Raw genomic sequence first — 43,819 nt, 5'->3', positions numbered from 1 at the left:
CGTCTTGATCGTCCTCGAGGGCATCTACAGCATGGACGGCGACTACCCCGAGCTGCCACGCTTTGTCGAGATCAAGCGCAAGTACCGCGCCTTCCTGATGGTCGATGAAGCCCACTCGTTTGGCGTCATGGGCGGCAAGGGACTCGGTATCCGTGAGCACTTCGGGCTGCAGAGCACCGATGTCGACATCTGGATGGGCACCCTAAGCAAGGCGCTTGCCGGTTGCGGTGGCTACATCGCCGGAGAAGCAGCGCTGATCGAGCACCTCAAGTTCCTCGCACCCGGCTTTCTCTACAGCGTCGGCATGCCCCCGCCCATTGCCGCGGCCTCGCTTGCCGCATTGCAGTGTCTGCAGCGTGAACCGGAGCGCGTGGCGGCATTGCAGGAGCGCTGCCGCCTTTTCCTCGCGCAGGCCACGGCATGCGGCGTCGATACCGGCAGCAGTGCGGGACTGGCCGTGATCCCGGCCATCACCGGCAGCTCGATCAAGGCCGCGCGTCTGGCGGCAGCCCTTTTCGAGCGACGCATCAATGTGCAGCCCATCCTGTACCCGGCGGTACCGGAAAAGACCGCCCGCCTGCGCTTCTTCATTTCCTGCCAGCACAGCGAAGAACAGATTCGGCGTACCGTCAGCGCGCTGGGCGAGGAGCTGGCGCGGCTTTGACGAGCCGGACAGGAACGGCCCTCGGGCCGCCCGCCGGCGCGCGGTGCTTCAGGCAGGTGGGTATTCCTTGTCCGGCATATCGACATGGCTCGTCGCCGAACTGCACACACCCATTTCCTGCAGCAGCAGGCAACCCAGATCGCTGACCGACAGATCGCGACGCCTTGTCGGACTGTTTTGACCGCCCTTGCGCCAGACAAAGTAATCGGTGTGGCCAGCAGGGGTGCCCAGCCTCCGGTAGACCTCGGGCATGATCGGCACGTGATCACCAAACCAGCACAGCCAGCCCGTTCCCGGCAGCGCCTCCAGCTCGTCGCGCAGCCGGCCAGCCATGCGGTCGGCGTTGGCGAGATGGCGCAGGTAGACCGTCAGCTCGGCACAGCCGACCCCCGGCGGGGTCGAGTAATAACGTTCGCAGTCGCCGGGCAATACCGTCTCCAGATGCAACGGCCCATGATTCTCCATGGTGATCACGAAGACGAACAAGGGCTGCTCCAGCGACCCGCGCAGCAGGCCGGCAACCCGCTCGGCAACCGCCAGATCGCTGACATAGGGACCGCTGCGCGCCGCGCCGTCGAAGCTCCGGATGTCGACAAACTCGTCGAACCCGAGGTGCGGATAGACTTTGTCCCGCGCATAGAAGCTGGCCGCGTAGGGATGGACGCAAACCGTCCGATACCCGCAACTCTTGAGGAAACTGACCAGGGTCGTCAGCTCCGTCCGGCGGGCCAGCCGCCGGTAGGGATTGAAACGGTGCACGGCGAGCGACCCGGCGGCAAGACCGGACAGAAAAGCAAACTCGGTGCGAACCGTATTCGCACCCCAGGCCGCAACTGCAAGCTGGCCAGAAACCACAGCGTCGGCCCGAACAGCATCGAACCCGCGCAGCACGTCCCGGCGAATCTCCGGAATCAGGTGCCGCGGATCGAAGAAGGATTCGCTCTGCACCACTACCAGACGCCGATTGCGTTCAGCCATCGAGCGCTCGGGTGTCAGATCGCGATAGGGCGAGACGACCGCGCAATCGACCAGTTCCTCTTCGCCATAGCGCCACATGGTGGCCACCAGACCTAGCCGCTGCAGGTCTGCCGTGGCATCAAAACTGACTGCCGGTCTGCACCGCGCACCCAGCCAGAGCAGAGACAGCCCGAGCAGCGCCAGGATCGCCGCGCCGACCAGGAAATCGGCCACCGGCAACCGCCCAGACAATGGCTCCTCGACCGCCAGTCCGGCCGCCACGGCGCCGGCAAACGCCAAAACCGCCAGTCCGGCCCGGCCGGCGCCGAGGAAAGGCAGATACAGCCGCGGATGCTTCAAGGCGTCGCTGAAATACTCGAAATCCTGAAAGATGAACGGTTCGCGTAGCGAAGCGAACTTGGCGTTGCTGACCAGAACCACGAAGAGCAGGCCGGCCAGCAGCGCGCCGGCAGCAAAAAACGGCCGCTGCAGGACGAGCAGCAGACAACTGAAGAGCAGGAACCAAAGCCCGAGGTGGATGACCAGAGCGGCCAGTGGTCGTCGCCAGAAGTCGGTCGGGAACGGTCTCAGGAAACGCTCGATGAGCAGGGAAACAGCCGCTCCGCCGACCGCCGCTCCTGCCGCCGCCGAGCAGAACGATTCAGCCACCGTACTTCAGCAAGCGCAGGATGTGTTGGGAGAGGGCCGGCGGCAACAGTGCCAGACACCACGTACCCAGGTTGAGCGGAAAGGGGAAGCTGATGCGCGCCTGATTGCGCTCCAGACCGCGCCTGATATGGCGAGCCGCTCGTTCGGCCGACCACAGGAAGGGTTTGGGACCAGGCATGGCGCGGCACATCGGTGATTCGACATAGCCCGGCATGACCACGCTGACGCCTACCCCCTGGCCGGCCAGCCAGCCGCGGATCGCTTCGCCGTAGGCCTTGAGCGCCGCCTTGCTGGCACAGTAGCTGGGCGTCACCGGCAAGCCGTGGTAGGCCGCCAGCGAACTGATCAGCGCGATCTGGCCACACCGACGCGCGCGCATCGCCGGCAATACGCCGTCCACCGTCGCCAGGGCGGCGCGCACGTTGACCTCGATCAGTTCTTCCACAGCCGCCCAGCGCTCACCGTCACCCGCCGGCCCGATGCTGGTATTCACTCCCGCATTGACGATTACCAGATCCAGCGGCTCCTGCGCCGCCAAACCGCCAAGCCAGGCGGCAAGCGCCGCCCGATCGCCAAGGTCGAGCACCTGGGTCAACACCTTCGCGCCGCGTGCCTCACAGTCCGCCGCCAGGACGTTCAGACGATCGGCCTTGCGCCCCTGCAGAACAAGCGTCCGTCCTGGCTCGGCATAGACCGCTGCCAGTGCGCCGCCGATGCCGCCGGTGGCCCCGGTGATCAGCACCCTGCCAGGCGGCGCCCGGTCCCGGCTCAAAGCAACTCGTCCAGCGGCGAACGTTCGGGCTCGAGCAGGCGCAAACTGTCATTCACCGCCATGCTGATACCGTCGCGACAGTAGAATCCGCCGTTCACCTGCGTCGTGTGGATCACCGCATTGCGGAAACAGCGAAACAATTCAGCCTCCGGCCTGCTCTGATTGCCCCAGAACTCGTCGAGCTTCCCCTGGAAGGTGAGGCCCGGCAGATTGTAGATCGGATCGCTCAGGGCCACCGTCGGACAGCCGACGCCCACGGAGAGGCAGCCCAGCGTGCTATTGACGGTCACCACACCGCGCGCTGCGGGCAGCAGCTTCCCCAGATCCCCGCTCTCGATATAATCGATGCGTCCGGTCAAGGCGAAACGCTTTTCCAGACCGGCAATCACCCGACGATAGTTGCGCAGACCCATGTCCAGGGGATGATTCTTGATCAGCAGCCGCGCATTGTCCGGCGCATGGCGGGTGAATGACGCCATGACGAACTCCATCAGATCGTTCATGTCGTTGAAGCGGGAGTGGTCACGAATCTGGGCATCGCCATTGAGCTGCAGCGGCAGCAGGTAGAACGGTTGCCGCCCGGCAATCAGGCGATCGATCAAGGCATCGTCCTGCCGCCTGTAGAGCGGCAGGAGCGCGAAGCGTTTGAGGTAACCGGCATACTCGATGGCGGCATTCACCGGCGCATGTGTCCGGTAGGCGCTGAACAGGACCGGGTTGGCGACCCCCGCCAGGTGGTAGCACACGTCATGCGCCACACGCGCGCTGAACGGCGCATGGAACGGCTTGCCGTTGCGGTAGTCCGGCAATCGTGCGCCCACCCGGCGAAACCAGTCCGGGTCGCGCGGCAGCAACGAATGCCCATTGACACCCTCGCGTTCGAGCGTCACCCAATGCGGGCGCAGGTAGCCCTCCTCAAAGACATGAGTGCGGATGCCCAGCGACGACGCAAGATCGACCGCCGGACGGTGCACCGGGCGTCGATCGCCGAAGAGCACCTGATCGGTGATGCCCTGTTGCCGATATTTCTCGTCGAGAAAGGCGCGCAGCCCGGCAAGCTTGCCGCGATAATTCCAGGCCGGCCGGCCACCCCAGTACAACAGATCACCGGCGTTGAAATTGATCTTGAAAACCCGGTGGCCGTCGGCCGACAGACGATCGGCCAGTCGGGCAAAGAAGGGGGAGCAGACCCCTTGCAGAAATAGGAAGGAACGCCTCAATCGACTCGAATATCCCAGTGCTGTTGTCTGGCCAGCGGCGACATGACATGACCCTCCCGCGCTACGCCGTGCCTGGCGGCAACTGCCGCCAGCGACAGCGACCGGCGCGCCTCCGCCCTCAAGCCCCGTCACCTTCAGCACGCGCCTCAAGCCACCCGACGCCGAGGGGCGAGACCCACACCGCTGCGGCACCAGATCTTCATCGGCCCACTCGGGCAGTGGCAGGAAGCTCCCGGGACACGCTCTGCCAAGCCGTCTGGCGGAGAGAGCGGGATTCGAACCCGCGTTAGGATATCATCCTAAACACGCTTTCCAGGCGTGCGACTTAAACCACTCATCCATCTCTCCGGAAGGATGCGGATTCTAGCAGAAGCCCTGAGGAACACCAAACGCGCTGTGCGCGCGGCATGCACACGCCGCAGCGCCCAGGCTCGATCACGGAAATCGCGTCACCGGAGTTTTTCCCCAAGGAAGTGTCATGCCCAAGAACATCGGCACAGCGGCTTCGGAAGCCGCCGTGCGCCTCGCCGAACAGACTGCCGAAGCGATGTACAGCCGCGATGCGGCAAGCCGGTTGATCGGCCTCGAGATCCTCAGCGTCCGCCCGGGTTATTCGCGAATGACGATGGTCGTTCGGCCGGACATGGTCAACGGCCATCACATCTGCCACGGCGGCTACCTCTTCACCCTCGCTGACTCGGCCTTCGCCTATGCCTGCAACGCCTACAATCGCAACACGGTGGCTTCGGCCTGCCATATCGACTTCCTCGCCCCGGCGGCAGAGGGAGAAGTTCTCGAAGCCGAATGCGAGGAGCGTTCGCGCACCGGACGTACCGGCGTTTACGACACGACCATCCGTAATCATCAGGGCAAGGTCATCGCCCTGTTCCGCGGCAAATCCTACCGCATCGCGGGTGAAGTCATCGCCGGCCTCGAGGCCGAGGAAGCTCGTCCGGCCGCCGCCGGCCCAACCACCAGCCGGGTCGAGGGCAATCCCCAGTGAAGCCGACAGTTCGACGCCCGGCCATGACCGCCCGACGATCCTTCAGGCAGCGACGCCGCTCCCTGGCGGCACCATCGTGGCCAACACGCAACGGCTACCCGGCGCTGAATCCCATCCGGCGGGTACTTCATCACCATGACCAGCGACCCACACAAACCCTCACGACAGAAAACGGGTCAGCCAGGCACATGCCTGCCCCACTGCGCTGGCCCACTCCTGCGCCGACATGAAGTGGGCGGCTCCCGCCATCTCCTGGTAGCCGAGACGCTCCGGCTGTTCCCGATAGAAGTGTGCGAGCCTGCGGTGCAGGGCATGTGCCGCAGCGGGAGGGATGACGGTATCCTGTCCAGCGGTGATCGACAGCAAGGCAGTCGGGTGAAAACGCGCCAGAGCCGGATGCTCGCTCTCCGGCTGCACCCATGCGGGTGAACCGAGCAGCGCCGCTGCAGCGCGGAGCCGTGGCTCGGCGGCGATTGCTCCATAGACAATGCAGCCTCCCATTGAAACGCCGGCGACGGCGACCCGTTCCTGATCGGTCAGACCACGCGCCACCAACTGGTCGATCAGCCCTGGCAGCTCGCCAATTGCCTGGTCGACAATCTGCCGGAAGAGCTGTGGATTGTCTCCCGGCATCCCGCTGAACTGCTGTTCGAGATCGGCGCGACACCGCCGACCATGCGCCGGCGCATCAATACCGACCGCCAGTAATCCCCGCCCGGCCAGGTTCTTCAACTCTGGCAGGTGCACTTCCTTGGTGGCGCCAAAACCGTGAAACCACAGCACGGTCGGCAAGCATGCGGCGCTGCCTGGCGGGCGCACGATCAGCAGCGGCACCTCGCCGTAGATCTCGCTGTGGACCTGCCAGGTCATGCTCGACGCCCGCAAGACGCGACCACCCTGACAGCCGCAGGTCCTTGCCGAGAAAACGGTCGTTCGCCAGGCACTGCCCGCCGCCTCCTACCCTGCCGTCCCAGCCCCGGCACGGTTGGAAAGACCAGCCGCGCCCGGCAGCCATGGACGAGGCAACGCGCCGATCCAGTCGAAGCGCTCGATCAGGCGAAGAAAATCCCTGGTCAATGGCGCCGTCAGCGTCAGTGCAACCCCCGTCACCGGATGCTCCAGGCGCAACTCGGCACAAGCCAGCAGCAGCCGGTCACAACCGAACAGTGTCCGGAACAGTCGGTTATGCGCTCCCTTGCCATAGGTCGCGTCCCCGATGACCGGATGGGCGATATGCTTGAGATGCCGACGCAACTGGTGCTGGCGCCCGGTCAGCGGATCGAGTTCGAGCAAAGCGTAGCGGCTGCTCGGGTAGCGGTCGACCCGGTGCGGCAGTTCGATGGTGGCGAGACGGCGATAGCGGGTGATCGCCTGTTGCACGCTGGCGCGTGCAGCTTCGCCGCCCGCCACATCGGGGTCGAAGCAGCGGCGCAACGGATGGTCGATCTCGCCGACCGCCGGCGGATGACCTCGCACGACGGCCAGATAGCTCTTGCCAAGCTGCCGCTCCGCGAACATGGCGCTCAACGCACGACCGACCTGACTGCTCAGGGCGAACAGCAGGACACCCGAAGTTCCCTTGTCGAGCCGGTGCACCGCATGGACCCGGCAGCCGAGCTGATCACGCAGCATCTGCAGCGCAAAGCGACGTTCGCGTGCGTCGATCGGCGTGCGGTGTACAAGCAGACCGGCCGGCTTGTCGATGGCCACCAGGTGTTCGTCGCGAAAAATGATGGAAAGCATGTCGCTCCGTGCCGGTACCTTTTCCAGGCCCGTTTCTCAACCCGTTTCTCAACCCTGGCCGGCAGCACCGCGCAGTACTGCGCTGCGCTCATTGGGTCTCGGGAATTCACCATCGACGTAGAACCAGCGACCATCCTCGCGGACGAAGCGGCTGATTTCGTGCAATCTCCCGGCACGACCGGACACGCGATAGCGAGCGACGAACTCGACGGTCGCGGCGTCGGAGCCGAGCGGCAGGTGACGCCTGAGCTCCAGACCGAGCCAACGAGGGACTGGAGCAAGCTCGACGCGTAACGGGCGGGTGTCCGTGTGCCAGGTCGCCAACAGGTAGTCCCCGGCACCCACGACGTAGGCGCAGTAACGCGAGCGCATCAGCACCGCCGCATCGGCGGCCGGCGCACCGTCGTGCAATGGCCCGCAGCAGTCCGCGTACGGCCGCCGGCTGCCACAGGGGCAAGCACCCGTCGCCCCGCCATTGCCGGACAGCCGGCGACTTCCCGCTGTATTCTTCCGCTGCATGCCTTTCTGGTCGACCCGGTTGCCAAGCGGCGCAGCATGCCACAGGACGCTCGCCGACACCAGTTCTGCACGGCTGCCCGGAGCGCGGCCGATCGCGCTCCGGGCAGCCGCCAGGTCTAGCGGTGGCGCATACCGCCACTGCTGCGCGCCGTCGCCTCGTTGACACGCAGCGGTTTGCCGTGCAGATCCTTACCGTCAAGGGCGGCGATGGCGGCAAGCGAATGCGCGCGCCCGGGCATTTCGACAAATCCGAAGCCCTTGGAGACGCCGCTGAACAGCTCACGCATCACCTGCACCGACTTCACCTGACCAAAGGCCTTGAACAGATCGGTCAGTTCCGTCTCGTCTGTCTCGGGTGCGAGATTGCCCACGAAGAGGTTCATTGTCGGCTCCTGATCTGATGCTGGATTGAATGGCCCGCGGCACTGCTCACCGCCTAGCCGCCGCGTCGGCTCGGGCTACGAAAGAGCGCAGGCGAGGCGGCAGCAGCGCCGGATCCGGCGTGCTGCGACGGTGGATTGCCACGCGTCGCTGGTGGCACAGACACGCCCGGGCGTGCCGGCGGCGTCACCGACCCCGGCGGACGCGACGGCACCGATCGGGAATGGGCACCAGAGTTGCGTCGCTGGAGATCGCCGCCGCTACGCTCGACCGGTGGGTTCACCACGGCGGCTGGCGGCGGCTGACCAGGTTCGAAACCGGGCACGACCCGGCTTTCGATACGCCGCGTGAGCAGCTTCTCGATGTCGGCCAACAGCGGCTTCTCTTCCGCTGAAACCAGCGAGATCGCCTCACCGGTGCTCCCCGCCCGACCGGTCCGCCCGATCCGATGAACATAATCGGCGGGCACGTTCGGCAGCTCGAAGTTGACCACGTGGGGCAGTTCCTCGATATCCAGACCGCGCGCCGCGATATCCGTCGCCACCAGGACGCGCACCGTGCCCGCCTTGAAGCCGGTCAACGCCCGCGTCCGTGCCGGCTGGCTCTTATTGCCGTGAATCGCGGTGGCCTCGATGCCCGCCTTGCACAACTGCTCGGCCAGACGGTTGGCGCCGCTCTTCATGCGCGTGAACACCAAGACCTGGCGCCAGTCACCGGAGGACAGCAGATGCGTCAGCAGTTCGCGCTTGCGCCAGTTGTCAACCGGGTGAACGCGCTGCGCAACCAGTTCGGATTCGGCGTTGCGCCGTGCCACTTCGATCAGCGCCGGTGCGTGCAGCAAGCCGTCGGCAAGCTGCCGGATCTCGTCGGAGAAAGTGGCCGAGAAGAGCAGGTTCTGGCGGCGCACCGGCAACAGCGCGAGAATGCGCCGGATATCGCGGATGAATCCCATGTCCAGCATGCGGTCGGCTTCGTCAAGCACCAGGATCTCGACCTGTGCCAGATTGGCCGTGCGCTGCTGCAGGTGGTCGAGCAGGCGGCCCGGCGTGGCAACCAGGATATCGGCACCGCGGCGCAGCGCGTCGATCTGCGGGTTGATGTTCACCCCACCGTAGATCAGGGTCGATCTGAGCGGCAGGTGCCGGCCGTAGGTGCACACGCTCTCTTCGACCTGTGCCGCGAGTTCTCGGGTCGGGGTCAGGATCAGTGCCCGCACGGGTCGTCGAGCAGCCCCAGCACCCGACGCCGGAGGGGCCGCCGTGATCAGCCGCTGCAATAGCGGCAAGGTGAAACCGGCGGTCTTGCCGGTCCCGGTCTGCGCCCCGGCGAGCACATCACGCCCGGCGAGAATCAGCGGAATGGCCTGTGCCTGGACCGGCGTCGGCTCGCTGTAGCCCTGTTCGGCGACAGCGCGGGTGAGTTCGGCCGACAGGCCGAGCTGGGAGAACGATTGCGACAAGAGAATCTCCTGCGAGCGGCCTGCTGCAGTCCAAGGCCAGCAGAGCCGGTTCAGGTGCATGCGACCGAGTGGGAACTTCGGGGCGATCGGTCAGTGCCGGAAGGGGGAAGAACGTCACGGATACGAACTGCCGACCGGATGAAACGCAGCTCGTCTCGCGGGCCGCACTATACACGCTTCGGCGCGAACAAGAGGAATATCGCTCACCGCACCCATTCTCCCGCCGCGCAAGCGGGTTCCCGAACCGCGGCGCAGAGCATGTCCGGCCGGTCAGGACGGCCCGCAGCACGGACACGCGACCGGTCGACTGCACTCGCTGATCTCCTCTTTCAGAACGCGGTCTGCTGCCGGCAAAAAGACACTCTGTTACAATCTGCAGCTTGTGTCGTGCAGGCCAGCAGACCTGCGGGGAAATGCCACCCCGCTTTCTCTTTTTCCCGGACAGAGGCAATCATGCAACCCACAGCAAAACCCAGAAACCCCAATTTTTCGTCGGGCCCGTGCAGCAAGCGCCCGGGCTATGATGTCGGCACGCTCCAGCTCAACACGCTGGGCCGCTCGCATCGCTCGGCCTTGGGCAAGAAAGCCCTTGCGCTGGCCTGTTCGGAGACGGCGCGCAGCCTCGGCCTGCCCGACGGCTATCGGGTCGGCGTGGTGCCGGGATCGGATACCGGAGCGGTGGAAATGGCCCTCTGGTCGCTGCTCGGCCAACGCGGCGTAGATGTTCTGGCCTGGGAGTCGTTCGGTTCGGGTTGGGCAACCGACGTCGTCAAGCAACTCAAGCTGGCCGACGCCCGGGTCTTGAAAGCCGACTACGGCGATCTGGTCGATCTGTCGCAGGTCAACTTCGACAACGACGTGGTGTTCACCTGGAACGGCACCACCTCGGGCGTCAAGGTGCCCGACGGCAACTGGATCCCGGATGATCGGGCCGGACTGACGATCTGCGACGCCACCTCGGCCGTCTTCGCGATGGATCTGCCCTGGGACAAGCTGGATGTGGTGACTTTCTCCTGGCAGAAGGTGCTCGGCGGCGAGGGTGCGCACGGCATGCTGATCCTCGGCCCACGTGCGGTTGCTCGCCTCGAAAGCTACAACCCTCCGTGGCCACTGCCAAAGGTTTTCCGGCTGACCTCCGGCGGCAAACTGAGTGAAGGCATCTTTCGCGGCGAAACGATCAACACGCCGTCGATGCTCTGTGTCGCCGACTATCTCGACGCACTGCAATGGATAGAGGCGATCGGCGGCGTCAAGGCGGCGATCGCGCGCAGCGAAGCCAACCTGGCAGTGATCGCCGATTTCGTCGCCGCCAACGACTGGATTTCCTTCCTCGCCCGGGATCCGGCAACACGTTCCAACACCAGCGTCTGCCTGAGCGTCAAGATCGACCCCGAACAGGTCAAGAAAATGGTCAAACTGCTCGACAGCGAGGGCGTCGCCTTCGACATCGGCTCTTACAAGGACGCACCGGCGGGGATACGCATCTGGTGCGGCGCCACCATCGACAGTGCCGACCTGCAGGCGCTGATGCCCTGGCTGGCCTGGGCCTACGCACAGGTCACCGCCTGACACCGGGTCCTTGCGGCCACCATCCCCAGCACCTCCACCACTCCACCCGAGTCACATCGCCATGTACAAGGTAAGAACCTACAACCAGATCTCGATCAAGGGCCTGGACCGTTTTCCACGTCAATCGTATGAAGTCGGCAGCGATATCGCACATCCGGACGCCTTTCTGCTGCGCAGCCAGAAGCTGCAGGGCGTCGAGGTGCCTGCCACCCTGCTGGCGGTCGCCCGCGCCGGAGCCGGCGTCAACAATGTGCCGGTCGCCGAATACGGCAAGCAGGGTATCGTCGTCTTCAACACCCCGGGAGCCAATGCCAACGCCGTCAAGGAACTGGTGATGGCCGGCATGCTGCTCAGCGCCCGCGGCATCGTCGACGGAATGAACTACGTCCAGTCGCTGGCCGGGATCAAGGATTCGGCCGAGATGTCGCCTTTGGTCGAGAAAGCCAAGGCGCGCTTTGCCGGCAGCGAGATCCGCGGCAAGACGCTCGGTATCGTCGGCCTCGGAGCAATCGGCTCGATGGTCGCCGACATGGCTCTGGCGATGGGCATGACGGTGATCGGTTTCGACCCGCTCCTGTCGATTGATGCCGCCTGGCGTTTGTCGAACGAAGTCGGCCGGATGGAGAACCTGCAGTCGCTGCTCGCCCGTTCCGACTATGTCTCGCTGCACGTGCCGGCGGTCGACGCGACGCGGCACATGATCAACGACGACACCCTGGCGATAATCAAGCCGGGCGCCGTGCTGCTCAACTTCGCCCGTGATGTGATCGTCGATCCGGCAGCCGTGCTGCGCAGTCTGGATGCTGGACGGCTGGGCAGGTACGTCTGCGATTTCCCCGAACCGGCCCTGCTCGGCCATCCGAAGATCATCGCCATGCCGCACATCGGCGCCAGCACCGAGGAATCGGAGGAGAACTGCGCGGTGATGGCAGCCAACCAGCTGATCGACTACCTCGAGAACGGCAACATCGTGAACTCGGTGAACTTCCCGAAGATCGCCATGGAGCGCAGTCCGGGCACTTCGCGCATCACCTTCGCCAACGACAACGTCTCGGGAGTCCTTGGCAACGTCCTGTCGATTCTGGCGGACAACCGGGTCAACGTGGTCGACATGGTGAACAAGAGCCGCAGCGAACTCGCCTTCAACATCATGGATGTCGAGCGGGAACCGGCGGAAGGCGTGGTCAGCGCGATCAAGGCAGTGGCTCATGTGATCCGTGTGCGCGTCATCTGAGTCTGCGGTGGTGCAGTGGGGCTCGCCGCCATATCATGTTGGCGGCCCCGCACGGGAACCGGCGTGCGCAACGGCAGGTCTGACCGGAAGTCTGACAGGCCGGCACCTGCTCCCGGAGCGGGCCGGCGCACCGAAGACCGGAGAAGGCAATGAATCTTGAACTGCTGCAGACCCTGGGCTGGCAAGAACTCCCGATCATTTTTTTCGCGCTGCTCCTGGCTCTGGTTTTCTTCCTGGTCATCCGCCAGAACCAGAAGGACTTCCTCGAAATAGAAACCTGGCTGGCGGAAGAACGGGCCGGATTCTAGACATCCAGGCGCCGGCCAGGCTGCAGATCAGTGCTTGCCGAACCGCTTTTCCAGCTTGTCCACCAGCTTGCGCAGTGCGCGCTCATCCAGCAGGCGCTTCGCTTCCTTGGGCTCGACCCAGCGCCGCTCACGGTGACTCTCCTCCCACTCGTCTTCGGGCACGCTTTCCGTCACTTCCATGGGAAACACGGCCACCGAGCAGACGCCGCCCCATTTGCGGTAGTCGTAATGGCCGATCGCCTCGTCGTCTACGCGGCCACGCACCCCACCCTCCTCCAGCGCCTCCTTGCTGGCTGAATCGCGCAGCGACAACTCGGGCTCCTTGACGCCCTTGGGCACCACCCAGCGCGTTCCCTTGCGCGAGGCAATCAGCATCACCTGCAACTTGTCTTCTACCAGGCAGTAGGGAAGTACCGCCGATTGCGTAAAGAAGTAGTCCGGCACCGGACCACGCTCCATCTCCTCGTCACTCTCGACCGCCAGTTCGTCGGGTACCTGCCCGGGACGCGTCACCGAGATCAGACTGGCGCAGCCACGCGCAAGATCCTGCCAGCCTTCCACCATTTCCAACTGCGCCAGGGCCGAGGTCGGCAGCAGCTTGCCATCGTCCGGAATTTCCAGTTGACCTTCGCTCAGATACTCGACGAGTTCTTCCAGCCCTGGATTGTGGCCGACGACCATCACCCGCCGGGCGCTTTTCGGGCAGTCAGCCAGCGCCGCCAGCAAGTCCTCGACCGGTGCCGCATAGATCCGCTCATCCCAGCGCACGGTCTTCAACGGCAGACCCATCGCCTTGCAGGCCGCCACCGTGGTCGCACGCGCCCGCTCGGCCGGGGAACTGAGCACCACATCCGGCACCAGCTTCTGGCGCTTGATCCAGGCCCCCATTTTCTGGCTGCCCAAACGGCCCCGATCAACCAGCGGCCGGTGAAAATCCTCGTGACCGGTGCCCCAGTCCGACTTCCCGTGCCGCAACACCAGCAATGTCTTCCCGCTCATGACGATACCCCTCTCCCGCAGTGTAGTTGAAAAACGTGTCGTGCCACCCACCATATCGGTCGGCAGCCGCGCGCTTTGGCGACTCATATGATAACGGATCGCGGGCGGCCAACGACAAGGGCAAACCCGGCTAGCCACTTCCTGCGCGCAGCGCCTCGAGCGGCGCACTCTGCAGCAATCGGGTGGCGGCGAACCAGCCCGCCCCCGTCACCAGCGCAGCACCGCCACAGACCGCGGCCGGCAGCAGCCAGAGTTCGATCGCCACCTCGAAGCGGAACACCTGACGGGCCAGAAACTGGCCGACGGCAACTGCCGCGAGAGCGGCGATCAGACCGGAAAGTCCACCAACCGCGGCGAATTCGGCCAGCAGAACCCGCCGCAACTGCTCGCGGCGGGCTCCCAGAGCGCGCATCACCGCGAGTTCGTAACGCCGCTCCTCGGCGGCCGAAGCCAAGGCGGCGTGCAGGACAAGGAGGCCGGCAGCAAGGGTGAAGAGAAAGACGAACTGCACCGCGCGCGCCACCTGATCCATGATCGACTGCAACTGACGCAGGATGGCGGCGACATCGATCACCGTCAGGTTGGGAAACTCTCGCACCAGACGATTGACGAAGCCGGCCTGCTCGGGCGGCAGATAGAAACTGGTGATCCAGCTGGCCGGATAAGGAGCCAGCACCGCCGGCGGGGTCAGCACAAAGAAGTTGGCGCGCATGGTGTCCCAGTTGACCTTGCGCAGACCAACCACCGTCATGTCGATCTTCTCGCCGGCAACGGCGAACTCCAGGCGATCGCCGACGCCCAGACCAAGCGTCCTGGCCAAACCATCCTCAACCGAAGCAGCTACCGGCTCGCCCTTGCCTTCGAGGTCGGCACGCGAAAACCAACGTCCGGCACTGAGACTGTTGCCCGCCGGCAAATCCGGGCGCATCGACAGGTTGAACTCACGTTCGATCAGCCGCTGAGCACGATCATCGGTGTAGCTGGCGGCACTGACTTCGACACCATTGATGCGCATCAGACGTCCTCGCACCATCGGCGCCAGTTCGGGTGACAGACCCTGCGCCACCAGCAGGGCGCCCACCGCTTCCACCTGGTCGGGCTGGATGTTCACCACGAAACGATTCGGCGCCTCGGGCGGAACGGCACGGCGCCAGGCGTCGAGCAGGTCGCCGCGCACCACCGTGAGCAGCAGCAGCGCCATGAAGCCGAGCGCCAGCGCGACGATCTGGATGACGCTGGCGCCGGCGCGCCGCTCCAGGCTGGCCAGACCGTAACGCCAGCCGACTCCTCCCGCCCCTCGGGTCGCCGCTCTTCCGCGACCACGCAGTGCAGCTGCCAGTTTGATGGCGATCCGGGCAATCAGCGCGAAGATCAGCAAAGCGAGGCTGAATCCTCCACACACCCAGGCGCCGAGTTCAAGATCTCCAGCCACCCAGAACATGAGCCCGATCAGGGCGAGGAAGCCAAGCAGATAACCACCGAGCAGACCGCGCTGCGGGCTGCCCATTTCGCGCCGCAGAACGCGCAGCGTCGGAACGCGATTGAGCTGCAGCAGTGGCGGCACGGCAAAACCGAAGAGCAGCAACAGGCCAACCGTCATGCCCTGCAGCGCCGGCAGCAGGCTGGGCGACGGCAACGGTGTGGCGAGCAACTGTGCCAGCCAGGCATGCAGGACGAAATGCGCGAAATAGCCGAGCCCGCAACCGAACAATGCCGCGAGCAGCCCGAGCGCGGCGAACTGTCCGAGATGGAGGCGCAGCAGCAAACCCTGCGTCGCGCCCAGACAACGCATCACGGCACAGGGGTCGAGATGACGCTGCACATAGCGACGGGATGCCAGGGCAACGGCCACCGCCGCCAGCACCACGGTGAGGAGTGCCGCAAGACCGAGAAACTTTTGCGCCCGCTCGAGCGCGCTGCGGATCTCGGGTCGACCGTTCTGCGGGTCCTCGATCCGCTGCCCACGTGCCAGCCGCGCCTCGATGTCGCGCTGGAAGCGCCTGACCAGAGGCAATTCGCCGGCCACCAGCAGACGATAGGTGACCCGACTGCCGACCTGCAGCAAGGCAGTGGCCGGCAGATCGTCAAGGTTCATCAGCAGGCGTGGCGCAACGCTGAAGAAGTTGATCCCGCGGTCGGGTTCCAGAGTGAGCACGGCATCGACCCGCAAGGCGCTCTGTCCGACCGCGACCTGATCGCCGACCCGTGCACCGAGAGCCGACGCCAGACGCTCATCGATCCAGATCGTTCCGGGAGCGGGAATGCTGCGCGTCGGTGCGTCGGGCGCGTTGAGTGCCGGTGCGATGCGCAGCGCACCGCGCAGCGGGTAAGCGGCGCCGACCGCCTTGATTTCCGCCAGTTGCGCGCTCGCCTGTTCGCCCGTGCCGTGCGTCACCATGCTCGGGAAAGTCCGGGTCTCGACCACCTGCAACCCGCGCGCCCGAGCCTGGTCGGCGACCTTCGTCGCCCACGGCTGGTCGGCAGTCAGCAGGAGATCCGCGCCCAACAGTTGGTGCGATTCGCGGTCCAGAGCCTGCCGCACGCGATCGGCGAAGAAACCGACCGCGCTCAGGGCTGCCACGGCCACCGCCAGAGCCGTCGCCAGCAGGCGCAACTCGCCGCCGCGCGCGTCTCGTTGCAGCATTCGCCAGGAGAAGAGGATCAGTTGCATGATCTGTCCGCGTTCAGTTTGTCAGCTTGCCCGGACGCCAGTGTGACACAGCCCCGGGCAGCTTGCGCACGGCCGCATCATTGGGCTGACCCCGGACATTCCAACTGCTAGAATTAACAAGGGTCGACACAGGTCGGAACCCAATCTGCCGCACAACTGGCACCGTCGGCTGTTCGGGAGATGGGTCTGGAGAAGCGAACTCTGGGGAGGGTTCGGGCAAAGCCTGCCTCGACGCGCCGAACCGGGGTGACTCGCCCGAGCGCCTCACACGTGAAGTATTCAGGGAGGACGAATATTGGACACGATCAGCAGCAAGCCAATGAGGGCGGCACTCCTGATGTCGTCGCTGTGCAGCGCGTTGCCGGCAACGGCAAGCCCAAGCTATACCAGCAATTTCAGTCAGGCCGGGTTGGGCGGCGTCAATCAGGGTGGCATCTATTTCGAACAGGACCGGGCGGGCGAACAGATTCAGCAAGCCAGCCAGACATTTTCGGGTACCGGCTTGGCGACGGTGAGCCGCCTGCAGTTGACACTTAATCTGGGCGACCCGGCATGGCAGTCAAACTGGCGAACCGCGCCACTGGAGTTCGGCTTCTTCCTCAACGGAACATCCATTGGCAGCACCACCTATCTCCCCCTTGACTACAGCCCGCACGTTCTCGACTTCAACTTCGCCACGCTGTCGAATACGGCAGGTGACTGGACGCTCAAGATGGCGGTAAGCCAACCGGAGTACGACACTTGTCGCGGTTGTGGCGCCGTCCGTCTCTCGTCCGACAATCCGCTGCTCCTCGCCATCCCCGAGCCCAGCGCACTCGCCCTGCTCGGCCTCGGTCTCGCGCTCGCCGGCTACGGACTGTCGCGACGGACCACCTGAGCCTGCCAAACATCCCGAGGACCCGCTGCGGCGGGTTCCTCCCTTGGACAGCCCCGGGGCGCCGCCAGAAAGCTGCCGACTGGAGGCTGGCAGACCGCCCGTAGGCAAGCCGCCTCATTCGAGCTCGCGCAAACGTCCTACGGCTTCTTCCACTCGCCGTACCGGAATCACCTCGATGTCGGCGGCCGCCCGGCGTGGTCGATTCGCCTCGGGCACCAGCGCGCGCGTGAAGCCAAGTTTGGCGGCTTCCCTGAGGCGTTCCTGACCGCGTGGCGCCGGGCGGATTTCACCCGCCAGTCCGACTTCACCAAACACGACGAGTTTCTCTGGTAACGATTTGTTTTTAAGTGATGATACGATCGCCAGGACAACTGCGAGATCGGCCGCTGGCTCGCTGATCTTGACCCCGCCGACAGCGTTCACGAAGACGTCCTGATCGAAGCAGGCGATACCGGCATGGCGGTGCAGGACGGCCAGCAGCATCGCCAGACGCTGTGCATCGAGGCCCACCGTGAGGCGCCGCGGGTTGCCATGCGCCTGATCGACCAACGCCTGAACCTCGACCAGCAACGGACGTGTGCCCTCCTGGGTGACCAGAACGCACGAACCCGGAACGTCGACCCCGTGTTGCGAAAGAAAGATCGCCGAGGGGTTGCTCACCATCTTCAATCCGCGGTCGGTCATGGCGAAAACGCCGATTTCGTTGACCGCACCATAGCGGTTCTTGACGGCACGAATCAGGCGAAAACTGGAATGGGTGTCGCCTTCGAAGTAGAGCACGGTATCCACGATATGTTCGAGTACGCGTGGCCCGGCCAGGGCGCCTTCCTTGGTGACATGGCCGACCAGGATCACCGTGATGCCAGCCCGTTTCGCCAGTCGGGTAAGTTGTGCAGCGCATTCACGCACCTGAGCAACCGAACCGGGCGCCGAAGCGAGTTGTTCCGACCAGAGGGTCTGGATCGAGTCAATCACGGCCACCCGCGGCAGCACTGCCTGCAGCGTCGCCAGAATCCGCTCCAGATTGATCTCCGCCAGCAGCCGCAGCCTGCCGGTCACCAGTGACAGGCGCCGGGCACGCAGCGCGATCTGCTGGCCGGACTCCTCGCCACTGACGTAGAGCACAGGATGATTCGTTGCCAGACCGGCGAGCGCCTGCAGCAACAGAGTGCTCTTGCCGATTCCCGGATCGCCGCCGATCAGCACCACGCCGCCGGCGACCAGTCCGCCGCCCAGGGCACGATCGAACTCGCCGATACCGGTCGGCAAACGATCTTCTTCACGCGCTTCGATCTCGGACAGTGTCTGTACACCACCGCTGCCGCCACCGAGCGCGACGAAGCGCCGCGCGCCGGCCGCAGGAGGTGCCTCGGCGATCGTCTCGACCAGCGTATTCCAGACCCCGCAGCCCGGACATTGCCCCTGCCACTTGGCAGCGCTGGCACCGCACTCGGTGCAGGAGAAAACCGTCTTCGGACTGCTGCCCGAACGCGTCATGCCAGAACGTCGCACACCGGCACACGACGTGCCAGTGCGCAGAACAGCTCGTAACTGATGGTGCCGGCGGCAGCCGCCACTTCGTCCGCCGGCATACCCTCACCCCACAGGACAACCGGGCTGTCGACCCCCGCTGCCGGGCAGTCGGTGAGATCACAGGCAAGCATGTCCATCGATACGCGACCAAGCGTTTGCGTTCGCTGGCCGGCGACGACGATCGGCGTTCCGCCGGGCGCATGGCGCGGATAACCATCCGCGTAGCCACAGGCGACGACGCCAACCCGGGTCGGCCGTTGCGCGACAAAGGTCCCGCCGTAGCCGACCCGCTCGCCCACCGCGATTTCCTGCACTGCCAGAATGCGGCTACGCAGCGTCATCACCGGTTTGAGGTCCAGGCTGGTGGCGTCCTCGGCGGCAAACGGGCTGCCCCCATAGAGCATGATCCCCGGGCGCACCCAGTCGTGCGCGGTCTTCGGGTAGCGCAGGATGGCTGCCGAATTGGCCATCGAGACCTGCCACGATGCGACATCCGGCCAATCCGCGGTCATCCCGGCAAAGCGCTCGAGCTGCCAGTCGATGCACTGCTCGCCACCCTCGACATCGGCCTCGGCGAAATGCGTCATCAAGGTCAGCTCGCCGAGTTCGGAGGCTGCCGCCATGGCCTCCAGTTCGCGCCTGACGGCCGGTAGCTGCGGCGCGCTCAAACCGAGACGGTTCATCCCGGTGTTCAGTTTCAGGTAGATTGGCAGGCAACGCGGCAGCCTGGCCTGTCGCAGCATCTGCAGTTGTTCGAGGCGATGGATCACCACGCTGAGATCGTGTGTGAGGCAAACGGCCAAGTCGGCTGTCTCGAAAAAACCTTCGAGCAGCAGAATCGGCTGCCGGATGCCTGCCTCGCGCAGCCTCACCGCCTCATCGATGTCGAGCAGGGCGAAACCGTCGGCGACATCGGCGAGCGCTGCCGCAGCGCGCAGCAGGCCGTGCCCGTAGGCATTGGCCTTGACCACGGCCCATGCCTTCGCTCGCCCTCCCCCACGGCTGGCGTGCCGGCGGGCCAGCAGGTAGTTGTGACGCAGCGCCGCCCGATCGATCGATGCTGCGATCGGACGTGGCATCAGACGGACAACTCGTGCAGCTTGGCTTTGGCAAACTCGACGAAGGTCAGCACCACCTTGGAGCGAAAACGCTCCTTTGGATAGACCAGTGACAAGGTGCGCTTCAGGCGCGGCCGCAGTGGAATGGCGATCAGGCTTCCCAGTTGCCGCTCCTTCTCGAAACTCGCGCGCGACACGATCGAACAACCGAGACCGGTTGCCACGACACCCTTCAGTGCCTCCGGACTGGACAATTCCATCAGTGTCTTCAATTTCCCTGGCTCCACGCCGCAGGCCCGGAAATAATCATCGGTGACTTCGCGGGTACCCGAGCCTGGCTCACGAGCGATGAAATCGTGCGCCAACAGGCTGCGTGCATCGATTTCGCCACGTTTGGCGAGTGGATGGTTCGGCGTGCACACCACCTGCAGTTCATCGTCACCACAGACCTCACACTGCAGGCTGGGGTGACTCTCCTGCGACTCGACCAGACCGATGTCCAGCGTATGCGCCGCAACCGCACTGGTGATTGCTTCCGAGTTGGCGACCGTCAGACGGGCGCGCACCTGCGGGTAGCGTACGTTGAACTCGCCCAGGATCGGCGGCAGCATGAACTCAGCAATCGTCGTGCTCGCTCCCACCAGCAGGCTGCCGCTCATCTGCCCCGTCATTTCGGCCACCCGGATGTCGAGCTCATTCGACAGGCCGAGGATGCGCTCGGCGTAGTCAAGGACCAGTTCGCCAGCCGCGGTGAGTGAAATCCTCCCGCCACCGCGTTCGAACAGGCGGGTATTGAAACGCTCCTCCAACTGTTTGATCTGGAAAGTTACGGCCGGCTGTGTCATATGCAGCGCCTCGCCCGCCTTGGTAAAGGAAAGGTGTTTTGCCACGGCGTGAAAAACCTGTAATCGACGATCAGCCACCACTCTCCCCTCTTTGAGCCGCAGGCTAGATTCAAACACAAAAGCGCCCAGCGGACCAGTACGCCGCCTGCGCCGGCCGAGTCCGCTCCGCCAATCGCTAACACGTTGGTCTCTTTCATGGTATAAGGCCAACACTCGTAGAACGGCTCCATTAATAATATCTGATGCCCTTCGGCTTTTACATCATCATGGCGGCGCAATTTTTTTCCGCGCTGGCTGATAACGCGCTGCTCATCGTCGCCATCGCGGCATTGCGTGAAATGCACGCGCCCGCCGCCTACGAACCGCTGCTGAAAACCTTCTTCACCGTCTCCTACGTCGTGCTTGCCGCCTTCGTCGGCGCCTTCGCCGACTCGATGGCCAAATGGCGGGTGATGTTCATCAGCAACGGTATCAAGATTCTCGGTTGCGCGCTGATGTACTGGGACGTTCACCCCCTGCTGGCCTACGCTGTCGTCGGCCTTGGCGCAGCGGCCTACTCGCCGGCCAAATACGGCATCCTGACCGAGTATCTGCCACACCGCCTGCTGGTGGTTGCCAATGGCTGGATCGAGGGCCTGACGGTCGGAGCGATCATTCTCGGCGTCGTCATCGGCGGAATGCTGATCCAGCCCGAGCTGGCGCACAGCCTGCTCGGATGGGATTTTCCGCTGATCGACACCGGCGTCGATACGGTCAGCGAAATGGCACTCTGTTTCGTCGCCGCCTTCTATCTGCTCGCTGCGCTGTTCAACCTTCATGTTCCCGACACGGGTGTCGATCACCGGGCGCTGCACAAGAACCCCTGGTATCTGCTGCGCGAGTTCACCCACTGCCTGATCCTCCTCTGGCGTGACCGCCTCGGCCAAGTGTCGCTGGCCGTGACCACGCTGTTCTGGGGCGCCGGTGCGACCCTCCAGTTCATTGTGATCAAATGGGCCGAAACCGCGCTGCAGCTCGACCTCTCGAAGTCGAGCATGCTGCAGGGGGTGGTAGCCGTCGGCGTGGCACTCGGCGCCGTCGGCGCCGCCAAGATGATCACCATGCGCAAGTCTGTGCGCGTCATCCCGCTCGGTATCGCCATGGGGATCATCGTGCTGATCATGAATTTCGTCCAGCACACCTGGCTGGCGGTTCCGCTGCTGGTCCTGATCGGCACCCTCTCCGGCTTCTTCGTGGTGCCGATGAATGCCCTGCTGCAACACCGGGGCCATATCCTGATGGGAGCCGGTCACTCGATTGCCGTGCAGAACTTCAACGAAAATCTGTCGATCCTGGCAATGACCGGTCTCTACTTCATCATGATTCGTGCCGAGCTGTCGATCTATCTGGTGATCACGCTGTTTGGTCTGTTCGTCAGCGGGGCCATGTGGCTGGTCAAGCAACGCCATGAAGCGAACCAGAAAACCCGGGATGACGTCATCCATCTCGACGACAGCGCAGACTGAAGCTCGCCAGGCAAGAACGGCGGCACGCGCGAACAATCGACGAACTGTTTGCCATGGTGCACATTTTCCCTATACTGCGCACATTACATGCACGCAGACAGGAAAACATGTCAAAAATAACCATCGACCGCTATGACCTTGCATTACTCGACGCCCTACAACGCAAGGGGAACGCCACCAATGCGACGCTCGGCGAACAGATCCGCCTTTCGGCCTCGCAGATCAGCCGGCGGATCCAGCGTCTCGAGGAAGATGGGGTCATCGCTGGCTACGTCGCTCTCCTCGCCCCGGCTGCACTGGGACTTGGCGTCACCGCGTTCGCCCAGGTGATCCTCGAGCGACATGACGACACTGCGACCGAAGCTTTCGAAGGAGCCGTGGCGTCGATGCCGGAAGTGATGGACTGCTTCTCGGTCAGCGGCGACGCCGATTACATGCTGCGCATGGTTGTTCCCGATCTGGCGGCTTTTTCCGAACTGACCATGAAGCGGCTGCCACGCTTGCCCGGTGTGGCTCGCGTCAAGACCAGCATTGCCCTGCACACGGTGAAACAGACCCATGCCCTGCCACTCGATCACCTGACGCAGCCGAGCAAGCCACGCCAGCGGGTGCGTTATGCCGAGAGCTAGAGCAGCAGCGGCGCATCCGGCAACTCGTTCGGGTTCTTGGCGAGCGCCGGAAAGTGTTCCTGCAGTGCCCGCGTGATCGTCTGCAGAGCCACCGCCGTCCCACCCTCGAAGTTCCCGGCCCGGAAATCCGCTTCCATCCGGCGGCAGACGCCGGCCCAGAAATCCTGACTCACCCTGGCATCGATCCCGCGATCGGCAACGATCTCGACCCGCCGATCGATCAACTGCAGGTAGATCAGTACGCCGCTGTTTTCCTCGGTGTCCCATACCCGCAACTGCGCAAACAATTCGATTGCCCGTGCGCGCGCTGACAGCCCTTGCCAGAGGGCGGGCAAGGGCAGGTTGGCCTCGGCAACCACACGCAACTCGCCACGGTGCGCCCGCTCCGATATCACGACGGCCTCTTCAAGCCGCCCCAGCAAGGCAGGCGGAAAGACGCGGAGTACCCACCAGTGCGGCAGCAGCAGATGGCGAAACAGTCTCTTCAAATCCATCACCAAGCTCCCGAAGCCCCGCCACCACCGAAATCCCCGCCGCCGCCACGGAAGCCACCCACACCGCCACCTGACGAGCTTCCATGCCATCGCCCGGCAGCGCCCCAACTGACACCGCCCGACGACCAGCCGACGCCGCCGCGCATGCCAAGCAGGAGGGAAACAACGCCGGCAACGATCCCGAGGATGACGGCGACCAGGAGCGAGGAGATCAACAGCGAGGCGATCACGCTGGCGGCCACACCAACCATGCCGGCCGCCAGAAACCGGCCGAAGATTGCCCGCAGCACGCCGCCCACCAGGAACACCAGGACGAAAGCGGCGAGCAATCCGGTCTCGAAGCGATCAGCATCGGTATCGACCGGCCGACTCCCCTGACCACCCGGTACCGGCAATGCCTCCCCGGAGACCACCTTGATCATGGCATCGATGCCGGCATCGATGCCACCGTAGAAATCACCCTGTTTGAAACGTGGAGCGATGAGCTCGCTGATGATCCGTTTCGCGGTTGCGTCATTGAGCACGCCCTCGAGCCCGTAGCCCACTTCGATGCGCATTCTCCGGTCGTCCTTGGCCACCAGCAGCAGCGCCCCATCGTCTACACCCCGACGGCCGGGTTTCCAGACCTCGACGACGCGTAACGCGTACTGTTCGACGCTTTCCGGTTGTACCGTTGGCACAACCAGGAGTACGATCTGTGCTCCCTTGGCACGCTCGACAGCGGCCAGTTTCGCCTCCAGAAGCCCCTTCTGCTCCACGTCCAGCGTCCCGGTCAGGTCGGTCACCCGTGCCCGCAAAGGGGGAATGACCTGCTGTTCGGCAGCGGACGAACACCCGGCGCCGACCAGCAACAGCAGGCTGAACAGCCAGGCGGCAAGCCGGCGCAGGGCGCGGGACATCGATCAGTAACTGGTCGCTGGTGACGGCTTGTCGCTCGGCGTGGGCGGTACCGGCGGTGGAGTCCTCGCCGCCGACTGGCTGAAGTTCACCTGCGGCGCGCTCGAGATCGCTTTCTCGTTTTCGACACTGAAGTTTGGCTTGACCGCGTAGCCGAAGATCATTGCGGTCAGGTTGTTCGGAAAGGTGCGCACCGAGATGTTGTAGCTCTCGACCGCCTTGATGTAACGATTGCGCGCCACGGTGATCCGGTTCTCGGTGCCTTCGAGTTGTGCCTGCAGGTCGCGAAAAGCGGCGTCGGCCTTGAGTTGCGGATAGTTTTCGGCAATCACCAGCAATCGTGACAAGGCACTCGAAAGACCACTCTGCGCCTGCTGGAAGCGGGCGAAGGCTTCCGGATTGTTCACCAGCTCCGGCGTCGCCTGAATCGCGCCAACCTGCGCCCGCGCCTGGGTGACCTGGGTCAGAACGTCCTTCTCGTGGCTCGCATAGCCCTGCACGGTGGCCACCAGATTCGGCACCAGGTCAGCGCGCCGTTGATACTGGTTGAGCACCTCGGACCAGGCCGACTTGATCGCTTCGTCAGCGGTCTGAAAGGTATTGTAGCCACAGCCCGAAAGCAGGCTGACGAAAAGCAGGATGAAGGCCGGGATTGGCAGGCGCATGAGTATCTCCTCGATTCGGGTTTGACCGCATGACGGCAGATGGGGACGACCGCCGAATGTTCAACGACCTGCGCGCTCGTCAGCCTGTGGCGACGGCGGCCCGCCAGCGGCTGCCTTGGCGCTGCGCATCAGCGCTCGCGCCCGGCACAGGTCTTCCCACGCCTTTGCCTTGTCGGGCAGGGTGCGCAACAGATAGGCCGGATGGTAGGTGACAACCACGGGTATCGTCCGGCCATCGAGTTCCGGCCCAGTGTACTCGAGAGAGCGGCCGCGCAGGCTGGCCAGCGAACCAACATCGCCGAGCACGGCATGGGCAGCGGCACGGCCGAGCAGGACGATCAGGCGGGGCTGGATCAGCGCGATCTGCCGTCGGAGATAGGGCAGGCAGGCAGCAATCTCGGCGGGCTCGGGCGTCCGGTTGGCTGGTGGACGGCACTTCACCGCATTGGCGATGTAAACATCGTGTCCGCGCTGCAGATCAATCGCGGCCAGCATCGCGTCGAGCAGCTTCCCTGCTACGCCGACGAAAGGCTCGCCGCGCGCGTCTTCCTCGGCACCTGGCCCTTCGCCAATGAACAACCAGTCAGCGTTGACATCGCCGACGCCGAGTACCGCCTGCCGCCTCTCCTCGCACAAGCAACAGGTGCGACAAGTGGCGACGCTCTGCCGGAGTTCCGGCCAGGCCATGCTGGCGATCCCTTGCAACCGCTCGGGAACGGCACCGGCGAATGCCCGGGAACCCGCCGGATCTGTGCGTGCCTCCGGTGTCGCGGCGGCCACAGGAACGGTCATCGGACTCGTCGTCGCATCCGTCGGCACACGGCACACCGACCGCTGCCAGCGCAGCCGCCACTGTGGTGACAGGCCGATCTCGCTCAGGGTCTCGACTCGCGTCAGCGACCGACGGGGCGGTTCGCCGCCAGTCACACCAAAACCCTGGTCAGCAGACGCCGCATCACCAGCGCATCCTCCGCTCCCTGCGCTGCCGGGTAATAATCCCGGCGCACACCAATCTGCTGAAAGCCGAAATGGCGATAGAGTTGCAGTGCCTTGCTGTTCGAAGGGCGCACCTCGAGCAACAGACTGCCCGCTCCGGCCTGCCGGGCAGTCGTCATGGCGTGGCCGAGCAGGCGGGCACCGAAACCCATGCCCTGTCGTTTCTCGGCAACGCTGATATTGAGCAGGTGTGCTTCGTCGAGCACCACCATCAGCACGAAGTAGCCCACCAGTTCACCGGCGATGCGGCAACCGCAGGCACTGTAACCGGAGGAGATCGAATCGGCGAAATTTCCGTGCGTCCAGGGAAACGGGTAAACGCGGTTCTCGATCTCGATCATCTCGTCGATGTCGCCATGACCCAGCGGAACCATCTCGACCCGCGGTGCGAGCACGGCGCTCATGCCCTGCCCCCCGTTGCCAGGCGCTCGGCAACCGTAAACGCCACCTTGTTCCGGACGTACAGTGGGGCGACGGCCGCTGCCTCGACACCCTCGCCGCGTGCCAGGCGTGGCGCCGCGAGGCAGGCCACGGCACCGGCATCGGGCATGCGATCGGGCTGCCAGGCGCTGACGCAGGCGGACAAGCGCTGGCGCAGCAACGGATAGGCAGCCAGCCCGTTGCCACAAGCCAGCCAGCCTGCAGAATCGGGGATCGGCAGCTCTGACGGGTGACAGACCGCTGCCGGAGCCATCGCCCCAGCCGCTGCGAACGAGCCGTGATAGACCTCCCCCATACGCGCATCCAGCAGGACGATCACCCGCTCGGCGCCGGTGGCCAGAGCCATGGCATCGAGCGTGCCGACCGCGACGACCGGCAGATCAAGCGCAAAAGCCAACCCCTGCGCCACGCCACACGCAACGCGCAAGCCGGTAAACGACCCCGGGCCGGCGGCAAACGCAATCCCGTGCAGGTCGGTGAAGTCCAGTCCGGCGGCCGGCAAGCTGGCCCGGATCAACGGCAGCAGCGTCTCCGAATGCGCCAGCCCTGACGGACAGTCGCGCCGCAACAGCTCGCCGTCACGCCAGATGGCGATGGAGCCGAGCTCGGTCGAGGTTTCGATGGCCAACAGGTTCATCGGCCCTATTCTACCCGCAGTGATTGCCTGCGTGGCCCGCCGGGAACGATTCGCCGAACCTTGCGGAACCCGGCCGGCGGTGGCGAATCCCATGCTGCCCCGCAACATCCATACGGCTCGCGGAGCCGCCGACTTGGCCGGCAAACCCCTTTCCCGATACAATGGCAAGGCTTTCGGACAACGCGCCCCGGGCGCGCCCAACCCACAACCACAGCATAGAAAGTGCCGCGATGAAAGTACTGCTATTGACGCGAGAATATCCTCCGTACGTCTACGGCGGGGCCGGTGTTCACGTCGAGTATCTGTCTGGCGAGCTGGCCAAACTGATGCATGTCGAAGTCCGTTCCTTTGGTGACCAGGACACTGTGACCGACGGTGTGCGGGTCAGGGGTTTCCCCTTCGGCAAAGGCAGTTTCGCTCACGTCGACAAGAAGCTGAGCGGCGCCCTGGACACCTTCGAAACCAACCTCGAAACGCTCAGCGAGCAGGTAGATGCCGACCTGGTGCACGTGCACACCTGGTATGCCCATCTCGGTGGCATCCTGGCGAAAATCCTCTACGGTATCCCGCTGGTGCATACAGTACATTCACTCGAGCCGCTGCGGCCGTGGAAACGCGAGCAGCTCGGTTGCGGCTACGACATGTCGTCGTGGATCGAACGTACTTCGCTGGGCATGGCCGATGCGGTGATCGCCGTATCGGAGGGAACCAAGGCCGATATCCTGGAGCATTTCGATATCGACCCGGCGAAGATCACGGTCATCTACAACGGGATCAACGTCGACCAGTACCACCCGACCGAGGAAACCACGGCGCTCGAAAAGTATGGTGTCGATCCCGGCAAGCCGATCGTCCTTTTCGTCGGCCGAATCACCCGCCAGAAGGGCATCGTGCATCTGGTCAACGCCATCCATTACATCAACCGCGACGCACAGGTCGTGCTCTGCGCTGGCGCACCCGATACCAGGGAAGTCCTGGCCGAGATGGAGGCGGCAATCAAACACGTGCGGCACGAGGGCTTCAACAATGTGATCTGGATCCAGGAGATGGTCACCAAGGAGGAGGCCATCGAGCTTTACTCGCACGCCACCGTGTTCTGCTGCCCGTCGATCTACGAACCCTTCGGCATCATCAACCTTGAAGCGATGGCCTGCCGCACGGCAGTCGTGGCCAGTGCCGTCGGCGGCATCAAGGAGGTGGTGGTCGATGGTGTGACCGGCTTTCTGGTGCCGCTCGAACAGTTGCATGTGGCGCCCTTCGAACCGGTCAACCCGGACGCTTTCTCGCGCGACCTGGCGAACGCGATCAACAAGGTCCTCGACAATCCGGAGCTTGCCGAGTCGATGGCCGCGGCGGGTCAGAAGCGTGCCCGTGATGTCTTCAGTTGGTCGAGCATCGCTCAGCAAACCAAGAAACTTTACGATTCTCTGGTGAAGTGATCCCCTCTCGCGCCAGTCACAATCAGACACCGGCAGCGATGGACCGGTGGCAACATCCCGTTCTTTCTTGAATTCTCTTCTTCCGGTCGAGCCGGTACAGTTTAGGAGCAGCATGATGGTTCCCAAGAACTACCCCCGCGTGATCATCGAAGCGGTCGAGCCGCAGATAGACGGCGGGCGTTTCCCCATCAAGCGGGTTGTCGGCGAGAAAGTCGCCGTCAGCGCAGATATTTACAAGGAAGGGCATGACAAGCTGGCGGCCGTGCTCAAGGTGCGCCCGGCAGGCGACCCGCAGTGGCAGGAAAGCCCGATGGTGCAGGGTGACAACGACCGCTGGTACGGCGAGTTCTTCGTCAACTCGATCGGGCACTGGGAGTACGCCATCGAAGCCTACGCCGAACGCTACCTGTCATGGGTGGACGAGATCAGCAAGAAGAACGTACCGGGCGCAAACCTCGGCAGTGAGTTGCTCGAAGGTCTGGTGATCCTCAGAAAATCAGCCGTCGCAGCGCAGGGAGAAGACCGCAACCGGATGCTTGGTCTCATCGCCGCGATCGAAAGTGCGATGGCAGCCGGCGAGCAGCAGGGTGCGGTTGATCTCGGGATTGGCACCGTCATGCGCGGTCTGATGGCCAGCTACCCCGATCGCAGCGAAGGCCACCAACTGTCGCCGCCACTGACGATCATGGTCAATCGGCCGGTCACCCGCTTTGCCGCGTGGTACGAATTCTTTCCCCGCTCACAGGGCAGCATGCCCTACCGACATGGCACGCTGCAGGACTCGATCCGCCGTCTGCCGGAGATCAAGGCGATGGGCTTCGACGTCGTCTATCTGCCGCCGGTCCATCCGATCGGTCACAGCTTCCGCAAAGGCAAGAACAACAGCCTGGTAACCGTGCCCGGCGACGTTGGCAGCCCCTGGGCGATCGGCAACGAACACGGCGGCCACATGGCACTCGAACCCCAACTCGGCACTTGGGACGACTGGGACCGATTCGTCGCGACCTGTCGTAAACTCGGGATCGAGATTGCGCTCGACTACGTGATGAACTGCTCACCCGACCACCCCTACGTCGCCGAGCACCCCGACTGGTTCTTCCACCGCCCGGACGGGTCGATCAAGTACGCCGAGAATCCCCCGAAGAAATATCAGGACGTCTATCCGCTCAACTTCGCGACCGACGACCGTGCCGGCTTGTGGCAGGAAATGCTGAAGATCTTCGTGTTCTGGGTGGGCAAGGGCGTTACCACCTTCCGCGTCGACAACCCGCATACCAAGCCGGTGCCCTTCTGGGAATGGGTGATCGGGGAAGTGCACCGGCAACACCCGGAAGTCATCTTTCTCGCCGAGGCCTTCACCAAGCCAAAGATGATGCGCCTTTTGGCAAAGGTTGGCTTCGCCCAGTCCTACACCTATTTCACTTGGCGCAACCACAAGCATGACCTGACGGAATACGTCAGCGAACTGACCTGTGGCGAGATGAAGGAGTACTTCACCGGCAACTTCTTCGCCAACACCCCGGACATCCTGCCACCGATCCTGCAGTTCGGTGGCCGACCGGCCTTCATCATGCGCGCCGTACTGGCGGCCACCCTGTCCAGCGTCTATGGTATCTACAGCGGCTACGAGCTGTGCGAAAACGAGGCGATTCCGGGCAAGGAGGAGTACCTCGACTCGGAGAAATACGAGATCAAGGTTCGCGACTGGAAAGCGCCGGGCAACATCGTCGAGATCATCACGCGAATCAACCGGATCCGCCGCGCCTCCCCCGCCCTGCAGAGCTACAACAATGTCGTCTTCCTCGGGACCGAAAATCCGAACATCCTCGCCTACGCCAAGCTGACCGAGGACAAGTCGGACATCATCGTCTGCGTGGTCAACCTCGACCCCTTCCACAAGCACGGATCGTTACTGCACATCCCGCTCGCCACTTTCGGTATCGACGAGAGTGAACAGTATCAGGCGCACGACCTGCTCTCCGACGAACGTTACCGCTGGAGCGGCCCAACCGCCTACGTCGAGCTGGCTCCCGACACCAAGATGGCGCACATCATCAAGATTCGCCGCTGGTAGCGGCGCCGGCTGCCGGCAGCCATGAAGCTGCCGGCACCAGGCCGGGCTGCATCCGTAACCGACGTGCCGGCCAGAACCCGGCCTGTCCTTACCCTGGTCGCTGTGGAGGAGCGCCCGAACCCGACTTCAGTCGGCTCCCGTCGCGGCACGCTTGAACAGCAGATCGTCACCCGACAGATCGCTCAGTTCGATCCGCACCGGCTTCACCTTCCAGATGTCGTCACAGTACTCGCGGATGGCGCGATCGGAGGAGAAAAAACCGGACCGGGCGACGTTGAGGATCGACATCCGCGACCAGCGTTCAGGGTCGAGATAGGCGGTGGACACCTTTTCCTGGCAATCGACGTAGGACTGGAAATCGGCGAGCAGCATGTAGTCGTCGTGATCGAGCAGATGCTCGACCAGCGGCTTGAAGATCTCGCGGTCGCCACGGGTGAAAAACCCGCTGGCGATCAGGTCGATCACTTCGCGCAGGTGCGGGTTGGCGTCGTAGTAAGCGCGCGGCTGATAGCCCCTGCTCTTGAGTTCCTTGACTTCGGGAACGTCCATCCCGAACAGGAAGAAGTTCTCGTCGCCGACCTGCTCGCGGATCTCGACATTCGCCCCGTCGAGCGTACCGATGGTCAGCGCGCCATTCATCTGGAACTTCATGTTGCCCGTCCCCGACGCCTCCTTGCCGGCCAGCGAGATCTGTTCCGACAGATCGGCACCCGGGAAGATCGCTTGCGCGTTCTTGACATTGTAGTTCGGGTAGAAGACCACCTGCAACTTGCCGCGCATCGCCGGGTCGCGTCCAATCAGATCGGCCACCGCGTTGATCAGACGGATCATCAGCTTGGCCATCATGTAACCGGGTGCTGCCTTGCCACCAAAAATGACCGTGCGCGGCGCCACCTCGAGCGTCGGATCGTCCTTCAGTCGCTTGTACAGGGAAACCACATGCAGCAGGTTGAGATGCTGCCGCTTGTACTCATGGATGCGCTTGACCTGGATGTCGAACATGGTCTGCGGATCGAGGTCCACATGCGCACAGCGCCGGATTTCGTTGACCAGCCTGAGCTTGTTGTCCGCCTTGATGCGCCGCCAGGCAGCGCGGAACGCGGGGTCGTCGGCGTGCGGCTCGAGCTCGCGCAGCCGCTCCATGTCGGTCACCCAGCCGGCACCGATAGTCTCGTCAATCAGGTTCGACATCGCCGGGTTGGAGAGGAGAACGAAACGGCGCGGCGTGACGCCATTGGTCTTGTTGCTGAACTTCTCCGGCCACATCTCGTGAAAGTCCTTGAGCACGTCGGACTTGAGCAGTTCGCTGTGCAGAGCGGCCACCCCATTCACCGCGAAGCTGCCGACCACGGCCAGATGAGCCATACGCACATAGCGCGCACCGTCCTCATCAATCAGGGACATCCTTCTCAGCCGGGCATGATCAAACGGAAAACGAATCCTCACTTCGTCGAGGAAGCGGACGTTGATCTCGCAAATGATCTCGTAGTGGCGCGGCAACACACGGCTGAACAGTTCCAGCCGCCACTTCTCGAGCGCCTCGGGCAACAGGGTGTGATTGGTATAGGCGAAAGTGCGGCGGGTAATCGACCAGGCCTGTTCCCATTCCATCGCGTATTCGTCCACCAGCAGGCGCATCAACTCGGCGACGGCGATCGACGGATGGGTATCGTTGAGCTGCACGACGAACTTCTCGTCGAAATGATCGAGATTGTTCTCGCGCTGCAATTGCAGACGGATCATGTCCTGCAGCGAGCAGGAAACGAAGAAATATTGCTGCTCGAGCCGCAGTTCCTGGCCGGCTTCGGTTTCGTCGTTGGGATACAGCACCTTGGTGATGGTTTCCGAGCAGATCTGCGCATCGACCGCCTGGAAGTAGTTGCCGGCGTTGAAGGCGGCGAAATCAAACGATTCGGGAGCTTCGGCGCTCCACAGCCGCAGACGGTTCGGCGTGTTAACACCATAACCGAGGACCGGCATGTCCCAGGCGGTGCCCCGCACCACCTTCGCGGGCACCCACTGGACGCGCAGGCGGCGATTGCCGACGGCTTCGTACTGATGTTCGGTATGGCCACCGAGCTTGATGTCGAATGCAATGCTCGGCCGGTGGATGAGCCACGGGCTACCCGAGCGCAGCCACTTGTCGGTCAGTTCGACCTGCCAGCCATCGCGAATGGCCTGCGTGAAAATTCCGAACTCGTAGCGGATGCCGTAGCCGATGGCCGGGATCTCCAGCGTGGCCAGCGAATCGAGGTAACAGGCAGCCAGGCGGCCGAGCCCACCGTTGCCCAGTCCCGGCTCCTCCTCCTGTTCGAGCAGCATGTCGAGGTCGAGCCCGAGTTCCTGCATCGCCTGTCGGGCGTTGCCGAAGATCCCCAGATTGATCAGGTTATTGCCGAGCTGCGGACCGATCAGGAACTCGGCCGACAGGTAGCAGACGGTACGGCTTCCCTGGTCACGATAAGTGCGCGCCGTCTGTACCCAACGCTGCAACAGACGGTCGCGCACGGCTTGCGCTAACGCCACGAAACAGTCATGGCGCGTCGCCACCTGCGGAAAACGCGCCTGTACGTACACCAACTTGTCAAACAGGGCGCGCTTCAGCGCGTCCACACCGAGCCCGGTGCGCCGGTCTTCCCGCCCAACCAGAAGGTCGGGCTCCGGCATTGTCGATGGTCCACTTTCGGCGTTCATTTTGTCGTTCATTACAGCACTCCAGCAATTTTCTTGGTTTAGCCTCGTGTGAGAAAATCGTGAATCTCCCGCCAATGACTCACGCCAGCGGCGAGTCTATAGTATTGTGTAAGGCTGTGCATCTTCGCCCGCTTTTTGGTCGGCGCCGTCGAGTGGCGGCGAACCCCGGCTCTGACGTCGCGCATCGCCGCGCGGACAGAAATCAACTCCCCGACCGCGAGCGAGCTGGAGCCCTGCCCGAAAGCGGCGGGGCTGGCCCGCACACAGGATTTCCCGAATGGTCAACCGTGTCCCGGAAAGGAGGCACAATGCCTTACCCACTGCTTCTCGCTGCCCTCGCCGCCCTTGCCCTGGCTGGCTGCGCGGCCACCTCGCCTCCACCACCGGCAGCGTCCGCCGTCAAACCGGTGAAGCTTGGCCTGGCACTCGGTGGCGGTGCGGCGCGCGGCTTCGCCCACGTCGGGGTGATCAAGGCGCTCGAAAGCCAAGGAATCTTTCCAGACATCATCGTCGGCAGTAGCGCCGGCGCCGTGGTCGGCGCACTCTATGCGGCCGGCCACAATGGTTTCGAGCTGCAGAAGCTGGCGCACCGGCTCGACGAAAGCAGGATCAGCGACTGGTCGCTGCCGGCACGTGGCGTGCTCAAAGGCGAATCCCTGCAGCAGTTCGTCAACGATGCGGTTGGCCAACGTCCACTGGAAAACCTGAGGAAACCGTTCGGGGCAGTAGCCACCGACCTGCACAGCGGGGAGAGCATCGTCTTCCGTACCGGCAACACCGGCATGGCCGTACGCGCATCGGCCACCGTCCCGGGGGTCTTCCAGCCAGTGAAGATCAGCGGCCACGAATATGTGGACGGCGGCCTGTCCAGCCTGATTCCGGTACGTGCGGCACGCCAGATGGGCAGCGACGTGGTCATCGCGGTGGATATCTCGGCTCGTCCGGGCAACCAGCCGGTGCGCAGCACCTTCGACATTCTGATGCAGACCTTCACCATCATGGGCCAGAGCCTGGCCAGGTATGAACTCAAGGAAGCCGAGGTGGTGATCCGGCCCCAGGTCGGCAACGTTGGCTCGACCGACTTCCAGGCGCGCCACGACTCGATCCTCGAAGGGGAAAAGGCGGCACAGGCGGCCCTGCCGCAGATTCGTGAGGCGCTGCGCAAGGCAGGCCGCCCATGACCATCAATACCGCCCCGGCCGGAGGGGGCCGGCATCCTGCGGAGCAGTCATGCGTCTGAGCGAGGACTTCTCCCTTTCCGCCCTGATCGCCGGTTTCGTCGCCGTCCTCGTCGGCTTCACCAGCTCGGCGGTGATCGTCTTTCAGGCGGCACAGACGCTGCAGGCGACGGCTGGCGAAACTGCCTCATGGATGTTCGCCCTCGGCCTTGGCATGGGCCTGACCAGCATCGCTCTCTCTTTCCGCTTCCGGGCGCCGGTGCTCACCGCCTGGTCCACCCCCGGTGCGGCGATGCTGATCACCAGTGCGGCGGGCATTTCGCTGTCCGAGGCGACCGGCGCCTTTCTCGTCTCGGCGGCGCTGATCACCTTATGCGGCTTCACTGGCTGGTTCGAACGGGTGATCGGGCGGATCCCGATCTCGATCGCCTCCGGCATGCTCGCCGGCGTCCTGCTGCGTTTCGGCCTTGACGCTTTCAGCGCCATGCAGAGCCAGTTCGTGCTGGTCTTCCCGATGTTCTGCGCTTATCTTCTGTGCCGCCGGCTGCTTCCACGCTACGCCATCGTCTTCACTCTGCTGCTCGGGACCGGCATTGCCGGCGGGCACGGATCGTTGCGGATCGACGGGCTGCAGCTCGCACTGGCAACGCCAGTCTTCACCGCCCCACAATTCTCCTGGCAGACAGTGATCGGCGTCGCGCTGCCGCTCTTTATCGTCACCATGGCGTCGCAGAATGTCCCCGGCGTCGCTGTCATCCGTGCCTCCGGTTACCAGCTGCCGATCTCGCCGCTGATTGGTTGGACCGGCGCCGCCAATCTGCTCCTCGCCCCCTTCGGCGGCTTCGCCCTAAACCTTGCGGCGATCACGGCGGCCATCTGCATGGGCCGCGAAGCACACGAGAATCCGGAGCGCCGCTATGTGGCGGCGATCGCCGCCGGTGGCTTCTATGTGCTGATCGGACTGTTCGGCGCGACGGTCGGCGCTCTGTTCCTGGCCTTTCCCAAGGAACTCGTCCTGGCCATCGCGGGTTTCGCCCTGCTCGGCACCATCGGCAGCGGGCTGGCCAGTGCACTGCACGATGAGGCCGAACGCGAGCCGGCCCTGCTGACCTTCCTGGTCACCGCCTCCGGCCTGTCGCTGGCCGGCATCGGCTCCGCCTTCTGGGGTCTGCTGGCCGGTCTGGCGGCTCTGCTCGTGTTGCGTGCAGGAACGGCGACCAGCTTCCGGTCGCGCACGCTCACCGGGCCGACGACGGGCATCACCGACCATCCGCCGACCGACCGCCAGCACTAGCGCCCGGCCCGAAACGAATCGATCGCGCAGGGTAAGGCGAAGCTGGCGGTACGACGCCATACGCGCGCGTCACCGGCCAAGGCAGCCGGGTATCGCTGCGCGCCAATCGAGTCAGTGGCAAGCAGGGCTGGCTGGCGTCCTGCCGCTTGGTGGACACATCACATGACCGCGGACATGCCTCCCACCCATTTCATCTGGCCACCGAACGGGTGTCGAAAAAACTTACAACAGACGCTCTTGCAGACCACGCAATGGTGTGTAAATCCCGATAAATCAGCCATGAACATGACTAGCACGCAATTTGCTTTCACCTGGAGCACCAAATGCATCAAATGAACCAGGAAAGGGCAATAGCAATGATCACCAACTTCAAGAAATCAGTCGCCGCCGGCATGTTTGTTCTTGGCTTGATCGCCGCACCGGTCCAGGCCTCGGTAGTGTTGCTGCAGGACGACTTCAATTCGGACAGCAACGCCAGCGTGCTCAACTTCAGCAGCTTCAACAACTGGGCGGTCGACAGCGGTACCGTCGACTACATTCGCCAGGGCGGCTTCGGCATCGGCTGTGCGGGTGGCAACGGCGGCTGTGTCGATCTTGACGGATCAACCGGCAATGGTGGGCGCCTCACCTCCAATGCCAACTTCAATTTCCTCGCCGGCGAGACGTACAGGTTGAGCGCGGACATCTCCGGCAACCAGCGCGGCGGCGCCAACGACACGTTCACGCTGTCCGTTGGCGCGTTTTCGGTGACACTGACACTCCCTCCTTCCGCTCCCTTTGGCGAACATTTCCTGCAATTCATCAGTGGTACAGGTTTCGCCAGCCAAGTCGCCTTTGAAACGAGCAGCAACGACAACGTCGGCGTCATCGTGGACAACGTCCTCCTGCAATGCGTGACCTGCCAGAACGGCGCTTCCCTGCCCGAGCCAGGTGCCCTCGCACTGTTCAGTCTGGGACTCCTGGGCCTCGGCCTCGCGCGCAAACGTGGTCGCCGAGTCTGCGACGAGACGCGCGTAGCTGTTTAGGCTTCCAGCGCCTCCCAGCGTTCGAGCAGGGCCAGGAGTTGCTGGTCGATCTCGTTCAGCCGTACCGTCAGCCGCTGCACTTCCTGCAGCGGCGACTGATAGAGCGCGGGATCGGCCAGTCGCTCGGCGATTGCCCTCTGTTCCGCCTCCAGCTCCGCGATACGCCCGGGCAAGGCGGCCAGTTCCTGCGTCTCTTTCCAGGACAGCTTGCCGGCGGTGGCGGTTTTCGTCGGCGGCGTCGCCTTTCCCGGGCGTGACGCTTCACCCGGGCGCGGCTCCCTGTCGCGCGGCGGACTCGCCACCGGCGTCACTCCCCCGCGTCTGGCGACCTGATAGTCGCACCAGTCCTGATAACCACCGGCGTACTCGCGCCAGATGCCATCCCCTTCCGCGGCGATCGTCTGGGTGACCACGTTGTCCAGGAAAGCGCGGTCGTGGCTGACCAGAAACAGCGTTCCGCTGTAGTCCTGCAGTAATTCCTCGAGCAGTTCGAGCGTCTCGATATCCAGGTCATTGGTCGGCTCGTCAAGCACGAGGACATTGGCCGGGCGAGCGAACAGGCGAGCCAGCAGGAGACGGTTGCGCTCCCCACCAGACAAGGAGCTGACCAGCGAACGCGCCCGCTGCGGCGCAAACAGGAAATCGCCGAGATAGCTGATCACGTGCTTCTTCTGACCACCGATGTCGACATAATCGGAGCCAGGCGAAATGACTTCGATCAGCGTTGCCTGCTCGTCGAGCTGGCTGCGGAACTGGTCGAAGTAGGCAACCTGCACCTTCGTGCCGAGTTCGACCCTGCCCTGCTCCGGTGCCAACTCGCCGAGAATCAGGCGCAGGAGGGTCGTTTTGCCTGCCCCGTTCGGTCCGATGATGCCGATCTTGTCACCACGCTGGACACGACATGAAAAGTCCCGTACCACGCGCTTCTCGCCAAAGCCCTTATGCACGCCCTCGAGCAGCGCCACCAGCTTGCCGCTGCGATCACCCGCATCGAGTGCCAGCTCGACCTTCCCCTGCCGGTCACGGCGTGCTGCCCGCTCACGTCGCAGCCGCTCCAGGCGCAGCACGCGTCCTTCGTTGCGCGTCCGCCTTGCCTTGATCCCCTGCCTGATCCACACCTCCTCCTGCGCCAGGAACTTGTCGAAGCGGGCATTGGCCAGCGCCTCGTCGTGCAGCATCGCCTCCTTGCGCGCCTGATACGCGCTGAAGCTGCCGGGGCAGGAAAGCAAGCTGCCGCGATCGAGTTCGACGATGCGCGTCGCCACCCGTTCGAGAAAACGTCGGTCGTGCGTGATGAAGACCAGCGTCACCCCCGAAGAAACAAGCATTTCCTCGAGCCATTCGATCGCCGCGACGTCGAGATGATTGGTCGGCTCGTCGAGCAGCAGCAGATCGGGTGAGATGGCAAGCGCCTGAGCCAGCGCCAGACGCTTCTTCTGTCCTCCGGAAAGCGTGCCCACCAGACGGTCCGCGTCGAGCGAGAAGCGCTGGATGACGCGCTCGGCCTGCGCCTCGAACGACCAGGCCCGCCTCGCCTCGAGTTCACTCTGCAACACATGCATGTGCTCCAACAGAACCGCCTGATCGGCTCCGGCGTCAGCGAGTGCCTGCGCGACGGCGTGGTATTCGGCCAGCAGTTCCGAAACCTCGCCCATGCCGGCCACCACGGCCTGGAAAACGGTCAGTTCGGGATCAAGGGGCGGCTCCTGCGGGACGTAACCGATGCGCAAGCCCGGCTGCCACCAGACCTTGCCGTCGTCCAGCCCGCCATAACCGGCGAGCGCACTCAACAGCGAAGACTTGCCGGTCCCGTTGCGACCGATCAGCGCCACCCTTTCGCCGACATCGAGCTGAAAATCGGCGTGATCGAGCAGCGGCACGTGGCCGAAAGCGAGCGAAGCATCGGAGAGAATGAGATACGGCATCTGGGTAACCGGGTTTCTTCAGGAATGGATGCAACGGGATCCGGCGCGCCGCGCGGCGCACTTGCCGGTTGCCGGGCTTGCCCGGCAATTGCGCGATTCTACCGCGCCGGGAAAGCCTGCAGCGCAGACTGGCAACGGATCGGGGCAGCAAGCCGAGCGACGCTGTGCTATAACGCAGCAATCCTTCTCGAACCTTCGGCAGCAGATGAAGAAACAGTACATCGTCGGCATCGACCTCGGAACCAGCAATACGGTCGTCGCCTACAGTGCGCCCGGCAAACGACAGGTCGAACTCTTCGAAATCGAGCAACTGGTGGCGCCCGGACAGGTTGCCACACGAGCGCTGCTGCCTTCGGTGCGTTACCACCCGGCCAGCGGCGAGCTGGACCCTGGCGAACTCCAGTTGCCGTGGACCGCCGCCGCGGGCAGCCAGCCGGCAATCACCGGCCGCCTGGCACTCGACCTCGGCGCACAGGTTCCCGGGCGACTGGTGGCGAGCGCCAAGAGCTGGCTGTCGCACGCCGCGGTAGACCGCATGGCGGACATCCTGCCCTGGGGTGCCGACGATGAGGTACTCAAGGTCTCGCCGGTCGCCGCCAGCGCCAGTTACCTGTCCCACGTGCGCGCCGCCTGGCAACACCGTTTCCCGCAGGCGCCGCTCGAGCAGCAGCAGGTGATCCTGACCGTTCCCGCTTCGTTCGATGAAGGCGCACGTGCGCTCACCCTGGCTGCGGCGCGTCAGGCCGGACTGCCCAGCCTGCGCCTGCTCGAGGAGCCACAGGCGGCGTTCTACGACTGGCTGTTCCGCCATCAGGAACAGCTCGCCGAGCAGCTCGCCGAAACCCGGCTGCTGCTGGTGTGCGATGTCGGCGGCGGCACCAGCGACCTGACCCTGATCCAGGTGGCAATCGTCGATGGCCAGCCACAACTGACCCGCATCGGCGTCGGTGATCACCTGATGCTCGGTGGCGACAACATGGATCTCGCGCTGGCGCATCTCGTCGAGGCGCGCCTGCCGGCCGGCGAAGGCCGCCTGTCGGCGGCGCGCTTTTCACAACTGACGGCGCGCTGTCGTGCCGCCAAGGAGCAACTGCTGGCCGACGACGCTCCGGAAGCGCTGCTGCTGACGCTGCTCGGCGGTGGCGCGCGCCTGATCGGCGGGGCGCGGACGGTCGAGCTGCGGCGCGACGAGACCCGGCAGGTGCTGGTGGACGGATTCTTCCCGCAGGTGACGGTCGACGAACCCTTGCAGCAGCGACGCGCCGCCATTGTCGAGTTCGGCCTGCCCTACCCGGCTGACCCGGCAATCACCCGGCATGTTGCCGCCTTCCTCAGACGACATGCGCAGGCCGCCCGCCAGGCGCTGTCCGAGCCGGACGAGACGCAGGCGATGCCACTGCCCGACAGTCTGCTGCTGAATGGCGGCGTTTTCCGTGCCGACGCGCTCGCCGAGCGCCTGCAGACCACCCTCGCACAGTGGCGCGGGAAGCCACTGCGCGTTCTGCACAATGACAATCCGGACATCGCCGTAGCCCGCGGGGCGGTCGCCTATGCCCTGGTCCGCCAGGGACACGGGCAACGCATCGGCGGCGGCTCGGCGCGCAGCTATTTCCTGGTGCTTGAAGACCAGGGTCAGCCGCGGCGCGGGATCTGCCTGCTGCCGCGGGGCAGCGAGGAAGGTCACGAAGTCGCCCTGCCGGAACGCAGCTTCAGTTTGCGCCTCGGACAACCGGTGCGCTTTCACCTCGCCTCGTCGGTGGCCGACACTGACTACCAGCCGGGTGAGATCGCGACGCTCGACGAAGACGAATTCGTTCGTTTGCCGCCGATTGCCACCGTTGTCCAGGGACTGACGGGAAGCAGCCAGCGTGAGGTGCGCGTCCAGTTGACGACAGCGATGACCGAAGTCGGCACGCTCGCAATCCACTGCGTGGCGAGCGACGACAGGAGCCGGCGCTGGCTGCTCGAATTCCAGTTGCGTGGCGAAGGTGGCAGCATGGAATCCGCTTCGCCCGAGTTGCCGGCACGCTTTGCCGATGCGGTGCAATGCATCGAGCGCATTTTTGGTGCCAGCGGGCAACCGGCCGACAGCAAGGAGGTGCGACGCCTGCGCGCTCATCTCGAACACCTGCTCGGCAAGCGCGACGACTGGGCAATGCCCTTGCTGCGTGCGCTCTTCGACGCCTTGCTGCAGCGCGCCAGGCGCCGGCGCCGCTCACCGGAGCATGAGCGTCTGTGGCTCAACCTCGCCGGTTTCTGCCTGCGCCCGGGACTTGGCGACTCGCTTGACGAATGGCGGATCGAACAGCTTGGTGAGCTGCTGCCGCAGGGCATCCAGTACGTCAACGAAAGCCAGAACTGGTCGGAATGGTGGACCCTATGGCGACGGGCGGCCGGCGGCCTGCCGGCCTCTGCCCAGGAGCAACTGCTACTCGAGCTGTCCCCCTGGCTGCGCAGCGAGCCTTCGAAAGTGCGCGGGCGCCTGCCGGCGGCGATCGCCGGCAGCCATGACGACATGCTCCGCCTCGTCGCATCGCTCGAAAGGCTGCCGATCGAGCGCAAGGCTGAGATCGGCGACTGGCTGCTCGAACGACTCTGCAAGGCATCCGAAAAGCCCCTCGGCTGGTGGGCACTTGGTCGTCTGGGAGCACGTCAGGCGCTTTACGGCAGTGTCCACCAGGTGGTACCTCCCGAGGTTGCCGGCCGCTGGTTGCAGGCCCTGCTGGCCACCGACTGGAAGAAACTCGAGCCGGCTGCCTTCGCCGCAACGCAGATTGCCCGCCTGACCGGCGACCGTTCGCGCGACCTGACGGACGACTTGCGCCAATCGGTGCTGGCCCGCCTGGCTGCGATCAACGCCAGCGCCACCTGGAGCAATCAGGTGAGAAACGTGGTCGCGCTCGACAAGGCGGACGAACGGCGGGCGTTTGGTGAGTCCCTGCCCGCCGGCCTGCGCCTGATCAGGGAAAACAGCGGCTTGAATTAAAGGAGCTTTGTACCGATAATGCCAGCCGGACAGGGGTCTTCTCGCCCTCGCCACCAGGGCTGGCGGTCCGGAACAGGGCAGGAGCTTTCCGGCTGGCCCGTGTCAACAAGTCGCCGTCCCCACCAGCTTTCGGCGATTTTCGAGGAGGGAGCAATGCGCGCGCAACGAGGAACAGACCGCCGTCAGAACCATTCCGGACCACCACCGGGAATGGCCGAACGCCGCCACGGCGCCGAACGGCGGACGCTGCGCGTGACCCCCGAATCGATTGCCGAAGTCGAGGCGCGTCTCGCCAGGCTCGGACAGACCGGCAAGGGCGGCCCCGATGACGATGGATCGGGCTGGGACAAGCTGATCATTCCCGTCGAGTAGCGACAAAACCGCCAGCGTGCCAGGCAAGCCCGGCGGGCGCACCGCCCTACCCGGACCGATTGCGGCATGCCGAGGTAGGTGAAGGTGTTGAGGATCACCGCTCGGAGGCGGGCTTCGTTCACCTGCCGTTCGAAGGTTCGGGAGTACAGGCCGTCGCCGAGTGGCTTGAACCGGTACCTCATGTTCTCGGAAGGGCTGTGTCGAGGGCAAGCATTGTCGTTCTTCCAGCCGACAAGTCCCCTGGTCTCGATTTGCTGGAGAATGGCGTCGCGCGGGTGGCCGTCGCCCCCACGCGACGTACCATCTCAAAAGGAATGAGCCCCGGATCTTCCCGTTCCGGGAATGATCCGATTTGCTTCGGGTCCGGGTGACAAGGAATCGTCGTTCGAGCGGGCCGCCGGCGTTGTCGAAACCCGCGCGCGACGACTGGATGGCCGCCATCGAGGGACATCGATGGCGTAGATCGACGGCTGCCTCGGCCGAATGAAACGCCGGCTTGCGCACGATCAGGACCCGGATGTGGCGAGATTCACGCCGGGATCGCGGAGGCGCGCGCCTGCTGCCGGTCCTGCCCGACTCGTCTCCGGACGGAACAACCGGTCAGCCGGCGGACGGGACGGCCCGGCGCTGCGGATGGCCGCGCCATCGCGCTGCGCCGGGTCAGCGCGTCATGAGGGCTCGGCGCCGGTGCGAGACGAACAGCCCGGTCAGGCCGGCGCCGAGCAGAATGCTGGTCAGAGGCTCGGGCACCGCCTGCGGCTCGGCGTAGATGAAATCATCCATCACTACCGCATCGTCCAGGCCGACATAGTTGCCATCGATGCCGTGCGAACCCGACACGATGCGCACGCGTGCCACCCGCTCGCCAGCGTCGAACGAGACACCCAGGAAGGAGAACGAGCCCTGGCTGTTGCGCCCGTCCGCCGCCGGGAAGACGCCCGCCACGTCGAACAGCCCGAGCGACCCGCCGCCGGCGTCGAAGAATTCCAGCGAGGCGCTGCCCGTGTAATCGACGTCGGAGAAGACGATGCCCATGCCGCGTACGGTCGCCGCGACGCCCGGGCTTCCCGGCAGGGAGAAGGTGACATCGGTGATGTTGCTGCCCAGGCTGGCGAACATTCTCGCCTGACTGAACGCATCGAACTCGCCCGGGCCGAAGGCCGCTTCGTCGGAAAACTCGCTGGCGCTCACCCGGAAGCCGGTTCCCGGCGTGGTGAAAGTCGCGCCGCGAATCCGGCCGTTCGGCTGCACGCCGGTCGTGCCATTGAAGAAATCCCCCGGAAACGCGTTCGGCGAACTGAAGCCCACCGGCACCGCATCCCAGTTGATCTCCCGCCGGCCCGAGGTGCAGGGCGGCGCGCACGCTCCGGGAGCATTGAGCGCCCCCCCCAGAGTGCTGCGGAACGAGTTGATCACCGCATTGAAGGCGGCGTCTGCCGCACCGCCGGTAGTCACCGCCGAGTGGATGAGCGGCACTGCTTCGGCGAGAGACGCCATGGAAAGTGCCACCCCGGCCAGCAAGATTCTTGTCTTGTTCATGTGCAGCCCTCCGTATGCGCAACCGCGACCGGTTCCCGAACAGCGGGATGGGAACCACGTGACACCCCCAAGTGTCGCCGACCCCCGGGCACCCGTGGCCGGACGGAGAAAAATCAAGCATATAGCGTGCCTGCTCCTTATGGACACATGAAAACAATCGCTTGCCAACCATGCCCCGGTCCTGGCGGGGGCGAGTGTAAAGATTTCCGACAGTTTTACTACACCATGCACGGGCCGCCGGGCATGCCGCCCGACTGCGCCAGCCCCGCAAGCTTGCCGAACCGGACAGCGGCGCCAGCACGGCCTATCGTGGCGCCATGAGTGATGCGACGCGCACCCTGTTCCTGGTCTGCTACGACGTCTGCGATGCGGCCGTCCGCCGGCGGGTCCAGCGCTACCTGACGGGTTTCAACCTATTTTCCTCAGTTGAACCTCCCAGCATTGGTGCAAACTGAGCATTGATGAGGGTTTGGGGCCAAGAGGGAGGGTCACCCGATGGGTGAGATGGAGTTTGAGCGAAAGGCGCTGGTCAGAGCGGTTGATGGCGC

General features: G+C 64.3%; 37 protein-coding genes, 1 tRNA gene and 1 pseudogene. 15 read left to right on the top strand and 24 right to left on the bottom strand.

Annotated features, from left to right (window positions below; translation table 11 throughout):
- A partial coding sequence (locus JNK99_RS16680) for an aminotransferase class I/II-fold pyridoxal phosphate-dependent enzyme (RefSeq protein ID WP_291855314.1) occupies positions 1 to 664 on the top strand: 664 nt, incomplete at its 5' end.
- Between the two features lie 48 nt (positions 665 to 712).
- On the opposite strand, the gene JNK99_RS16675 is transcribed toward JNK99_RS16680, so the two are convergent.
- The 4 genes from JNK99_RS16675 to JNK99_RS16660 form a co-directional block, all read right to left on the bottom strand.
- Entirely contained in the window at positions 713 to 2,290 is a 1,578-nt protein-coding gene (locus tag JNK99_RS16675; protein ID WP_291855311.1) for an LTA synthase family protein, read from the bottom strand.
- Positions 2,283 to 3,032: an SDR family NAD(P)-dependent oxidoreductase gene (locus tag JNK99_RS16670; RefSeq protein WP_291855308.1), complete on the bottom strand. Its 750-nt coding sequence runs from the start codon at positions 3,030 to 3,032 to the stop codon at positions 2,283 to 2,285. Before JNK99_RS16670 ends, JNK99_RS16675 begins: the two co-directional genes overlap by 8 nt.
- 26 nt (positions 3,033 to 3,058) lie before the next feature.
- Positions 3,059 to 4,282 (bottom strand): capsular biosynthesis protein, encoded by a 1,224-nt coding sequence (locus JNK99_RS16665; RefSeq protein ID WP_291855305.1) that lies wholly within the window; start codon positions 4,280 to 4,282, stop codon positions 3,059 to 3,061.
- Between the two features lie 257 nt (positions 4,283 to 4,539).
- A tRNA-Ser gene (locus tag JNK99_RS16660) sits at positions 4,540 to 4,630 on the bottom strand.
- A gap of 130 nt (positions 4,631 to 4,760) precedes the next feature.
- On the opposite strand from JNK99_RS16660, the gene paaI reads away from it, so the two are divergent.
- Positions 4,761 to 5,285, top strand: a complete 525-nt coding sequence (gene paaI, locus JNK99_RS16655) for a hydroxyphenylacetyl-CoA thioesterase PaaI (protein ID WP_291855300.1) — start codon at positions 4,761 to 4,763, stop codon at positions 5,283 to 5,285.
- Positions 5,286 to 5,444: 159 nt separating this feature from the next.
- Here paaI and JNK99_RS16650 read toward each other — a convergent pair whose 3' ends face one another.
- From JNK99_RS16650 to JNK99_RS16630, 5 genes are all read right to left on the bottom strand, one after another.
- Positions 5,445 to 6,155 (bottom strand): alpha/beta fold hydrolase, encoded by a 711-nt coding sequence (locus JNK99_RS16650; RefSeq protein WP_291855298.1) that lies wholly within the window; start codon positions 6,153 to 6,155, stop codon positions 5,445 to 5,447.
- 87 nt (positions 6,156 to 6,242) lie between these two features.
- Positions 6,243 to 7,028 carry a pseudouridine synthase gene (locus tag JNK99_RS16645; RefSeq protein ID WP_291855295.1) on the bottom strand — a complete coding sequence of 262 codons (786 nt, stop codon included), beginning with the start codon at positions 7,026 to 7,028 and terminating at the stop codon, positions 6,243 to 6,245.
- 48 nt (positions 7,029 to 7,076) lie between these two features.
- Positions 7,077 to 7,547 (bottom strand): YchJ family protein, encoded by a 471-nt coding sequence (locus JNK99_RS16640; protein WP_291855323.1) that lies wholly within the window; start codon positions 7,545 to 7,547, stop codon positions 7,077 to 7,079.
- Between the two features lie 116 nt (positions 7,548 to 7,663).
- Positions 7,664 to 7,930: an RNA-binding protein gene (locus JNK99_RS16635; protein WP_291855292.1), complete on the bottom strand. Its 267-nt coding sequence runs from the start codon at positions 7,928 to 7,930 to the stop codon at positions 7,664 to 7,666.
- Between the two features lie 53 nt (positions 7,931 to 7,983).
- Entirely contained in the window at positions 7,984 to 9,387 is a 1,404-nt protein-coding gene (locus JNK99_RS16630; protein ID WP_291855289.1) for a DEAD/DEAH box helicase, read from the bottom strand.
- Positions 9,388 to 9,840: 453 nt separating this feature from the next.
- On the opposite strand from JNK99_RS16630, the gene JNK99_RS16625 reads away from it, so the two are divergent.
- From JNK99_RS16625 to JNK99_RS16615, 3 genes are all read left to right on the top strand, one after another.
- On the top strand, positions 9,841 to 10,956 hold the full coding sequence (locus tag JNK99_RS16625) for a phosphoserine transaminase (RefSeq protein WP_291855283.1): 1,116 nt from the start codon (positions 9,841 to 9,843) through the stop codon (positions 10,954 to 10,956).
- A 61-nt stretch (positions 10,957 to 11,017) separates the two neighbouring features.
- Positions 11,018 to 12,190, top strand: a complete 1,173-nt coding sequence (locus tag JNK99_RS16620) for a 3-phosphoglycerate dehydrogenase family protein (RefSeq protein WP_291855280.1) — start codon at positions 11,018 to 11,020, stop codon at positions 12,188 to 12,190.
- Positions 12,191 to 12,339: 149 nt separating this feature from the next.
- On the top strand, positions 12,340 to 12,498 hold the full coding sequence (locus JNK99_RS16615; RefSeq protein ID WP_291855277.1) for a hypothetical protein: 159 nt from the start codon (positions 12,340 to 12,342) through the stop codon (positions 12,496 to 12,498).
- A gap of 27 nt (positions 12,499 to 12,525) precedes the next feature.
- On the opposite strand, the gene JNK99_RS16610 is transcribed toward JNK99_RS16615, so the two are convergent.
- On the bottom strand, positions 12,526 to 13,497 hold the full coding sequence (locus tag JNK99_RS16610; protein ID WP_291855275.1) for a histidine phosphatase family protein: 972 nt from the start codon (positions 13,495 to 13,497) through the stop codon (positions 12,526 to 12,528).
- Between the two features lie 130 nt (positions 13,498 to 13,627).
- A complete protein-coding gene (locus tag JNK99_RS16605; RefSeq protein WP_291855272.1) occupies positions 13,628 to 16,168 on the bottom strand; it encodes an FtsX-like permease family protein in 2,541 nt (846 codons plus the stop codon).
- Between the two features lie 319 nt (positions 16,169 to 16,487).
- Here JNK99_RS16605 and JNK99_RS16600 point away from each other — a divergent pair, with 319 nt between their 5' ends.
- Positions 16,488 to 17,045: a PEP-CTERM sorting domain-containing protein gene (locus JNK99_RS16600; RefSeq protein WP_291855269.1), complete on the top strand. Its 558-nt coding sequence runs from the start codon at positions 16,488 to 16,490 to the stop codon at positions 17,043 to 17,045.
- 114 nt (positions 17,046 to 17,159) lie between these two features.
- Here JNK99_RS16600 and radA read toward each other — a convergent pair whose 3' ends face one another.
- Genes radA through JNK99_RS16585 form a run of 3 tightly spaced genes read right to left on the bottom strand, consistent with a single transcriptional unit; the run spans position 17,160 to position 20,559 of the window.
- Positions 17,160 to 18,542 (bottom strand): DNA repair protein RadA, encoded by a 1,383-nt coding sequence (gene radA, locus JNK99_RS16595; RefSeq protein ID WP_291855266.1) that lies wholly within the window; start codon positions 18,540 to 18,542, stop codon positions 17,160 to 17,162.
- A complete protein-coding gene (gene alr / locus JNK99_RS16590) occupies positions 18,539 to 19,657 on the bottom strand; it encodes an alanine racemase (protein WP_291855263.1) in 1,119 nt (372 codons plus the stop codon). Before alr ends, radA begins: the two co-directional genes overlap by 4 nt.
- Complete coding sequence (locus JNK99_RS16585) at positions 19,657 to 20,559, bottom strand: LysR family transcriptional regulator (protein ID WP_291855260.1); 903 nt, start codon at positions 20,557 to 20,559, stop codon at positions 19,657 to 19,659. The genes alr and JNK99_RS16585 overlap by 1 nt, the downstream gene beginning before the upstream one ends.
- A gap of 164 nt (positions 20,560 to 20,723) precedes the next feature.
- On the opposite strand from JNK99_RS16585, the gene lplT reads away from it, so the two are divergent.
- Together lplT and JNK99_RS16575 are read left to right on the top strand one after the other, a co-directional pair.
- Complete coding sequence (lplT, locus tag JNK99_RS16580; RefSeq protein ID WP_291855257.1) at positions 20,724 to 21,986, top strand: lysophospholipid transporter LplT; 1,263 nt, start codon at positions 20,724 to 20,726, stop codon at positions 21,984 to 21,986.
- A gap of 107 nt (positions 21,987 to 22,093) precedes the next feature.
- Positions 22,094 to 22,615, top strand: coding sequence for an Lrp/AsnC family transcriptional regulator (locus tag JNK99_RS16575; protein ID WP_291855254.1), 522 nt, complete (start codon positions 22,094 to 22,096; stop codon positions 22,613 to 22,615).
- Here the strand turns inward: JNK99_RS16575 and JNK99_RS16570 are convergent.
- The 6 genes from JNK99_RS16570 to tsaB all read right to left on the bottom strand — a co-directional run bounded on the left by JNK99_RS16570 (position 22,612) and on the right by tsaB (position 26,745).
- On the bottom strand, positions 22,612 to 23,109 hold the full coding sequence (locus JNK99_RS16570; RefSeq protein WP_291855251.1) for a TPM domain-containing protein: 498 nt from the start codon (positions 23,107 to 23,109) through the stop codon (positions 22,612 to 22,614). The genes JNK99_RS16575 and JNK99_RS16570 overlap by 4 nt on opposite strands.
- Positions 23,109 to 24,008 (bottom strand): YgcG family protein, encoded by a 900-nt coding sequence (locus JNK99_RS16565; protein ID WP_291855248.1) that lies wholly within the window; start codon positions 24,006 to 24,008, stop codon positions 23,109 to 23,111. The genes JNK99_RS16570 and JNK99_RS16565 overlap by 1 nt, the downstream gene beginning before the upstream one ends.
- A gap of 3 nt (positions 24,009 to 24,011) precedes the next feature.
- Entirely contained in the window at positions 24,012 to 24,671 is a 660-nt protein-coding gene (locus JNK99_RS16560; RefSeq protein ID WP_291855245.1) for a LemA family protein, read from the bottom strand.
- 60 nt (positions 24,672 to 24,731) lie between these two features.
- Entirely contained in the window at positions 24,732 to 25,463 is a 732-nt protein-coding gene (locus JNK99_RS16555; protein ID WP_366518777.1) for a uracil-DNA glycosylase, read from the bottom strand.
- A gap of 131 nt (positions 25,464 to 25,594) precedes the next feature.
- Positions 25,595 to 26,071 (bottom strand): ribosomal protein S18-alanine N-acetyltransferase, encoded by a 477-nt coding sequence (gene rimI / locus JNK99_RS16550; RefSeq protein ID WP_291855240.1) that lies wholly within the window; start codon positions 26,069 to 26,071, stop codon positions 25,595 to 25,597.
- Positions 26,068 to 26,745, bottom strand: a complete 678-nt coding sequence (gene tsaB / locus JNK99_RS16545; RefSeq protein ID WP_291855237.1) for a tRNA (adenosine(37)-N6)-threonylcarbamoyltransferase complex dimerization subunit type 1 TsaB — start codon at positions 26,743 to 26,745, stop codon at positions 26,068 to 26,070. Before tsaB ends, rimI begins: the two co-directional genes overlap by 4 nt.
- Before the next feature lie 230 nt (positions 26,746 to 26,975).
- On the opposite strand from tsaB, the gene glgA reads away from it, so the two are divergent.
- Together glgA and JNK99_RS16535 are read left to right on the top strand one after the other, a co-directional pair.
- Positions 26,976 to 28,184, top strand: a complete 1,209-nt coding sequence (gene glgA / locus JNK99_RS16540; RefSeq protein ID WP_291855234.1) for a glycogen synthase — start codon at positions 26,976 to 26,978, stop codon at positions 28,182 to 28,184.
- A gap of 112 nt (positions 28,185 to 28,296) precedes the next feature.
- A complete protein-coding gene (locus JNK99_RS16535) occupies positions 28,297 to 30,258 on the top strand; it encodes an alpha-1,4-glucan--maltose-1-phosphate maltosyltransferase (RefSeq protein ID WP_366518776.1) in 1,962 nt (653 codons plus the stop codon).
- A gap of 126 nt (positions 30,259 to 30,384) precedes the next feature.
- Here JNK99_RS16535 and JNK99_RS16530 read toward each other — a convergent pair whose 3' ends face one another.
- Positions 30,385 to 32,925: a glycogen/starch/alpha-glucan phosphorylase gene (locus JNK99_RS16530; RefSeq protein ID WP_291855317.1), complete on the bottom strand. Its 2,541-nt coding sequence runs from the start codon at positions 32,923 to 32,925 to the stop codon at positions 30,385 to 30,387.
- Positions 32,926 to 33,260: 335 nt separating this feature from the next.
- Here JNK99_RS16530 and JNK99_RS16525 point away from each other — a divergent pair, with 335 nt between their 5' ends.
- The 3 genes from JNK99_RS16525 (at position 33,261) to JNK99_RS16515 (ending at position 36,449) form a co-directional block, all read left to right on the top strand.
- Positions 33,261 to 34,133 (top strand): patatin-like phospholipase family protein, encoded by an 873-nt coding sequence (locus JNK99_RS16525; RefSeq protein ID WP_291855232.1) that lies wholly within the window; start codon positions 33,261 to 33,263, stop codon positions 34,131 to 34,133.
- A gap of 49 nt (positions 34,134 to 34,182) precedes the next feature.
- A complete protein-coding gene (locus JNK99_RS16520) occupies positions 34,183 to 35,424 on the top strand; it encodes a benzoate/H(+) symporter BenE family transporter (RefSeq protein WP_291855229.1) in 1,242 nt (413 codons plus the stop codon).
- A gap of 323 nt (positions 35,425 to 35,747) precedes the next feature.
- Positions 35,748 to 36,449 carry a PEP-CTERM sorting domain-containing protein gene (locus tag JNK99_RS16515; protein WP_291855226.1) on the top strand — a complete coding sequence of 234 codons (702 nt, stop codon included), beginning with the start codon at positions 35,748 to 35,750 and terminating at the stop codon, positions 36,447 to 36,449.
- Here the strand turns inward: JNK99_RS16515 and JNK99_RS16510 are convergent.
- Positions 36,446 to 38,374 (bottom strand): ATP-binding cassette domain-containing protein, encoded by a 1,929-nt coding sequence (locus JNK99_RS16510; RefSeq protein WP_291855223.1) that lies wholly within the window; start codon positions 38,372 to 38,374, stop codon positions 36,446 to 36,448. The two genes, JNK99_RS16515 and JNK99_RS16510, sit on opposite strands and share 4 nt — an antisense overlap.
- 205 nt (positions 38,375 to 38,579) lie before the next feature.
- Between JNK99_RS16510 and JNK99_RS16505 the strand changes: the two genes are divergently transcribed.
- Both JNK99_RS16505 and JNK99_RS16500 read left to right on the top strand, forming a co-directional pair.
- Positions 38,580 to 41,360 (top strand): Hsp70 family protein, encoded by a 2,781-nt coding sequence (locus JNK99_RS16505; RefSeq protein ID WP_291855220.1) that lies wholly within the window; start codon positions 38,580 to 38,582, stop codon positions 41,358 to 41,360.
- A 153-nt stretch (positions 41,361 to 41,513) separates the two neighbouring features.
- Positions 41,514 to 41,732 (top strand): hypothetical protein, encoded by a 219-nt coding sequence (locus tag JNK99_RS16500; RefSeq protein WP_291855326.1) that lies wholly within the window; start codon positions 41,514 to 41,516, stop codon positions 41,730 to 41,732.
- A 47-nt stretch (positions 41,733 to 41,779) separates the two neighbouring features.
- Here the strand turns inward: JNK99_RS16500 and JNK99_RS16495 are convergent.
- Positions 41,780 to 41,899 (bottom strand): annotated as a pseudogene (locus tag JNK99_RS16495) (IS5/IS1182 family transposase); the annotation flags it as partial.
- A 493-nt stretch (positions 41,900 to 42,392) separates the two neighbouring features.
- Positions 42,393 to 43,271 carry a PEP-CTERM sorting domain-containing protein gene (locus JNK99_RS16490; RefSeq protein ID WP_291855217.1) on the bottom strand — a complete coding sequence of 293 codons (879 nt, stop codon included), beginning with the start codon at positions 43,269 to 43,271 and terminating at the stop codon, positions 42,393 to 42,395.
- Positions 43,272 to 43,819: the final 548 nt, after the last annotated feature.

The organism is Accumulibacter sp., assembly GCF_016789985.1.
In the GTDB taxonomy this organism is placed as follows: domain Bacteria; phylum Pseudomonadota; class Gammaproteobacteria; order Burkholderiales; family Rhodocyclaceae; genus Accumulibacter.
Note: the sequence above shows the minus strand (reverse complement) of the source record. Positions and strands in the feature narration are given on the sequence as shown.

Bases quoted from the DNA above. Each gene is read 5' to 3' on its own strand.
- paaI (WP_291855300.1), top strand. From the start codon at position 4,761: ATGCCCAAGAACATCGGCACAGCGGCTTCGGAAGCCGCCGTGCGCCTC.
- JNK99_RS16650 (WP_291855298.1), bottom strand. From the start codon at position 6,155: ATGACCTGGCAGGTCCACAGCGAGATCTACGGCGAGGTGCCGCTGCTG.
- JNK99_RS16645 (WP_291855295.1), bottom strand. From the start codon at position 7,028: ATGCTTTCCATCATTTTTCGCGACGAACACCTGGTGGCCATCGACAAG.
- JNK99_RS16640 (WP_291855323.1), bottom strand. From the start codon at position 7,547: ATGCAGCGGAAGAATACAGCGGGAAGTCGCCGGCTGTCCGGCAATGGC.
- JNK99_RS16635 (WP_291855292.1), bottom strand. From the start codon at position 7,930: ATGAACCTCTTCGTGGGCAATCTCGCACCCGAGACAGACGAGACGGAA.
- JNK99_RS16625 (WP_291855283.1), top strand. From the start codon at position 9,841: ATGCAACCCACAGCAAAACCCAGAAACCCCAATTTTTCGTCGGGCCCG.
- JNK99_RS16620 (WP_291855280.1), top strand. From the start codon at position 11,018: ATGTACAAGGTAAGAACCTACAACCAGATCTCGATCAAGGGCCTGGAC.
- JNK99_RS16615 (WP_291855277.1), top strand. From the start codon at position 12,340: ATGAATCTTGAACTGCTGCAGACCCTGGGCTGGCAAGAACTCCCGATC.
- JNK99_RS16610 (WP_291855275.1), bottom strand. From the start codon at position 13,497: ATGAGCGGGAAGACATTGCTGGTGTTGCGGCACGGGAAGTCGGACTGG.
- JNK99_RS16605 (WP_291855272.1), bottom strand. From the start codon at position 16,168: ATGCAACTGATCCTCTTCTCCTGGCGAATGCTGCAACGAGACGCGCGC.
- JNK99_RS16600 (WP_291855269.1), top strand. From the start codon at position 16,488: ATGAGGGCGGCACTCCTGATGTCGTCGCTGTGCAGCGCGTTGCCGGCA.
- radA (WP_291855266.1), bottom strand. From the start codon at position 18,542: ATGACGCGTTCGGGCAGCAGTCCGAAGACGGTTTTCTCCTGCACCGAG.
- alr (WP_291855263.1), bottom strand. From the start codon at position 19,657: ATGCCACGTCCGATCGCAGCATCGATCGATCGGGCGGCGCTGCGTCAC.
- lplT (WP_291855257.1), top strand. From the start codon at position 20,724: ATGCCCTTCGGCTTTTACATCATCATGGCGGCGCAATTTTTTTCCGCG.
- JNK99_RS16575 (WP_291855254.1), top strand. From the start codon at position 22,094: ATGTCAAAAATAACCATCGACCGCTATGACCTTGCATTACTCGACGCC.
- JNK99_RS16570 (WP_291855251.1), bottom strand. From the start codon at position 23,109: ATGGATTTGAAGAGACTGTTTCGCCATCTGCTGCTGCCGCACTGGTGG.
- JNK99_RS16565 (WP_291855248.1), bottom strand. From the start codon at position 24,008: ATGTCCCGCGCCCTGCGCCGGCTTGCCGCCTGGCTGTTCAGCCTGCTG.
- JNK99_RS16560 (WP_291855245.1), bottom strand. From the start codon at position 24,671: ATGCGCCTGCCAATCCCGGCCTTCATCCTGCTTTTCGTCAGCCTGCTT.
- JNK99_RS16555 (WP_366518777.1), bottom strand. From the start codon at position 25,463: ATGACCGTTCCTGTGGCCGCCGCGACACCGGAGGCACGCACAGATCCG.
- rimI (WP_291855240.1), bottom strand. From the start codon at position 26,071: ATGAGCGCCGTGCTCGCACCGCGGGTCGAGATGGTTCCGCTGGGTCAT.
- tsaB (WP_291855237.1), bottom strand. From the start codon at position 26,745: ATGAACCTGTTGGCCATCGAAACCTCGACCGAGCTCGGCTCCATCGCC.
- glgA (WP_291855234.1), top strand. From the start codon at position 26,976: ATGAAAGTACTGCTATTGACGCGAGAATATCCTCCGTACGTCTACGGC.
- JNK99_RS16535 (WP_366518776.1), top strand. From the start codon at position 28,297: ATGATGGTTCCCAAGAACTACCCCCGCGTGATCATCGAAGCGGTCGAG.
- JNK99_RS16530 (WP_291855317.1), bottom strand. From the start codon at position 32,925: ATGCCGGAGCCCGACCTTCTGGTTGGGCGGGAAGACCGGCGCACCGGG.
- JNK99_RS16525 (WP_291855232.1), top strand. From the start codon at position 33,261: ATGCCTTACCCACTGCTTCTCGCTGCCCTCGCCGCCCTTGCCCTGGCT.
- JNK99_RS16520 (WP_291855229.1), top strand. From the start codon at position 34,183: ATGCGTCTGAGCGAGGACTTCTCCCTTTCCGCCCTGATCGCCGGTTTC.
- JNK99_RS16515 (WP_291855226.1), top strand. From the start codon at position 35,748: ATGCATCAAATGAACCAGGAAAGGGCAATAGCAATGATCACCAACTTC.
- JNK99_RS16510 (WP_291855223.1), bottom strand. From the start codon at position 38,374: ATGCCGTATCTCATTCTCTCCGATGCTTCGCTCGCTTTCGGCCACGTG.
- JNK99_RS16505 (WP_291855220.1), top strand. From the start codon at position 38,580: ATGAAGAAACAGTACATCGTCGGCATCGACCTCGGAACCAGCAATACG.
- JNK99_RS16500 (WP_291855326.1), top strand. From the start codon at position 41,514: ATGCGCGCGCAACGAGGAACAGACCGCCGTCAGAACCATTCCGGACCA.
- JNK99_RS16490 (WP_291855217.1), bottom strand. From the start codon at position 43,271: ATGAACAAGACAAGAATCTTGCTGGCCGGGGTGGCACTTTCCATGGCG.